Origin of the sequence: Sphingobacterium populi (assembly GCF_001586775.1) — a bacterium.
GTDB classification, from domain to species: domain Bacteria; phylum Bacteroidota; class Bacteroidia; order Sphingobacteriales; family Sphingobacteriaceae; genus Sphingobacterium; species Sphingobacterium populi.
In genome coordinates this window covers 1-57,671 of the sequence record NZ_LQXS01000001.1, presented here as the reverse complement: position 1 = coordinate 57,671, position 57,671 = coordinate 1, and the positions used below count along the sequence as shown (strand labels likewise).

General features: G+C 41.3%; 49 protein-coding genes, 2 tRNA genes and 1 pseudogene (1 of these 52 running past the window's edge). 19 read left to right on the top strand and 33 right to left on the bottom strand.

Translation table 11 applies throughout. The features are described from left to right. Nucleotides 1–1,860, bottom strand: partial view of a phosphoenolpyruvate carboxylase gene (locus A0125_RS00255; protein WP_066750391.1) — the 5' portion only. 717 nt of this gene lie to the left of the window's left edge; 1,860 of the gene's 2,577 nt are visible here — the first part of the coding sequence; the start codon lies at nucleotides 1,858–1,860; its stop codon lies off the left edge, out of view. Between the two features lie 302 nt (nucleotides 1,861–2,162). Between A0125_RS00255 and A0125_RS00250 the strand changes: the two genes are divergently transcribed. Then, nucleotides 2,163–4,343, top strand: coding sequence for an FUSC family protein (locus tag A0125_RS00250; RefSeq protein ID WP_066750389.1), 2,181 nt, complete (start codon nucleotides 2,163–2,165; stop codon nucleotides 4,341–4,343). Beyond that, nucleotides 4,336–5,322 carry a YpdA family putative bacillithiol disulfide reductase gene (locus A0125_RS00245; RefSeq protein WP_066750387.1) on the top strand — a complete coding sequence of 329 codons (987 nt, stop codon included), beginning with the start codon at nucleotides 4,336–4,338 and terminating at the stop codon, nucleotides 5,320–5,322. The genes A0125_RS00250 and A0125_RS00245 overlap by 8 nt, the downstream gene beginning before the upstream one ends. Here the strand turns inward: A0125_RS00245 and A0125_RS00240 are convergent. Further along, nucleotides 5,308–5,919: a TetR/AcrR family transcriptional regulator gene (locus tag A0125_RS00240; RefSeq protein ID WP_066750384.1), complete on the bottom strand. Its 612-nt coding sequence runs from the start codon at nucleotides 5,917–5,919 to the stop codon at nucleotides 5,308–5,310. The genes A0125_RS00245 and A0125_RS00240 overlap by 15 nt on opposite strands. 110 nt (nucleotides 5,920–6,029) lie before the next feature. On the opposite strand from A0125_RS00240, the gene murB reads away from it, so the two are divergent. The 3 genes from murB to A0125_RS00225 all read left to right on the top strand — a co-directional run bounded on the left by murB (nucleotide 6,030) and on the right by A0125_RS00225 (nucleotide 8,080). Further along, nucleotides 6,030–7,046, top strand: a complete 1,017-nt coding sequence (gene murB, locus A0125_RS00235; protein ID WP_066750381.1) for a UDP-N-acetylmuramate dehydrogenase — start codon at nucleotides 6,030–6,032, stop codon at nucleotides 7,044–7,046. A gap of 285 nt (nucleotides 7,047–7,331) precedes the next feature. Next, a complete protein-coding gene (locus A0125_RS00230; protein ID WP_066750378.1) occupies nucleotides 7,332–7,835 on the top strand; it encodes an RNA polymerase sigma factor in 504 nt (167 codons plus the stop codon). Between the two features lie 2 nt (nucleotides 7,836–7,837). Continuing rightward, on the top strand, nucleotides 7,838–8,080 hold the full coding sequence (locus tag A0125_RS00225; RefSeq protein WP_066750376.1) for a cytochrome b5 domain-containing protein: 243 nt from the start codon (nucleotides 7,838–7,840) through the stop codon (nucleotides 8,078–8,080). 22 nt (nucleotides 8,081–8,102) lie between these two features. Here A0125_RS00225 and A0125_RS00220 read toward each other — a convergent pair whose 3' ends face one another. The 4 genes from A0125_RS00220 to mgtE form a co-directional block, all read right to left on the bottom strand. Continuing rightward, nucleotides 8,103–9,020, bottom strand: coding sequence for a PfkB family carbohydrate kinase (locus tag A0125_RS00220; RefSeq protein ID WP_066750373.1), 918 nt, complete (start codon nucleotides 9,018–9,020; stop codon nucleotides 8,103–8,105). A gap of 68 nt (nucleotides 9,021–9,088) precedes the next feature. After that, nucleotides 9,089–9,162 (bottom strand) — tRNA-Asn (locus A0125_RS00215). A 137-nt stretch (nucleotides 9,163–9,299) separates the two neighbouring features. Beyond that, nucleotides 9,300–9,373, bottom strand: a tRNA-Asn gene (locus A0125_RS00210). A gap of 106 nt (nucleotides 9,374–9,479) precedes the next feature. Continuing rightward, nucleotides 9,480–10,853 carry a magnesium transporter gene (gene mgtE, locus A0125_RS00205; RefSeq protein WP_066750370.1) on the bottom strand — a complete coding sequence of 458 codons (1,374 nt, stop codon included), beginning with the start codon at nucleotides 10,851–10,853 and terminating at the stop codon, nucleotides 9,480–9,482. 659 nt (nucleotides 10,854–11,512) lie between these two features. Between mgtE and A0125_RS00200 the strand changes: the two genes are divergently transcribed. Then, the gene (locus tag A0125_RS00200) at nucleotides 11,513–14,347 is read left to right on the top strand and encodes a hypothetical protein (protein WP_066750367.1); all 2,835 of its coding nucleotides are present in this window, start codon (nucleotides 11,513–11,515) and stop codon (nucleotides 14,345–14,347) included. A 98-nt stretch (nucleotides 14,348–14,445) separates the two neighbouring features. On the opposite strand, the gene A0125_RS00195 is transcribed toward A0125_RS00200, so the two are convergent. The 5 genes from A0125_RS00195 to A0125_RS00175 form a co-directional block, all read right to left on the bottom strand. Beyond that, complete coding sequence (locus A0125_RS00195; protein WP_066750364.1) at nucleotides 14,446–15,642, bottom strand: phosphoglycerate kinase; 1,197 nt, start codon at nucleotides 15,640–15,642, stop codon at nucleotides 14,446–14,448. Between the two features lie 163 nt (nucleotides 15,643–15,805). Beyond that, nucleotides 15,806–16,435 (bottom strand): YceI family protein, encoded by a 630-nt coding sequence (locus tag A0125_RS00190; protein ID WP_066750361.1) that lies wholly within the window; start codon nucleotides 16,433–16,435, stop codon nucleotides 15,806–15,808. Nucleotides 16,436–16,519: 84 nt separating this feature from the next. Next, nucleotides 16,520–17,845, bottom strand: coding sequence for a UDP-N-acetylglucosamine 1-carboxyvinyltransferase (gene murA, locus A0125_RS00185; protein WP_066750358.1), 1,326 nt, complete (start codon nucleotides 17,843–17,845; stop codon nucleotides 16,520–16,522). A 69-nt stretch (nucleotides 17,846–17,914) separates the two neighbouring features. Further along, nucleotides 17,915–18,643, bottom strand: a complete 729-nt coding sequence (locus A0125_RS00180; RefSeq protein ID WP_066750355.1) for a DUF4290 domain-containing protein — start codon at nucleotides 18,641–18,643, stop codon at nucleotides 17,915–17,917. 71 nt (nucleotides 18,644–18,714) lie between these two features. Then, nucleotides 18,715–20,997: an ATP-dependent helicase gene (locus A0125_RS00175; protein WP_066750352.1), complete on the bottom strand. Its 2,283-nt coding sequence runs from the start codon at nucleotides 20,995–20,997 to the stop codon at nucleotides 18,715–18,717. Between the two features lie 321 nt (nucleotides 20,998–21,318). Here A0125_RS00175 and A0125_RS00170 point away from each other — a divergent pair, with 321 nt between their 5' ends. Both A0125_RS00170 and A0125_RS00165 read left to right on the top strand, forming a co-directional pair. Beyond that, nucleotides 21,319–21,936, top strand: coding sequence for a histidine phosphatase family protein (locus A0125_RS00170; protein ID WP_066750349.1), 618 nt, complete (start codon nucleotides 21,319–21,321; stop codon nucleotides 21,934–21,936). A 9-nt stretch (nucleotides 21,937–21,945) separates the two neighbouring features. After that, nucleotides 21,946–22,389, top strand: coding sequence for an N-acetyltransferase (locus A0125_RS00165; RefSeq protein ID WP_066750346.1), 444 nt, complete (start codon nucleotides 21,946–21,948; stop codon nucleotides 22,387–22,389). 56 nt (nucleotides 22,390–22,445) lie between these two features. Here the strand turns inward: A0125_RS00165 and dnaB are convergent, their stop codons facing one another. Beyond that, nucleotides 22,446–24,038, bottom strand: a complete 1,593-nt coding sequence (dnaB, locus tag A0125_RS00160) for a replicative DNA helicase (RefSeq protein ID WP_066750343.1) — start codon at nucleotides 24,036–24,038, stop codon at nucleotides 22,446–22,448. A gap of 394 nt (nucleotides 24,039–24,432) precedes the next feature. Between dnaB and ubiE the strand changes: the two genes are divergently transcribed. From ubiE to A0125_RS00145, 3 genes are read left to right on the top strand one after another with little or no spacing between them, the layout of a single operon-like run. After that, complete coding sequence (gene ubiE / locus A0125_RS00155) at nucleotides 24,433–25,170, top strand: bifunctional demethylmenaquinone methyltransferase/2-methoxy-6-polyprenyl-1,4-benzoquinol methylase UbiE (RefSeq protein ID WP_066750340.1); 738 nt, start codon at nucleotides 24,433–24,435, stop codon at nucleotides 25,168–25,170. Nucleotide 25,171: 1 nt separating this feature from the next. Then, the gene (locus tag A0125_RS00150) at nucleotides 25,172–25,936 is read left to right on the top strand and encodes an SDR family NAD(P)-dependent oxidoreductase (protein ID WP_066752572.1); all 765 of its coding nucleotides are present in this window, start codon (nucleotides 25,172–25,174) and stop codon (nucleotides 25,934–25,936) included. Between the two features lie 3 nt (nucleotides 25,937–25,939). Continuing rightward, nucleotides 25,940–26,389, top strand: a complete 450-nt coding sequence (locus A0125_RS00145) for a GatB/YqeY domain-containing protein (RefSeq protein ID WP_066750337.1) — start codon at nucleotides 25,940–25,942, stop codon at nucleotides 26,387–26,389. 5 nt (nucleotides 26,390–26,394) lie between these two features. On the opposite strand, the gene A0125_RS00140 is transcribed toward A0125_RS00145, so the two are convergent. The 4 genes from A0125_RS00140 to A0125_RS00125 form a co-directional block, all read right to left on the bottom strand. Next, a complete protein-coding gene (locus tag A0125_RS00140; RefSeq protein ID WP_066750334.1) occupies nucleotides 26,395–26,853 on the bottom strand; it encodes a hypothetical protein in 459 nt (152 codons plus the stop codon). A 260-nt stretch (nucleotides 26,854–27,113) separates the two neighbouring features. Next, nucleotides 27,114–28,367, bottom strand: coding sequence for a DNA polymerase III subunit gamma/tau (locus tag A0125_RS00135; protein WP_231863055.1), 1,254 nt, complete (start codon nucleotides 28,365–28,367; stop codon nucleotides 27,114–27,116). A 129-nt stretch (nucleotides 28,368–28,496) separates the two neighbouring features. Then, a complete protein-coding gene (locus A0125_RS00130; RefSeq protein WP_066752567.1) occupies nucleotides 28,497–28,907 on the bottom strand; it encodes a hypothetical protein in 411 nt (136 codons plus the stop codon). Nucleotides 28,908–29,074: 167 nt separating this feature from the next. Then, nucleotides 29,075–29,707, bottom strand: a complete 633-nt coding sequence (locus A0125_RS00125) for a C40 family peptidase (protein ID WP_231863054.1) — start codon at nucleotides 29,705–29,707, stop codon at nucleotides 29,075–29,077. Between the two features lie 74 nt (nucleotides 29,708–29,781). Between A0125_RS00125 and A0125_RS00120 the strand changes: the two genes are divergently transcribed. Next, nucleotides 29,782–30,684 (top strand): EamA family transporter, encoded by a 903-nt coding sequence (locus tag A0125_RS00120; protein ID WP_066750332.1) that lies wholly within the window; start codon nucleotides 29,782–29,784, stop codon nucleotides 30,682–30,684. A gap of 74 nt (nucleotides 30,685–30,758) precedes the next feature. On the opposite strand, the gene A0125_RS00115 is transcribed toward A0125_RS00120, so the two are convergent. Together A0125_RS00115 and mtaB are read right to left on the bottom strand one after the other, a co-directional pair. Then, nucleotides 30,759–33,923 (bottom strand): TonB-dependent receptor, encoded by a 3,165-nt coding sequence (locus A0125_RS00115; RefSeq protein ID WP_066750330.1) that lies wholly within the window; start codon nucleotides 33,921–33,923, stop codon nucleotides 30,759–30,761. Nucleotides 33,924–34,115: 192 nt separating this feature from the next. Then, nucleotides 34,116–35,435: a tRNA (N(6)-L-threonylcarbamoyladenosine(37)-C(2))-methylthiotransferase MtaB gene (mtaB, locus tag A0125_RS00110; protein WP_197464778.1), complete on the bottom strand. Its 1,320-nt coding sequence runs from the start codon at nucleotides 35,433–35,435 to the stop codon at nucleotides 34,116–34,118. A 264-nt stretch (nucleotides 35,436–35,699) separates the two neighbouring features. On the opposite strand from mtaB, the gene A0125_RS00105 reads away from it, so the two are divergent. From A0125_RS00105 to A0125_RS00095, 3 genes are read left to right on the top strand one after another with little or no spacing between them, the layout of a single operon-like run. Next, complete coding sequence (locus tag A0125_RS00105; protein ID WP_066752560.1) at nucleotides 35,700–36,521, top strand: thymidylate synthase; 822 nt, start codon at nucleotides 35,700–35,702, stop codon at nucleotides 36,519–36,521. A gap of 58 nt (nucleotides 36,522–36,579) precedes the next feature. Continuing rightward, nucleotides 36,580–37,080 (top strand): dihydrofolate reductase, encoded by a 501-nt coding sequence (locus A0125_RS00100; RefSeq protein WP_066750324.1) that lies wholly within the window; start codon nucleotides 36,580–36,582, stop codon nucleotides 37,078–37,080. A gap of 27 nt (nucleotides 37,081–37,107) precedes the next feature. After that, a complete protein-coding gene (locus A0125_RS00095) occupies nucleotides 37,108–38,850 on the top strand; it encodes a M61 family metallopeptidase (protein WP_066750321.1) in 1,743 nt (580 codons plus the stop codon). A gap of 74 nt (nucleotides 38,851–38,924) precedes the next feature. Here the strand turns inward: A0125_RS00095 and atpG are convergent. The 9 genes and pseudogenes from atpG to A0125_RS00050 all read right to left on the bottom strand — a co-directional run bounded on the left by atpG (nucleotide 38,925) and on the right by A0125_RS00050 (nucleotide 46,999). Further along, nucleotides 38,925–39,802 (bottom strand): annotated as a pseudogene (gene atpG / locus A0125_RS00090) (ATP synthase F1 subunit gamma). Between the two features lie 62 nt (nucleotides 39,803–39,864). Beyond that, entirely contained in the window at nucleotides 39,865–41,439 is a 1,575-nt protein-coding gene (atpA, locus tag A0125_RS00085; RefSeq protein ID WP_066750319.1) for a F0F1 ATP synthase subunit alpha, read from the bottom strand. A 56-nt stretch (nucleotides 41,440–41,495) separates the two neighbouring features. Beyond that, nucleotides 41,496–42,044, bottom strand: a complete 549-nt coding sequence (gene atpH / locus A0125_RS00080) for an ATP synthase F1 subunit delta (RefSeq protein WP_066750317.1) — start codon at nucleotides 42,042–42,044, stop codon at nucleotides 41,496–41,498. Nucleotides 42,045–42,068: 24 nt separating this feature from the next. Continuing rightward, nucleotides 42,069–42,569, bottom strand: coding sequence for a F0F1 ATP synthase subunit B (locus A0125_RS00075; RefSeq protein ID WP_066750314.1), 501 nt, complete (start codon nucleotides 42,567–42,569; stop codon nucleotides 42,069–42,071). 110 nt (nucleotides 42,570–42,679) lie between these two features. Further along, on the bottom strand, nucleotides 42,680–42,868 hold the full coding sequence (atpE, locus tag A0125_RS00070) for an ATP synthase F0 subunit C (protein WP_028070619.1): 189 nt from the start codon (nucleotides 42,866–42,868) through the stop codon (nucleotides 42,680–42,682). Nucleotides 42,869–42,904: 36 nt separating this feature from the next. Then, nucleotides 42,905–43,990 carry a F0F1 ATP synthase subunit A gene (atpB, locus tag A0125_RS00065; RefSeq protein ID WP_066752557.1) on the bottom strand — a complete coding sequence of 362 codons (1,086 nt, stop codon included), beginning with the start codon at nucleotides 43,988–43,990 and terminating at the stop codon, nucleotides 42,905–42,907. A gap of 82 nt (nucleotides 43,991–44,072) precedes the next feature. Further along, complete coding sequence (locus tag A0125_RS00060; RefSeq protein ID WP_066750311.1) at nucleotides 44,073–44,483, bottom strand: hypothetical protein; 411 nt, start codon at nucleotides 44,481–44,483, stop codon at nucleotides 44,073–44,075. After that, the gene (locus A0125_RS00055; RefSeq protein WP_066750309.1) at nucleotides 44,476–44,700 is read right to left on the bottom strand and encodes an AtpZ/AtpI family protein; all 225 of its coding nucleotides are present in this window, start codon (nucleotides 44,698–44,700) and stop codon (nucleotides 44,476–44,478) included. Before A0125_RS00055 ends, A0125_RS00060 begins: the two co-directional genes overlap by 8 nt. A 43-nt stretch (nucleotides 44,701–44,743) precedes the next feature. Next, entirely contained in the window at nucleotides 44,744–46,999 is a 2,256-nt protein-coding gene (locus A0125_RS00050) for a helix-turn-helix domain-containing protein (protein WP_231863053.1), read from the bottom strand. 56 nt (nucleotides 47,000–47,055) lie between these two features. On the opposite strand from A0125_RS00050, the gene A0125_RS00045 reads away from it, so the two are divergent. Then, nucleotides 47,056–47,559: a cupin domain-containing protein gene (locus A0125_RS00045; RefSeq protein WP_066750304.1), complete on the top strand. Its 504-nt coding sequence runs from the start codon at nucleotides 47,056–47,058 to the stop codon at nucleotides 47,557–47,559. Between the two features lie 70 nt (nucleotides 47,560–47,629). On the opposite strand, the gene A0125_RS00040 is transcribed toward A0125_RS00045, so the two are convergent. The 4 genes from A0125_RS00040 to A0125_RS00025 all read right to left on the bottom strand — a co-directional run bounded on the left by A0125_RS00040 (nucleotide 47,630) and on the right by A0125_RS00025 (nucleotide 52,958). Beyond that, a complete protein-coding gene (locus tag A0125_RS00040; RefSeq protein WP_066750301.1) occupies nucleotides 47,630–48,427 on the bottom strand; it encodes a YoaK family protein in 798 nt (265 codons plus the stop codon). Between the two features lie 2 nt (nucleotides 48,428–48,429). Then, entirely contained in the window at nucleotides 48,430–48,915 is a 486-nt protein-coding gene (locus tag A0125_RS00035) for a hypothetical protein (protein ID WP_066750298.1), read from the bottom strand. 37 nt (nucleotides 48,916–48,952) lie between these two features. Further along, entirely contained in the window at nucleotides 48,953–51,673 is a 2,721-nt protein-coding gene (locus A0125_RS00030; RefSeq protein WP_066750295.1) for a carboxypeptidase-like regulatory domain-containing protein, read from the bottom strand. A 487-nt stretch (nucleotides 51,674–52,160) separates the two neighbouring features. Continuing rightward, nucleotides 52,161–52,958: a lytic transglycosylase domain-containing protein gene (locus A0125_RS00025; RefSeq protein WP_066750292.1), complete on the bottom strand. Its 798-nt coding sequence runs from the start codon at nucleotides 52,956–52,958 to the stop codon at nucleotides 52,161–52,163. A 220-nt stretch (nucleotides 52,959–53,178) separates the two neighbouring features. Between A0125_RS00025 and A0125_RS15680 the strand changes: the two genes are divergently transcribed. From A0125_RS15680 to A0125_RS00015, 3 genes are all read left to right on the top strand, one after another. Beyond that, complete coding sequence (locus A0125_RS15680) at nucleotides 53,179–53,799, top strand: hypothetical protein (protein ID WP_197464705.1); 621 nt, start codon at nucleotides 53,179–53,181, stop codon at nucleotides 53,797–53,799. Beyond that, on the top strand, nucleotides 53,796–54,500 hold the full coding sequence (locus tag A0125_RS15675) for a pseudouridine synthase (protein WP_231863052.1): 705 nt from the start codon (nucleotides 53,796–53,798) through the stop codon (nucleotides 54,498–54,500). Before A0125_RS15680 ends, A0125_RS15675 begins: the two co-directional genes overlap by 4 nt. 82 nt (nucleotides 54,501–54,582) lie before the next feature. Further along, entirely contained in the window at nucleotides 54,583–55,053 is a 471-nt protein-coding gene (locus A0125_RS00015; protein WP_066750290.1) for a pyrophosphohydrolase domain-containing protein, read from the top strand. A 50-nt stretch (nucleotides 55,054–55,103) separates the two neighbouring features. On the opposite strand, the gene A0125_RS00010 is transcribed toward A0125_RS00015, so the two are convergent. Next, nucleotides 55,104–56,051: a TIGR01212 family radical SAM protein gene (locus A0125_RS00010; protein WP_066750288.1), complete on the bottom strand. Its 948-nt coding sequence runs from the start codon at nucleotides 56,049–56,051 to the stop codon at nucleotides 55,104–55,106. 107 nt (nucleotides 56,052–56,158) lie between these two features. Continuing rightward, nucleotides 56,159–57,508, bottom strand: a complete 1,350-nt coding sequence (locus A0125_RS00005; protein WP_066750286.1) for an alpha-L-fucosidase — start codon at nucleotides 57,506–57,508, stop codon at nucleotides 56,159–56,161. Nucleotides 57,509–57,671: the final 163 nt, after the last annotated feature.

Genomic DNA, 57,671 nt, shown 5'->3' with positions numbered 1-57,671 from the left:
TTTCAACTCCGAAATTATGCCGGCATGCATCAATTGCTCGATGTTGTACCGTGCCGTATCCAATGAGCCATATTGACTACTGATGGTTTGTCCTTGAATTGTTAATTGTATGTGCTTATTTTCAATTTCACGCCCCATACTTGCGTAGAATCGCTGTGTTTTTCCTCCACCACGTGCTGGAGGCCCACCACGACCATCGAAAAATACCAAATCTACATCGTACTCACGTGCCATGGCGGTCAATTCGATTTTTGCTTTATAAATCGACCAATTGGCCATCAGATAGCCTCCATCTTTGGTGCTATCAGAGAATCCCAGCATGATAGTTTGTTTATTTCCTCGTGAGCGCAAATGTTTCGCATACCAAGGGTGCGTGTACAATGTCTGCATTACTTCAGCGGCATGCTTGAGATCATCCACCGTCTCGAAGAGTGGCACAAAATCCATGTGCAGTTCTTCTTTGGTCCAACCTTGCCACAGAAACAACTGCACCAGACCCAAAATATCTGACGCTTTCTGGCAGTTACTAATGATAAATCGTTGAGCGGCACGCTCACTACCAGAACGCTGAATATCTTTGACTAAACGAATGACATTGACGGTATCTTCTATCAAAGGATCTGGAGAATCTTCCAGATCCAATTGCCCTTCTGTAAACTGGATAGCCGCTTGCTTAGCCTCTTCAGACTCTTGATATGCTGTACCCGAAATACCCGTTTCTTTTGGATATTTGGCACTCAAATGATTAAATGTCTCACGCAATATTGAGCTATCTTGGCGCATATCCAATGTGCTAAAATAACAGCCAAAGGTATTGACCTTATGAATAAGGTCATCCACTAAATCTACAAATAAGCCACCGTGCTGCTCGACAATTACCTCGCGCGCTGCATGCAGATTTGCCAAAATTTCGTCGGTAAGGTCCACCGCATCTTCTTTGGGATTGAAACTATTTTCATAGAATATTTCCTGCAATTTCTGTAAGGGTTCCTGCACACCTTGAAAGGTAATTCTGCGCCTTACTATTCTAAAATCACGATAATAACAGCGGAAAAGAATAGTACGAAGAAGAGATGCTACCTTGCGTGTACTTTCCCAAGTTACATTTGGATTTCCATCGCGATCTCCTCCTGGCCAAAACCCCAGTTCGACCAATTGCTTTCTATTCTTATCTGCCTCTTCCAATTCAGCATCGACACGCAAATGTATTTCGGAGGCCACCTTGTAAAACACATTCTCTAAATACCAGGCAAGACTAGCTGCCTCATCTACAGGCGTCGGCTTTTCCTTATTTAGAAATGGTGTTTTCCCTAATTGTTGTAACAATAAATGAATATTTTGGATATCGTCTGCTTTCAACGATTCTATTAAATCATTGATAATACCCAAAACCGGCCCCGGATAAAACTGTGTCGGATGTGCTGTCAATACCAATCGTACGGAAAAATCCTTTAGCTTTTTAGCAATTTCTTTTTTCAGTTCTGGATTATTCTGCACCGATTTGAACAAGGCATCCAATCCTTCGGTATCATCTGTTTTACCTAATGCTTTAAACGAAGAATCCTCGACCGCATCGAAGAGCACGACCTGACGTTCGATGTATTGTACAATTCTAAAAAGAAAATCAATGCGATCGTCTTCTTGTACATACTGCTCATATTGACCAAAAAAACTATCAATAATATCTTCTGGCGGCAATTTATCTTCTACTCCTTTCTGGCAATGCGTAGCAAAGAAAGGTAATATCGTACCTGTATGCTTAACACGCTGAAAGGGCAAAGTCAAAAACAGACTTTTAAATAGATCAAAGCGCACAAGCACCTCATTTTCGAATATAGCTTGTTTCTGTAATGATTTCATGTATTTTAATTGTTATTACTAATTGTATACTCTACACTATCATCAAATATAACATTTTGTTATTAACTTCAAAGTTTTATTGCCAATAACGCATCCAAAAAGCGTCATTATTACCAATAAATCAAAAAAAACAAATATACCTAGTAGTTTTACCAAGACTGTTTCGTTTTATAAATCATAAAAACCCCAAAGTAAAAAGGAATTCACACCGTGCTAAATCGTCTACTTACGACTAGCAAAATATTGCTCATAAAGATGTTTAGTACAAGTCATTATGGTTATCTTTGCAACCGACTATAGCAATGAAACAATCCAAAGAAATAAAAAGTTTTTTTTACGGTCAATATTTCGCTGAAGGCCTACGTATCACCATCGGGAGCATCATCCCGGTATTGGTATGCGCCTTGCTGGATCATCTTTTCGTTGGTACGTTGATTTCCTTGGGCGCATTATTAGTTGGCCTGTCAGACACGCCTGGTCCGCCACATCATCGGCGTACGGGAATGTTAGCATGTCTGGGCGTGTGCCTGTTTACATTTTTGTTAACTATTTCGGTCAATACTTCATTTATATTGATGGGCGTAGTGCTGGCTTTGATTTCTTTTTCGTACTCGATGTTTGGCGTTTTCAATGCCCGAGCCGCTACTGTAGGCGCTATGGGCATATTGATGATGCTAATTCACATCGAAGGTGCATATACGCTGAAGGAAGAATTGCAGTTTATTCTCTTTTTTATCATCGGAGCAGTATGGTACATGATCGTAAGTTATTCCTTCAGTAGCATACAGCCATATCGCTTGGCGCAACAAGAATTGGCAGAATCGATACGTCATGTTGCTGAATTCCTACGGCTACGAGCTAACTTTTACAATGTAAAAACAGATTACAACCAGAATTATTTAAAGATTATAGAAAAGCAGATTGAGGTACATAAACATCAGGAAAATGTTCGCGAATTACTTTTCAGGAGCAAGCGCTCGATCAAAGATACCACGAAGTTAGGCAGGTTACTTATTTTGGTTTTTAACGATATCGTTGACCTGTTTGAGCAGACCATGACCACATATTATGATTATGATGCCATACGCAAGATGTTTAATGATACTGGCGTATTGCACCATTTTCGCTATGTGGTAGTAAAACTAACTCATGAGCTCGATCATTTCGCCTACCAGCTCAATGCGAACCAAATGCCGCGGCCGATGCACGATTTTTCTAAGGATATCGAGCATTTGCGCTTTAAGGTTGAGCAGATAGACAAAAACTACGATAGAAATACGATCCCATTAAAGAAGGTTATCGTTAATATCCGCAAAATTGCTGCGCTGATTGAGAATATGTATAATTATAGTCAGATTAATGCTTCTTCGGTTGTAAAAGAAGAGATTGATGATGCGAGCAAGTTTATCCAAACGTCGCATATTGACTGGAAAAGTTTCAAAAGTAACTTATCGAAAGACTCTTCTATTTATAGACATGCTGTTCGTATGGCTATTGTAATGACTGTCAGTTATTTTGGCATGCATTTCCTCAACTTTAGTGACAAGGGAAGTTTCTGGGTTTTATTGACAATTTTAGTTATACTGAAACCGGGCTTTGGCCTTACTAAAGAAAGGAACGTTCAACGATTAATGGGCACCGTTATCGGTGGTATTGTTGGTGCTTTGATTCTGGTCACGATTCATAATCAAATCGTATTATTTATCCTATTAATATTTTTCTTTCTCATAGCATACAGCTTGTTCAGGATCAACTATATCCTGTTTGTGGTATTTCTAACCCCGTATGTACTCATCATGATTAGTTTTACAGGAGTTAATACTTTTGAAATGGCCAAAGAGCGCATATTCGACACCTTTATCGGAGGCATGGTCGCCTTTATTTCCAGTTATATCATTTTCCCTAATTGGGAAAGCACCAAGATTAAAGAGACGATTTATAAATTATTGGTCGCCAACTTTGTGTATCTAGAGCAAGTTGCTAAAATGTTTCGAGACGAGCCTATCAACATTACGGAGTATAAACTGGCACGTAAAGAGCTGTATATAGCGTCGGCTAATATGGGCTCCACTCTCCAGCGGATGCTAACCGAACCAAAGTGGAGACAGAAAAACACAAAGGACGTAAACCGATTTGTCGTTTTGAATCACATATTTTTCTCTTATTCCGCCTCGTTGTTTACAGAGATAGATAAATCAAGCAATTTGCACATCTCTAATAATCAATATGATTTATTGAAGCGCACGACATTTAATCTGTATCGTCTAATTCAACAATTTGATGAATACGAGGCTCCAGCAGATTGGACCGCAAATTTTCAAGGATCACTCGTAGAGGATGAGAATCACGAAGATTCTAAATTAATCACAGAACAATTGCAATTTCTTTTGAAAATCTCTAATGACTTGCCTGCAGCTACATACGATGCAATAAAAAGAGATGCTATAAAATACGATAAAGAAATGGAGGCCGCGCATGGATAACAAAGTATACGACGTTTTAATTATAGGCGGTGGCCCAATTGGGCTGGCATGTGGCATAGCTGCGAAAGCCAATCATCTTTCGCACCTCATTGTGGAAAAAGGCTGCCTCGTGAACTCGTTATATAATTATCCTATTAATATGACTTTCTTTTCTTCTGCTGAGAAACTAGAAATCGGGGGTATACCATTCGTGACCACAAACCCCAAACCTAAGCGGGCAGAAGCGCTAGAATATTATCGCCGAGTAGAAGACAAGTACGATTTGAACACGCACTTATTTGAAGAAGTGCAACATGTAAACAAGGATCCCGAAACAACACTCTTTATTGTCGTCACCAATAGAGCTACTTACTATGCACGCCATGTCATCGTAGCTACAGGTTTTTATGACATACCCATGCAAATGAATATTCCTGGAGAGGATCTACCAAAAGTGCGGCATTATTATGACGATCCACACTACTACGCCAAGCAAAATGTAGTGGTCATTGGAGCTAGCAATTCTTCTATTGATGCGGCACTCGAAACCTATCGCAAGGGAGCAAATGTTACGTTAGTAATAAGGCGGAGCGAGATTAGCTCGCGGGTTAAATACTGGGTACGACCGGATATCGACAATCGACTGGCCGCCGGCGAAATCCAAGTATATTATGAAAGTTGTCTATCGGAAATCACACCACGTACGGTTAAAATTAAAACAGCCACAAAAGAGGTCGAACTAGAGAATGACTTTGTGCTAGCCCTCACAGGATATCGTCCAAACTTCTCTTTCCTAGAACACGTAGGCGTACACGTCCCGACGACTGACGCTCGGATACCGCTCCATAATGAAACTACGATGGAAACAAACGTTGCTGGACTTTATCTAGCTGGTGTGGTTTGCGGCGGGCTAAATACGCATTTGTGGTTTATAGAAAACTCACGTGTGCACGCAAATCTCATTATGCAGGATATTCTCAAAAAATCAGCAAACTCTTAAGCCATCTAGGAAAATTTTTGCCAAATGCTTTTGCATATCCAGCATTTTTAACACCTCTTCCTTTGTCGGAGGTGTAAAAATGGCGTTGTAATCTTTCAACAAGCCTAAGCGCATACCCAATATAGATACTAAAAAGATGCGTGCAGTTTCTAGCACATCATCCATTTTTATTTCGCCATTGGCAACACCTACTTCTAATAGTCGTACAAATTGCTGCAATTCTTTCTCGAATATCTTGGGAATAAGATCTTGCAAATCGGCCGGTATATCGAAGCGAAATGAATAGGCATCAGCAAAAACATTATAGTAATCGTTTAAGAATTGCATACGCTCTTCTAATAATGCATTTGCTATCTCGACCACCTTCCCACCTCGCGCTACAACGGCATCTCCACGCTCAATAAGCTCGTCCAACAGGTGATTCCATACCGCAGCATACAAATTATTTTTATCTGGAAAATAATAATACAAAAGTGCTTTGGAGAAAGCCAAATCTTTAGCAATTTCAGCCATGGTGGTTTTTGCCATACCAAAATGGGAAAATCTACGCAAAGCGGATTCAATAATTTTAACGCGTTTCGCGTCAGCACTCTTCATAATCTTTCGTATTTATTTATAGCTTATACCTGTCACAATGGGTATCTTTACCCCTGGTAGAGTACTAAAGGTAAATCTTTTCTCTGATTTTTCAGAGCAATTAGTCAAATATGGGTCTAGAAATTTTAGAAAATGCAGCGCTGGATAGCATAAATACTTTCCGAATTGCCGCGATTGCTAAACGATACGCAAAAATTACCCACGAAATGGATTTGGTATCGTTATATAAAAGCGAAGCATTTAAAGCTCCATTTTTTGTAATAGGTGGTGGAAGTAATGTATTGTTCACGGATGACTACAATGGCTTAATTTTACATATCGGAATTAAGGGAAAGCAACATTTCATTGAGGGAAATTATGTGTATGTAACTGCAGCGGGCGGCGAAGTATGGAATGATCTTGTGTGGTATTGTGTTAAAAATAAATTTCCTGGAATGGAAAACATGGCACTCATACCAGGATCTGTAGGCGCTTCTCCTGTACAAAATATTGGTGCATATGGCGTAGAATTAATGGACATTTTCTATTCTTGTAGAGCATTTGACACGCTTAGTGGCGAATATGTAACTTTTGACAAAGACGCTTGCGAATTTTCCTACCGCGACAGCATTTTTAAAACAAAACACAAAGGACGCTACATCATCACCTCGGTTACTTACAAGCTGTATCTAAAGGCGGCACACAATATATCGTACGGTGCTATTCAGAGCGAGCTCGACCAACGCTTAATCACCAATCCAAGCATTCGTGACATTGCCGAGGTGGTCTCTCACATTCGAGTAGAAAAGCTACCAGATCCGAGTACCATCGGAAATGCAGGGAGCTTTTTCAAAAATCCTATCATATCAGCAGCAGCATTCGAAGTGCTGATCAAAAGATTTCCTGACGCCATCTACTATAAACTGCCGCAGCAGGAATACAAAATAGCTGCTGGATGGCTGATTGAACAATGTGGGTGGAAGGGAAAACAAATAGGCCAAGTATTAGTTTGGCCAAAGCAGGCACTTGTAATCACTAATGCTGGCGCTGCATCTGGCTCGGATATCTACGCTGTATCAGAGCAAATTATACACGATGTAGCACAAAAGTTTGATATTTTACTAGATCGAGAAGTCAATATTCTCTAAATATTTAAAATTTCATCAAAAAAAATATACCACCTAGTAAAATGCTTAAATTACCTCCTGGGGCATGATATAAATACCTTACAACTGGTTATTAACACCTAAATAATTTGTTTTTTTACCATTTTTTAAATTCTAATTTCATTTCTGCACGGTATTTGTTTTTGTAAGAGCAACCAAGCACATTAGGGTTAAAGCAACGGACAGTTTCACTGCCTTCTTCAACTAAAAGTGTTAAGGTTACTCGTTTAGAATCACACATTAATAAACACATAAATAACCAGTAGTATGAACAAGTTAGAATTTAATACACTCGTAATACAACATTCGGATTCGCTAAAATCTTATGCGAGAAACTTCACGAAAGACGGTGACGATGCTAACGATTTGGTTCAAGATACGTTATTGAAGGCCGTAACTTATTTCAAGAATTTTCGCGAAGGCACTAACTTAAAAGGTTGGTTGTACACCATCATGAAAAACACGTTTATCAACAATTATAGACGTGTGGTAAAGACGAATTCTTTTATCACGAAAGAAGAGGAAATAAGTAATGCAAATTTGGTGGTATCTGCCACGCACAACAAAGGCGAAAACAAATTTATGATGGAAGACATCAACAGCGCACTTGGAAAGTTGAGCGAGGAATATTACGTTCCATTCACTATGTACTACGAAGGTTATAAATATCACGAGATTGCCGTTCACTTGGATATTCCTATCGGAACGGTCAAAACACGTATCCACGTAGCACGTAAAACCATGAAAAAAAGCTTAAATGCATATAGCTAAACATGGCGGATAGCTTGCCTTCGATTAGCAGGAGTATGCTAGCCAGACGAAATGGTCAAGATAAGCCTGAAATTTGGGTTGCATATCAAGGAATTATTTATGATGTTTCAAGTAGCCGCTTATGGAGAAATGGCCAACATTACGAGCACTGGGCTGGACAAGATCTAACCGAAGAGCTTAAAGATGCACCACATTCCAATCAGGTTTTTGAAAGATTTCCTGTCGTAGGAATTCTCATTATATAAATAAAGGAGTACTAAGGTACTCCTATTTTATTTCAAATTTGGCAAGCGCTACGAATTGCTCAATCCGATGGGCGATTTCGCTTTTTGTCAGTTCTTGCAATTTCCCTGTGCCAAATTTTTCTACACAAAATGACGCTAGGGCTGAACCATAAATAATCGCATTTTTCATGTTATGAAAGTTGATCGATTGCACATGAGCTAAATACCCTACAAAACCTCCAGCGAAGCTATCTCCTGCTCCTGTCGGATCAAAAACATCAGCGAGCGGTAATGCCGGAGCAGAAAAAACTTGTCCTTCTCCAAATAACAGTGCACCATGCTCACCTTTTTTGATAATGAGATAAGATGGTCCCATCGCTAGAATCTTTTCAGCAGCTTTTACTACAGAATACTCGCCCGATAGCTGACGCGCCTCGCCATCATTTATTGTTAGAACATCCACTCGCTTAAGTACACTTTTTAAATCATCTAGAGCCACGTCCATCCAATAATTCATAGTATCCATCACAATCAGTTTTGGAGTCTTGTTAAGCCGATCCAGAACAGTCATTTGCACCTTAGGCATTAGGTTTCCCAGGAGGAGATACTCGCAATCTTGATAAGAATTGGGAATTTTAGGGTCAAAATCAGCAAGTACGTTCAGCTCTGTCATCAAAGTGTCCCTACTATTCATATCAACATGGTACTTACCAGACCAAAAAAAAGTCTTTTTGTCGTCCACAATGTCGATTCCAGCAATGTCGATTCCTTTCGCAGTTAAGATGTCCAGATTTTCCTTTCCAAAATCGCCACCTACCGTACCGATCAGTTTCACCTCATCGTACAAAAAGGAAGCCGCTAAGCCAGCAAATGTTGCCGCACCACCCACTTCTTTATCGGTCTTACCAAAAGGCGTCTCAATCGCATCAAATGCTACCGAACCCACGATTACTAAACTCATCGTATCTCGTAATTTTAATAGTAGATCAAAAAAAATGCCGACAAATATTTGTCGGCATTTATCATGGGCTCCTGAAGCTGGGCTCGAACCAGCGACCCTCTGATTAACAGTCAGATGCTCTAACCAACTGAGCTATTCAGGAATTAATCCTTTGAGGTTTCTTCCCCTCTAAAGCGGTACAAAAATAGTAATCAAAAATTAGACTTCCAAATGGAATTTTAAAAAATATCCTAAATAAAAAATGGCTGTTTTTGGTACAAAACAGCCATTTTTTATTTGCTCCTGAAGCTGGGCTCGAACCAGCGACCCTCTGATTAACAGTCAGATGCTCTAACCAACTGAGCTATTCAGGAATATTGCCCCGTTTGCTTTCGGTGACACAATATTCGGAAGATTTAAGGACTTATCAAAATATTCCTACCCAAAAAATCACAAGTTATTCAGTACCAACCAGAATAATTATTGGATCACATCTTTCAGAATAAGCGAAATGAATGTAAAGTAGATAAACAGGCCAGAAACATCTACTAAGGTCGATACGAATGGCGCAGATGAACTCGCCGGATCGGCTCCCAAGCGACGTAAAATGAAAGGAAGCATAGACCCAATCAATGAACCCCATAATACAATACAAACAAGAGAAAGAGATACAGCTCCGGCTAATAATTCCCAAGAATCACCATACGAAGCGGTAAAAGCTTGCCAAGCGCCGATCCGTATGAAACCTAAAATACCTAAAATAATCCCCAACGCTAATCCGGACAAAATCTCTCGCTTCATCACACGCCACCAGTCAGCTAATGTAACCTCACCCAATGCCATTGCCTGGATAATCAATGTCGAAGCTTGTGAGCCACTATTTCCACCACTGGACATAATCAATGGCACCAAGGCAAGCAATGCTACGGTCAATTGTGTTTCGTAGTGCTCGATGACCGAAGCGGTGAATAATTGACCAACAAAAAGCACAACAAGCCAGCCAGCACGTTTCGTAACGAGCTGAAAGATGGAAACGTCCATATAGGGCTCGTCCAAAGCTTCAGTACCACCAAAACGCTGCATATCTTCGGTGTATTCTTCGTTGGCTACCCAGAGTATATCGTCAATGGTCACAATCCCTAACATGATATCTTGATTATCCACGACTGGAAGTGCCACACGATTGTTCATTCGGAAAATCGTGACAGCTTCCTCCTGCGGATCGTCTGCGTATAATTTGATCAAGCGGTTATCGATCAGATTTTCTACCAAATTTTCTGGCTCGGCAAGAAGTACGTCTTTAATCCGGATATCATCTATGAGCTTTCCTTCCGAATCGATGACATACAATACGTCAATAGTTTCGGATGCTTTACCATACCGGCGAATATGATCGAGCACGCGTGGTATGGACCAATGCGATTTGACGGTGATGTAGTCGGGAGTCATCAGACGACCAACACTATCCTCGGGATAGCCTAAAAGTGACAAGGCTTCTTTACGCTCTTCGGGAGAAAGGAGTATGATAATACGTTTTACAGCATCTCCTTTTAATTCACTTAAGAAAGAGGTACGGTCATCCGGGGGCATTTCATTAATCAGTTCCCGTACTTTGGGAGCAGAAAGCTTTTTGATAATACGTTCTTGCGTCGGGAAATCTAAGATCCGAAAAACGTTGATGGCTCTCTTGATACTTAAGGTTTCTAAAAACAAAGGACCGTGTTCAGGGAGTTCGTCTATAAGCTCCTCTACATCGGAAATATTTAATTCATTTAAATATCCTTCCAACGATAGCATATCACCTTGTTCGATGAATAGCTCAATGCGTTCTACCTGCATATCTAATTCTTCCATAATGCCCTCCTATGATTAAACCCTACATTGGTGTTGATCTGATAATTCGCTTGCAAAAGTCGGGTATTTTGACGGGAATCACTAATTAAATTTTAGAGCTTTATATCTACTACTATTGTGCTATTATCCTACCGAAGCAAAGACCAAAAGGTCAAATACCGACCAGATCACCACACAGGTACAATGACATCCTGTCACCTATTTACCAACAATATATTATGTCGCCAGATCATATTACTATAGGACAGAATAAAACCTAGACCACTCTTACCATATTCAAAACAACTTCAACTTCTACAAGATGCAAGATCCATCTCATAGCGAAAGAATTTCTAAAGAAAGACAGCGCCAGTAGTGACCGCGTAATAGTTCGATTTAAAGAGAAAATCTTATCAGGCTACAAATCGCCAACTGAAATTTTAAAAAAATACTGTTCTGCAAGTACACATTATATCGCAAAATAGTTTAGCTTTATCTCGTAATAGCACCAAGCCTAATCGTAGCGATAATCAGGAAAAAACTATCATCAAAATAGCAAAAAAATCACTTAAGTAATAAATCATAAAAAACTATTAAACAGTGTTTTATAAAAAAATAACTTAACAAGTTGTTCATAACATTAGCCGTCATAATACTAATAAAATTAGCTTAACCTAAAAATGAATAGATATAAATACCATATACACTACATTATCAAATACTTAAGTATTTTAATCTACATATTAACATCACATACGTTAAATGCTCAAATCATAGACAATGATCAGGTAGATCCGCGCATCAAATGGGAGCAGTTTCAGACACCGCATCACCGAGTTATTTTCCCTAAGTCGTACCGTCGGCAAGCCTCCCTCCTGACGAATTTATTAGATAGTATGCGCTATTATGCAAGTGAAGATTTGAACAGCCATCCCCGAAAAATTCCGGTAGTATTACATGCAAATCATATTTTACAAAATGGTTTTGTACAGCTCGCGCCTCGAAAAACGGAGTTCTTCCCCTTGCCGAGTGGCGTCGCAAGTAACGTGGAATGGCTTCCTAACTTAGCTCAGCATGAGCTGCGGCATGTTGCACAAATGGACAAATTGTCAGGCAAATTAAGAGCTCCATTTTTGGAGCAATTCGCTTTTGCAATGTTTGGCATCCACCTGCCAGCATGGTATTTTGAGGGAGACGCCGTTGCCACTGAGACGCAATTTTCCACTGGCGGTCGCGGCCGCATGCCCTCCTGGTTTATGCCACTTCGGGCAAACGAACTAAGCGGTAGGTCTTACACATTTGACAAAAATATCTTAGGTTCTTTTAGGGATATCACACCCACATTTTACCTTACAGGCTACTTGATGAATGTCCATCTGACCAATCAGTATGGCTATGAGATTCGAGAAAAAATACTTGACGATATGCGCGGAAATCTTTTTCGCCCTTTCAATTTCTATAAAGCTCTCCGTAATAATTCGGCATCTCTGAATAGTCAAAAATTGTATAAAAGTAGCATCGACTCTTTCAGCACAGTATGGAAAGAGGAAGCTATCGGAAAAAAAATAATGACTGCCCTACCGACTCCATCGAGCCGCTATCCACAGAATTATATGCTTCCACAATATGACGACGGCAAGGTTTTCAGTTTATTTCAAAGTCCTCAAAAGGTGTCGCAAATTGTGAGTATTTATGACGGAAAATCAACTCATATCGCGTATACTGGACAACAGTTGACTCCCTATTTTCATATTAATAAAAACTTGATTGTATGGGATGAGATCCGTAAAAATCCGCGATACGGCAAGAATACATTCCAAGTTATTCATCTATTAAACTGGAAAACTGGCGCGCGAAAAACGCTTCATCTTCCCGATTTTGTGTATACACCTAGTCTATCTGCGGATAATAAGATCCTCGCAGTTGTACGCGTTGACCCTGCAGGCCGCAGTAGTTTATTACGCTATGACCTAGCTACAGAAACTTTGGTAAGCAGCTTTTTGATTCCAGACGGCATACACATACAGCAACCGCAGTTTCATAGCAACGGTCAGAAAATTGTTTGTATTGCCGTTTCCGCTCTTGGAACGAGCTTAATCGAATTTGAAACAACTACTGGGAAGTACGAGCAATTATTACCTTGGGGGCAACAAACGCTTGAGCGCCCGATCTATGCTGGCGACGATATTATTTACAAGGCGCATTATAATGCCATAGATAATCTGTATCGCTGGGATCGTGATACACAAACTATTCATGCACTAACAGATGCACTTTACGGCGCTTTTAACCCATCTTTGCTAGCTTCTGACTCTCTTTTATTAAACGAATACACACCCGACGGATATCGGATAACGCTACGACCAATTGAGTCTTTAACTCAGATTTTGCCAGCATCAACCAAGCAATTGCTTTACGATCGACGAGATACGGAGCAAGGGCAGCACACTGCGGTACTTACCGACACATTAGCCAGCGATTCGCTTAGTAGCCTCCCGTATAATAGCATTTCTGGCTTATTCAACTTTCATAGTTTATCTATTAGTAGCAATAACTTTGAAAGCTTGGATAACTTTCGACCGGGTGTATTTTGGTTGGCAAACGATCTTTTGAATACGTCACAAATTGTACTTGGTTACGAATATGACACAGATATCCGTAAAAGTATTTATAGCGCAGATTTCACGTATGCCAAATATTACCCCAAGTTTTCTTTGCGTTATGAGAATAGAGGACAAATTGGCCAAGCACGTGAAAATGAACAGAGCTTCATCCAGTTTGATTGGCGTGAGCACCTATATGCTGCTAACGTACAGATCCCTCTGTCTATCTTTAGACAACATATGATTTATAGTTATGGTTTAAATCTGGGAACTTCATACCTCAAACGATATGATGTCAATATGCGACTTAGCAACTTTAATGAGGAAATCGCCTTTCCGATGACTTATCAAATCTACTTTAACCGCAATATGCGCCGCAGCACGATGGATCTACAACCTATGTGGGGACAAAACTTCAGTATGACTTATCGACATTTGCCATTCGCTGGCGATGCCTTATCGGGCAATATTCTATCGGTAAGAACTGGATTTTTCTTTCCAGGCATCATATCCAATCATGGTCTACAAGTGCGGATAGGTTTTCAACATAAAACCGGTACATATCTATTCAATAACGATATTCCGGTAGTCAGTGGCTTTGGTTATTTCCCATCTCCACGTGTAGACAACACCTTATTGCTGTCGTACCGTATGCCGATAGCTTATCCAGATTGGACCGTGGGGCCGCTAGCATATATAAAGCGTATCCAAGCTCGGTTGTTTTCTGATTACCAAAACATACAAGATTCGGGAATCGCGCCCAAAACTTTTGGTGTAGGACTATCTGCAGATGTGAACTTTCTGCGCTACGTGTTGCCCGATGTGAATATTGGCCTCCAAGGTATCTATATTAATGATCAGCGCGCATCACAGCGCGTAGTACCCGTATTCAACATCAGTTATACGTATTAACATTGTAGCACTATGCCGATACAGGTGTTAAAACAAAAAGCTTCAGTCGATTTTTTGACTGAAGCTTTTTATTAATAATCCAAAACGATTGATAAAGCTTATTCGCCTTCGGTGATTGCTTTTACGCCAGGAAGCGTTTTCCCTTCCATGTATTCGAGCAAAGCTCCACCGCCCGTACTTACATAACTCACATGCTCTGTCATCCCGAATTTAGAAACCGCAGCAGCAGAATCGCCACCGCCGATCAATGAAAATGCTCCGCGCTCTGTAGCAGCCACTACTGCATCCGCCACTACGCGCGTACCTTTCGCAAACGTATCCATTTCGAATACACCCATCGGACCGTTCCACAATAAGGTATTGGAGGCAGAAATCACTTCTGCAAAATGCTCACCAGATTCTGAACCAATATCTAATCCTTGCTTATCAGCAGGAATGGAATCATTAGCACCATTATATACTTCGGCATCGTTGGCAAAGCGATCTGCAATTTGTGCATCGGTCGGCAACACCAAGTTTACATTTTTCTCTTCTGCTTTCTTCACTAGCTCGTTTGCCAAATCCAATTTATCCAATTCCACCAACGATTGGCCAATCTCGCCGCCACGAGCTTTGACAAATGTGTAAGCCATACCACCACCGATAATCAAATTATCGACTTTATCTAACAATGCTTCGATCAATTCCAACTTATCGGATACTTTTGCGCCACCCATGATAGCTGTGAATGGCCTTGTTGGATGATTCATAACTTTCTCGGCATTTTCTACCTCTTTGGCCATCAGATAACCAACAACCTTATTTTTTGGGAAATTCTCTGCAATGATCGCTGTCGAGGCATGCGCACGGTGTGCTGTTCCAAAAGCATCATTCACATATACATCACCAAGCGCTGCTAGCTTTTTCGCAAATTCTTTATCCCCTTTTTCTTCTTCTTTATAAAAACGAAGATTTTCTAATAGCAAAACCTCACCTGCTTTCAGGGCAGCTGCTTTATCAGTTGCTTCGCTACCGATACAGTCATTTGCGAATTGTACTGCTACACCTAACACGTCAGACAGGTGTTTTACAATGTGCTTTAACGAATACTTATCTACAGGCCCTTCTTTTGGTCTGCCAAGATGCGACATCAAAATAACGGATCCACCATCCTTCAATATTTTTTGTATAGTCGGCAAGGCACCTTGTATACGATTGTCATCTGTGATGTTGAACTTGTCATCCAAAGGCACATTAAAATCCACACGCACAAGTGCTTTTTTACCCGAAAAATTTAAATCGTCAATAGTCTTCATAGTTTAAACTTTAAAGTCTAAATATACAAAAAAGCACCTCTACTAAAAGCCAATGTCATGTTAATTTGAGAAGTATTGAGTGCGAAGGCCATAAAAAAAACCTACAGATATAGTTCTGTAGGTTTTCCCGCTAGTCTTAGCTCCGCTAGACTATGTCTATGTACTATGCTTTGTTGGCTACAAGATTAACTTTGAAATTGATCTCTTTAGAGATCAAATCATCCTCTTTACCAGAGTAGTTAACTCCCCAATCTGCACGTGTAATGTTAAAATCTGCTTTTACTTTAACAGTAGTTTCAGTTAGCTCTTCAACAGTAGCATCAAAAGTAACATTTTTAGAGATACCTTTAATAGTCAGGTTACCCGCAATCACTACATCGTTAGCCGAAGCACCTTCACGTACTTCTGTGATTTGGAATGTAGCTTCAGAATGCTCTGCCGAGTTGAAGAAATCTTCGCTTTTTAAGTGACCATCCAACTTCTCTTTGTATTCACCCTCAAGATCAGTAGCGCTGATCGAGTTCATATCCAATACAAAGTTACCACCAGAAATAGCTTCGTTATCTACTAGCAAAGAACCAGATTTGATATCAACAGTACCTTCGTGAAATCCAGTCACTTTCGTACCTTTCCAGATTACAGAAGATTGTGTTGCATCTACATTGTAAGCTGTACCTACTGCTTCGCCAGCTTCTACGGCATCAGCCGTTTCTGCTTTTTTACCTTCTGGGTTGCCAGCACAAGCTGACAAAATTAATGCAGCTGCTGCCGCTACTACTGTCATTCTATTCATGATTGATCTATTTAATGTTTAAACATCTAGTTGAGAGCAAATATAAAAAGTATTCTGCAATAAGCGAAAAAAATCAAAAAAACGCTAATGCCCTTGCGGAGAGGCATCTACACGACGAATATCAGCTCCTAAAGCTTTCAACCGTTTCTCAATATGCTGATATCCGCGCTCAATTTGTTCGATATTATGGATCACCGATGTACCTTGAGCAGACAAAGCTGCTATCAAAAGTGATACTCCTGCACGAATATCTGGAGACGTCATTTCAATGCCACGCAATGTATTTTGCTTATTCAAACCTATTACGGTGGCACGGTGTGGATCACATAAAATAATTTGTGCCCCCATATCGATCAATTTGTCTACAAAAAACAATCGGCTTTCGAACATTTTTTGATGAATCAGAACGTTTCCCTTTGCTTGTATAGCCGTAACCAGTACGATACTCAATAAATCGGGCGTAAAACCCGGCCAAGGCGCATCAGAAATGGTCAAGATAGAGCCATCAATGAATGTATCAATCTCGTAACTCTTTTGAGCAGGAATGTAAATATCGTCTCCCCGTAGTTCGAATTGTATACCTAATCGAGCAAAAATAGATGGAATGATCCCTAATTCAGCAAAGCAAACATCTTTGATGGTAAGCTCCGATCCGGTCATCGCTGCCAGACCGATAAATGAACCAATCTCGATCATATCTGGCAACATACGGTGTGTCGTTCCTCCTAATTTGTCGACACCTTCGATGGTCAACAAATTAGATCCGATACCAGAAATCTTGGCGCCCATACGGTTCAGCATCTTACAAAGCTGTTGTAGATATGGTTCGCAAGCGGCGTTATAAATCGTCGTTGTGCCTTTGGCTAATACAGCAGCCATCACAATATTTGCGGTACCCGTTACTGAGGCCTCATCCATAAGGATATAGGTGCCTTTTAACTGCGTAGCATCTACATTAAAGAAATTTTTGTCGGCGTCGTAATTAAATTTGGCTCCCAATTTTTCAAAACCCAAAAAGTGTGTATCCAATCTCCGGCGGCCAATCTTATCGCCACCCGGTTTAGGAATAGCAGCTTTACCAAAACGAGCCAAAAGCGGCCCTACGATCATGATAGATCCACGCAGACTGCCACCTTTTTTCTTAAACTCATCGGATTGGAAGTAGTCGATATTAATATCTTTCGCTTCGAACTCGTAAGTATCTTCATTCAAACGATTGACAGATACGCCCAAAGCCGCCAATAGATCGATCAATTTATTTACATCCTTAATATCTGGGATATTGCTGATGGTGATCTTTTCGGGAGATAGCAGCACGGCAGAAATAATTTGCAACGCTTCATTTTTAGCTCCTTGTGGAATGATCTCTCCACTCAATGGCTTCCCGCCACGTATTTCAAATGCGTTCATAGGTATATTGCATTCCATTGTAGACACAGAAGAGGTAAATCGCGATCTACCTCTTCTGTGTTTTACAACTTATTGAAACTTCTTTCTGTTGTTATTGTAGTTACTATTATTATTGTTCTTGTTATTGTTGCTATAACCGCCGACTTTCTTTTTCATCATCGGCTTTTTACCCGCTCCGGCATTTTTCTGATGGTTATTTTGCTGCCCGGTACTGGTCGATTTTGTACGACTGCCTGGAGGCGCCGATTTGAAATCTAATTTGGTCAATACCGTATCCGCCGGCAGCACCAAAGCACCTTTTGACAATTCTTTCAAATCTTGGATGATATGTTCATCAGATACCGAATCTTTATTCCACGACAAATAAGCCATCTTCATAAAATTAGCAATGGATAATGCCATACGATCGGTATATTCTGGCTCAGGCTGTGCAATCGCTTTGCTAATCATATCTTCTACGGTACGGCCGTAGTGTTTGTAACGAATGCGTTTTTGCGGATAAGACAAAGTTTCAGGTTTTTGTCTAATCTGTCCTCTTTCTGGAATAGGATAAGGTGAATCTACATCTATCTTGAAATCAGAAATAATATATAAATGATCCCATAGCTTGTGCTTGAAATCGGATACGTCACGCAAATGGGGATTTAAAACTCCCATCATATCAATCACGACCTGTGCCAACCGATTACGCTCGTCACGATCTGAGATGGTGCAAATATAGTCGACCATATTTTGCACATTACGGCCATATTCGGCCAAAATCAGGTGCGACCGAGTACTATTATAATCAAAACTCATAGTGTTATTTTATATACAAACGTCTGATTATGAAGCTAATGACGTCCTAATTCTTTATTAATTGTGTTTTATTATACAATTCGAAGCTTAGCAAATTTAAGCAACAATTGCTTCTGTCCCAACTCTTTGAAAAAAATAGTTGCTTTTAAGTCAGGTCGATTACCTTCCAAGTTCACAACTTTTCCAAAACCGAAGCGTTCATGTTCAACTTCCATGCCGACCTGTAGGCCACTAGTATCTGATGGTGCAAAGCCTGCTGTGGGCACGTGCGCTTTGGGCAAGATGGATGTGGTTTTTACTACTTTTGGCTTTGGCTTGCTGAATGATTCTTCGCGCTGCCATGCCATTCGTTCGGACGAGAAACCGCCCTCCTGCTGTGCAGGAACTCTCGGTTTGAAATCCAACTCCAAACATGCTGGTGCCAATTCATCTAAAAAACGACTCGGTTCGCAATTATTCAATGATCCCCAACGATATCGTGATGTAGCGTAGGAAATATGCAATTTTTTCTCGGCACGGGTTACCGCGACGTAAAATAAGCGACGCTCTTCTTCCAATTCAGATCTCGAATTAAGAGACAGTTGGGAGGGGAAAAGGTTTTCTTCCATCCCGACGATGAATACCGAATTGAACTCTAATCCTTTGGATGCGTGGATAGTCATCAACGAGACTGTATCGGCATTGGGATCTTTATCTTTATCATCATTCGTCAAGAGCGCAACATCCTGTAAAAAGATATCCAAACCTTTCTCTTCCAGATCCTCGCGTTCCGAAAATTCTTTGATTCCGTTAAGTAACTCTTGTATATTTTCGTACCTACTAAGACCTTCAACTGATTTATCCTCGTACAGACTTTTCAGCAATCCAGAGTGCTGCGCAATGTGCATTGCCGTGTCAAAAGCCGATTGATTCTTAGCAACTGCCTGAAAACTTTGAATCATAGTCGCAAAATTGACAACTGCATTAGCACTACGCCCATCCAGAAAGCTACCGGAGTTGGCTAGCACATCCCACAGTCGATAATTATTCTGGTCGGCAGCGACCATGAGCTTTTCGATGGTGGTATCACCAATACCTCTTCGAGGGTAATTGATCACGCGCTTCAGTGCTTCCTCATCATTAGGATTGAAGGTAAGTCTAAAATAGGAAATCAGGTCTTTGATCTCTTTCCGTTGATAAAACGATGTACCGCCGTACAGTTTATACGGAACATTGAGTTTTCTTAGTGCTTCTTCAAGTGATCTTGATTGCGCGTTGGTACGGTACAGAATGGCAAAATCCTTATATACCAGATTTTTTAAAGATTTCTCCTGCAGAATAGTTTCGGCCACGATCTTTCCTTCTTCATTATCCGAGAAAGCACGGCTTACTTTGATTTTCTCACCATCTTCGTTGTCCGAAAATACATTTTTCTCCAGCTGATTTTTATTGTTGGCGATGATGCTATTTGCAGCATTGACGATCATCTTGGTCGAACGGTAATTTTGCTCTAATTTGAACACTTGTACGTCAGGATAATCTTTCTGAAAATTTAGAATATTTTGGATATTCGCTCCGCGAAAAGCGTAAATACTTTGCGCATCATCCCCTACCACGCAGATATTCTCGTGCACCGCCGCCAAACGTTTTACGATAAGGTACTGCGAAAAGTTGGTATCCTGATACTCATCTACCATCAGGTATTTAAATTGATGCTGATATTTGTGCAACGTATCGGGATGTTTATTGAGCAATACGTTGGTTTTGAACAATAGGTCATCGAAATCCATCGCTCCGGCACGATAGCAACGCTGCGCGTAGGTCATATAAATTTCGCCCAATTGTGGACGGCCATTCGACCGATCTTCGGCCATGATTGCTTCATTCTTGTTGTATTCTTGTGGCGATATCAGGTTATTTTTGGCTGAAGATATTCGTCCATACACATGATTGGCATTGTACAGCTTATCATCTAAATTCATCTCGCGCAGAATCGCACGCAGCAAACTTTTGGTATCGTCGGTATCGTAAATTGTGAAATTGCGTGGATAACCGATCAACTCGGCTTCCGAACGCAAAATACGCGCAAATACCGAGTGAAAAGTACCCATCCAGATGTTCTTCGCTTCAGATCCTACCACTTTCATGATTCGCTCGCGCATCTCCTTTGCCGCTTTGTTGGTAAAGGTTAATACCAATATATTGAAAGGATCTACTCCTTGACGAATCAAATGTGCTACACGATACGTAATTACGCGAGTTTTGCCAGATCCGGCACCCGCTACAATCATTACTGGACCTTTGATTTGTTCTACAGCACCACGTTGAGAGGGGTTGAGTCCCGCTAAATAATCTTCTGTATTATAGTTATTCAATGAATTATGTACCTTAAAATTCTATTCACAAATTATTTATCCTATCATTTCGTGTTCGCGCAGTTTCCTGTTCACGAAATACCTGTCAAATTTACGAACTTTATCTTGGTCTATTTAACCAAAATCAGAAACCGATTGCAAATAGTGCTAAACTCGTGGTGTTGTGTATTATATTATCTAGTCCCATCTCGCTTGACCTTACCTTTGATTAGCACCTTATGATTTATTATTTTTGCTGATTGTAATGTTTTTATGCCGCAAAATAGCATTGTAACCACTGTTTGAGACATATACAACAAGATCTAAATACCACAAACATACATGTCTAAACCGAAAAATGTAATTACTATTCAACACCCTGAATCTATTCACCATACGAATGGTATGATTGGGTCTTGGACGGATTGGGAATTGAGTGAAAAGGGATTGTTGCAGGCAGAAAATATTGCTCAGAACCTAAAGACTGCATTTACTACGGTCCACTTTTCTATCTACGCCTCCTCACTTACAAGAACGGAACAGACGGCTCGTCTTGTAGCCAATAAATGGGATGGCGACTATCAACTGATTGATGCTCTTCGAGAAAGAAACTTGGGAAAAGCTGTTGGAAAATCAGTACAGTGGCTCCGAGATAATATTGAAAGCGAAGAGCACACCATTTATGATAGATGTTTTCACGATGCAGAATCGAAATTTGATGTCTGGCAAAGGCTATTGCCTTTTTTTACCGACATACTACATAACGAGGAAGAAAATATTATTATCATCTCGCATGGCGAGGCACTGAGCTTATTCCATGTCATGTGGTTAGGACTACCTGTAGAATCTCTCGATAGTTTGGATCTACATGGTGTGAGTGGTGGCATATCTTTCTTACAGCAAGCTAAATCCGGAAAAAGAGTAATTAAGCGCTTAAGTGATACCTCGTTTATGCAGTAAGAATTTGGCATGAAAGAAATTGTTATTAGAGAAAGTAAGGCGGAAGATTTACCGTTTATATCGGATTTATGGTTGCAAGCGTCATTAGCAGCTCACCATTTTGTTGCAGCAGATTACTGGATCACAAATAAGCGCGCGATGGAAGAAACGTATCTCCCCAATTCGGAGGTGTACGTTGTTGTAAAAATGAACACTATTTGCGGCTTCGTTGCATTAGTAGGCAATCATCTTGCATCTATTTTTGTAGCCACCGAACAACAGGGAAATGGTATTGGAAGCATACTTTTAAACCACGTCAAAAATTTACGTACTGAAATGACATTATCGGTCTATCAGAAAAACGAAAAGAGCATAAGATTCTACCAGTCAAAAGGCTTTACAATTTCATCGGAAACAATCGATCAACCAACAGGAGAAAAGGAATTCGTCATGCAATGGCATAAAATGGCCTAACTTATACATGGAAAATGACTACATTTTTTGCGAGACATTGCTCCTTTTAATAAAATCTAAAACGGCGCATCATCTGGCATATCATTCATGCGTGATGGCATCGTGATACCACCGCCAAAACTATCCGATGGCGCCATCGCAGATGGCGACGGAGGTCCTCCAAAAGCACCAAAACCATCATGCTTACCGCCATCCATACCATAAAAATCGTCTTCGAGATCCACGAATTTCACATATTTACCGACGAATTTCAGCGGTACAATTCCGGTTTCACCATTCCGGTGTTTGGCAATGATAACTTCGCCAACACCTGCTGTAGGTCGACCTTCTTCATCTTCCGTCATTCCATAATATTCTGGGCGATATAAGAACAATACCATATCCGCATCTTGCTCAATAGATCCGGATTCCCGCAAATCGGATAGCATCGGTCTTTTACTATTTCCTGGTCTGGATTCTACCGCACGGCTTAACTGTGATAGGGCTAAAACAGGCACATTCAATTCCTTTGCTACAGATTTCAGCGCACGAGAAATACTACCGATTTCCTGCTCGCGGTTTCCACCGCCTTTACCTTCGCTCTTGCCATGCATGAGTTGCAAGTAATCCACAATCACCATTTGGATATCGTGTTGTGCTTTTAGACGGCGGCATTTTGCGCGAAACTCAAATACATTTAAGGCTGGCGTATCATCTATAATCAGTGGCGCTTCGGTTAATCGGCCGATGCGAGAGTGTAACTGTTGCCACTCATGATCAGCCAGATTTCCTTTTTTCAGTTTCTCTTGTTCGATTTCCGTTTCACCTGCAATCAAACGATTCACTAATTGCACAGACGACATCTCCAAAGAGAATACCGCTACTGGACGCTGATGATCCACCGCCGCATTTCGCGCTACCGAAAGTACAAAAGCTGTTTTCCCCATCGCCGGACGCGCCGCAATAATCACTAAATCAGAAGGTTGCCAACCTGACGTCATGCGATCCAGTGCAGTCAATCCGCTCGGAATACCTGTTAAGCCATCGGTACGATCACGCAATAGTTCCAATGCGTTGATCGCTTCTCGCATAATGTCGTCCATTTTGCGAGAATCGCGTCTCAAGTTGTTTTGTGCAATATCGAAAAGGCTCTTTTCGGCATGATCTAGTAGATCAAAAATATCACTAGTTTCATCGTAGGAGGCATTGATAATTTCGGTAGATACCTGAATCAGTTCACGCTGAATGTATTTCTGCGAGATAATACGGGCATGAAACTCGATATTAGCCGCAGATACCACGCGATCTGTAAGTTGTGTAATATAATAGGCTCCACCCACCATCTCCAATGCACCCATTTGGCGCAATTCGGTAGTGACGGTCAATAAATCTATTGGAGATGTCTTCTGAAATAGATTATAAATGGCTTGAAAAATCTTTTGATGAGCTTCTTTGTAAAATGACTCCGGTTTCAAGATATCGATCACTTCACTCAGGGCATTTTTCTCCAACATGAGCGCACCTAACACCGCTTCTTCTAGATCAGGGGCTTGAGGCGGCAACTTACCCAGTCCGCCGATCAAGCTGCTTACGCTCGCCCGCTTTCTGTTCAAATTGGCCTTGCCGAATTTTCCAGCGTCATTAGTGTTATTTTCGCTTTGTTGTGACATATAGATATATTGGATTTTTGAGGAGTTTTTCACACATTCCCTGCTTCCGTCATGCGGCAAACATTGATGGGACAACAAAAGTAATAAAAATAGCTACGACGTATGATTTTAGTTTTGAACACCCTTTTTTTCTAAACGCAATAATGACCTGTTTAGCGTATAATAGAACGTATTCGTAATCCACATTAATTATAAATCTAATGTTGACAACAGTCATAACAATCTGAAAAACTGCGTAATACAATCATGTTTAATTCACATCGTTGATGTGGATAAGCTATTTGTGTCAATTTAAAATATTCTCACTTTTTTAACTTTGGACGAGATTGCGATGAGCCATTTTTTTCCGCAAATAGCTTATAGTCTCCCCATGCATTATTGTATCTTTGTATCTATGGCAGCTCCTAATTCAACAGTAAAACCATATTCGGCAGACGGCAATAAAAAAGAGCAAGTAGCTGATATGTTTAACAACATTTCTTCTACCTACGACATGCTTAATCGCTTCATGACGATGGGCATCGATATCATTTGGCGCCGCAAGGCGATTCGTTCATTGCGTAGCATAACACCACAGCATATATTGGACGTAGCCACTGGTACCGGTGATTTCGCGATTGAGTCCATAAGATTATTAAATCCGAAAAAGATAACCGGCATTGATATTTCTGAAGGCATGTTGTCAGTAGCCAGAGAAAAAATCAGAAAAAAGGGATTGTCTGATCAATTGGAGGTGATGCTAGGCGATTCAGAAAACCTTCCATTTGCTGATGGACATTTCGATGCTGTTACCGTTGCTTTCGGTGTGCGCAACTTCGAAAATCTTCAACAAGGATTAAATGAGATTCATCGCGTGATTCGCCCTGGAGGCAAAGCAATTGTGCTGGAACTCTCCAATCCAACGGCGTTTCCGATCAAGCAGTTATTTCATTTCTACTTTCATAAATTTACACCAGCTTTGGGCAGACTGATCTCTAAAGATAAGCGCGCTTACAGCTATTTACCAGAATCTGTAGCACAATTTCCGAGTGGAGCCGTTTTTGCAAAAATGTTGCAGCAAGCGGGATTTACCGAAGCGAAGGTACGACCTCAAACATTTGGATTTTGTACGATATATGAAGCCACAAAATAACATGAATAGAACCGTATTGATTACCGGAGCAAGTTCGGGTATCGGCCAGGCTTGCGCGTGGGTTTTAGCAAAAGAAGGTTATCGATTGGCGCTTTGTGCGCGAAGAACGGAACGGTTAGAAGCACTTAAGCAAGCGATTCTGACGGATCTTCCCGAAACGGAAATTTTGACTTTTACCTTGGACGTACGCGACGCAAATGCCGTGCAACAAGCCACAGATACACTCCCTGCAGATTGGCAAAATATCGATGTTTTGATCAATAATGCTGGACTAAGTCAAGGCCTGGACCCTATTCAACAAGGCAAACTGAGCGATTGGGATACCATGATCGACACCAATATTAAAGGTTTGCTTTATGTGAGCCGTGCTGTGATTCCGTTGATGAAAAACAGTACAAATGCACATATCATCAACATTGGATCCATTGCAGGAAAGGAAGTATATCCCAATGGCAATGTGTATTGTGCGACCAAACATGCAGTGGACGCATTAAACAAAGCAATGCGAATAGACTTGCTGGAAAAGGGAATTCGAGTGTCGGCAATCCATCCCGGCATGGTCGAAACTGAATTTTCGGAGGTACGTTTTCATGGTGATACCGACCGAGCAAAAGCCGTATATCAAGGCGTGGAAGCACTGAGCGGACAAGATATTGCTGAAGTGATTGCTTTTGTCTTATCGCGGCGTGCTCATATAAATATCAATGATCTACTCATCATGCCTACGGCACAAGCCACAGGCACTATTGTTAATAGAAATAAATAGAATATGTCTTTAGAACAAACCATCAATCAAGATATCAAGGCGGCTATGATCGCCAAAGACACTATCAAATTAAGAGGATTGCGCGCGATCAAGTCAGCAATCTTATTGGCAAAAACCGAGAAAACACATGTAGAAGATATCTCTGAGGATACGGAGATTAAAGTTTTGCAGAAATTGGTAAAACAACGCAAAGAATCTGCTGAGATTTATAAAACGCAAAATCGCGATGACCTGTACCAAATCGAGGTAGAAGAGCAGCAAGTGATTGAAGCGTACTTACCAAAACAACTGGACCGCAGCGAGATTGAAGCGATTGTCAAAGAAATTGTAGCCGAGAGCGGCGCTTCTTCTATGAAGGATATGGGTAAAGTGATGGGTTTGGCTAATCAGCGCCTGGCGGGTAAAGCTGATGGTAGTACGATATCACAAGTCGTAAAAGCGCTGTTAGGCTAGTGAATTTAGCTCAGGCCTAAATCAAATTTTTTTCTAAGGGTCTCCAAAGCAGGGTTTTTGGAGACCATAGCTTGGTATTTTTCCTGAGAAGTATACGGTTTACGAACTTTGGTCTTCTCGGTCACCACCTCTTTTATTTCTAAGGCATAGTTTCTGAGTTGTACCCTGAGGTGATTCAGAATATCCACTTTCCCAAGCTTCATCTCTTCCATCTGCACCATATTTTCCACCTCGACTTCGATCGTATTGCCCTGAAGAGTCGGCGTACTGGACGTCATGATGGTGTATAAAGTGATCTTGTTTTCCTGCTTTATAAATTCAGCATAAGCATTCCATTTCTTCAAAAAATCCTCTACATCTACTTCGGCAAATTCAGAGCCCTGTAGCAGTTCATTTTCTTCTTTCTGCTCTTCCTTCTGGTCGAGAATTGTATTAAGATCGGGCAGTAATTTTTTAGCTGGCATGGCGCCCCATCCTTTTGATGGCGATACAACAGGTTTTTCCGATGCTACTTGAGCGGCAGAAATAGCATTTGCAGCAGGCAGATTGTTCGATATTATTGTATTCGACTGGGCTATTGAGCTGGATGCTGATTGTGCCGAAGTATTAACATAATCCTGTGCAGGAGTTGTAGAATCGGCTACTGCAGCTGGCTTAGAAGCATCTTGTACCGATCGATTAGTCGTTGCCGACGAATTACTTGCTGTCTCGGGCGTTTTATCCGTTAGTTTTTTTTTACATCAACTTCCGTTGATGTTTCTGCGAGGCTCATTTTAATCGCGGTAGCGATGTGGCACATTTTGAGCAGGGCTAGCTCTACTTGAAGCCGATGATTTTTACTGGTTCGGTAATTAATCTCGCATTGGTTGGCGATGTTCATGGCCGACAATAGCAAGCCGCTATTGAGCTGTTGAGATTGCTCTAAGTATTTCTTACGAATATTCTCACCTACTTCCAATAGCTTGATCGTAGAAGGTTCTTTGGCTACTAACAAGTTGCGTAAGTGTGCTGATAAGCCGGCGATGAAATGTCCGCCATCAAATCCGTTGGTCAGTACCTTATCAAAAACCAATAAAGCTTGCGCAGCATCTTGTTGCACGATGTATTGCAGTAGATCAAAGTAATAATCGTAATCCAGAATATTGAGGTTGTCGATGACTGCCCGATAGGTGATTTCTTTGTTCGAAAAACTTACGATCTGATCGAACATCGACAATGCATCGCGTAATCCACCATCCGCTTTTTGCGCGATGACATGTAGGCCATCATTCTCATAGCTAATGCCTTCATTATTCGCTATTCTAGCTAAATGATTGGCCATATCTTCTACCTGAATACGATTGAAGTCAAAAATCTGACATCGAGACAGGATCGTAGGCAAGATTTTGTGCTTCTCGGTAGTAGCGAGTATGAAGATCGCGTATGTGGGCGGTTCTTCGAGCGTTTTCAGAAAAGCGTTGAAAGCTTGCTGTGACAACATGTGCACCTCATCGATGATGTAGATTTTGTACTTGCCCGTTTGAGGTGGGATTCGAACCTGATCAATCAAGGAGCGAATATCTTCTACCGAATTGTTGGAAGCAGCATCGAGTTCGTGAATGCTAAACGAATTACCGTTCTGGAAGGAACGGCAGCTATTGCACTCGCCGCAGGCTTCTGTATTATCGGAAATCTGCTCACAATTTATTGTTTTTGCTAATATACGCGCACATGTAGTTTTCCCCACACCCCGCGGACCACAGAATAAAAATGCTTGTGCCAATTGATTGTTGTGAATGGCATTTTTGAGGGTATTGGTGATGTGCGACTGCCCGACGACCGAATCAAAGGTGACTGGGCGGTATTTTCGAGCCGAAACAATGAAATTGTCCATTGCTACGAAGTTACGGAAATATTCGACCCTACGCAATATGCGTATCGCAAAAAAGGCCATAAAAAAAGCCATCATGGAGATGGCTTTGTGATAACTCAGTGGCATGTTTCGCAACAGACCTGTAACTAACTAAACACAAGTATAAAAACAAATGATCTACTTAATACAAATGTAATTTAGCTGTTTAAAGTCTGTGTTATCTATGCATTATGTTAATAATATGTATTGACGAAGTTAGCGAGCTTGTGCCTCGGCTATCATCTTCATGACCTCATCGATCGTGGTTTTGGCAGCTTCCTTCATCTTCGGATTTCCTGGATAATCGGTATCCAAGGTTACCTCTTTTGATTTTTCCTTATACGTAAATTTTAAAACGAACCTCGGTGTCGAAGGGTTGCGATCGGCTTCTGGCGTAGTCATGTTATCATCTACATTCCAAAATCCTAACTCTTGTGCCTTGCGATGGAGATATAGTAAGTCATTGTCACGCAGTTTTACTGTATCCAATGCTATAGTGCCATTTTTACGCTCGAACTGATACAAATGTGTGGTCGAGCTGTAGTGATTTTGCATCGAATCGGGTGTACCGTAAGTAAGCTCAATGGCCTCGAAGTCGGTAAAGCGAAACGGTGCATTTTTTACCATTGCAGAATAATAGTAAAAGCAGTAAATAAAAAATGGAACGATAATACAAATTCCGAGAAAAATGCGTTTCCCTCTATCAGACATAATATAAAAATGTAAAGTGCGCACAAAAGTACGCAATTATACACACTTTATGACTGCAAGTGTATAAAGAGACGTTTTGTTGACTAAGTTTTGGGACTTCCGGCTCGCTTGAAATAACGGTAATACCATGTGTCCCTCAAATCAGATATGATAACGCCTTTTCTGGTAGAAACGTGTACAAACTTGCCATTGCGCAAATAGATGCCGACGTGATCAATATTGCGCCCACCAAAAGAAAAAAATACAAGATCACCTTCTCGAAGTTGGTTTTCATATTTCCGCTTCACGTTTTCAGCCATATCCCGAGAAGTGCGTGGCAGATTTTGACGATATATCTCCCGATACAGCAAACCGACGAAGGCTGAACAATCCATGCCATTGCGATCGAGACCGCCCGTGCGGTGTGGCGTTCCCATCCAATCATCTATAAAAAGATATAGATCGCTGCTTTTGGAGATTTCACGACTATTTACTCCTAACAATTGCGCGTAATTGTCGAGCTTATTCCCGGAATATGTCATGGAGCGCGCTTTACTGGCATCAGACACAGGTGTTTTCGCTGTATTTCGGTGTCTACTACTTTCTAGTTTTCCATACCGATTATTCGTATTAGCTTTTTTTCGAGCACCACACGAGCTAATTAACAACGCGCCGCATAGCATAAATATGACATGATACGCTCTATAGAAACGGAGTTGTGTAATATTATTCGCCATGCTACAAAAGTATTTTCGTGATACGAAAAAGCAAAGCACTTTTTTCCACATTTGTTATTTACTTTTGCGAGGTAATGGAAAAATTAAAAGGATCGTTGGCTGTTTTTTGGGGAGCAGCAAGTTTTGGCGTACTTTCAACTTTTGTAAAAAAAGCGTATGAAGCAGATTTTAGCTTAGGTGAGGTAACTGGCGCTCAGGCACTATTTGGCGCCATTTTTTTATGGTTGGTGTATGCATTTACACCATTAAGCACAACATCTACACGGCCTACCAATCGCAAAGATCCTAAGTGGTTGTTGATCGTAGCTGGCTTGAGCACTGGACTAGTCAGTGTATTATATTATCAATGTGTACAACTCGTACCGGCTTCGATCGCGATTATCCTATTGATGCAATACATTTGGATTGGCGCCATCTTAGAGTGGCTACTGTTTAGAAAAGCTCCGAGTACAATACAATTAATTGGTTGTGTGCTGATCATCATTGGAACCATATTTTCCACAGGATTTTTAGAAGAAGAGGCTCCTAAACTGTCTATTCAAGGATTGTTGTACGGATTAGGTGCCGCTACGGCCTATTCGCTTTTTATCATGCTTAATGGTCGAATTGGTAACGATTATCCGACGGTATTAAAAAGTGCTTTGATGATTTCGGGTGCTTTGCTACTTATCATAGTCTTATTGCGACCGGTTGGATTATTATGCTTGGATACGATGCTTCGCTTGTTACCTTATGGGCTTTTATTAGCCCTATTTGGCACCGTGATTCCACCATTGCTATTTGCGTACGGCATGCCCAAAACGGGATATTCCTTAGGCAGTATTTTAAGTGCAGTAGAATTGCCTGTGGCGGTGTGCATGTCGCATTTGATACTAGGCGAATATGTGTCTGGCGGACAATGGTTTGGCCTGATCTTCATTCTTACCGTCATTGTGGCTATTCAACTCCAAAAACCTAAAAAAGCTCCGACGCTTTAACATCGGAGCTAGCATAATTTATTGTCATGCACAGCAACTATTTGCTATGCAATTGGTTGGTGGAATATTTTTTTTTAGAAGGCATAGCGCATTCCGAATTGAACTTGGAACGGGTTGCCGGATGGTGCCGCCCGGCCTACGCTATTAACATTGTAATTGAATTGACCGTCGGTAAAAGCATTTGCTGCGGGCAAAGCATATAACGCTTGTGATCCCAGGTTGTGCATTACGCCCCATTCTTTGTTGAGCATATTCATAAAATTGAAAATCTCGCCAGATATTTCTACGCTGTGCGAACGGAAAAGCTTCACGTTGGTCGCCAAACGAACGTCTACCGTACCATAAAAGCCGTTGATCCCGCCATTGCGTTCTGCAAACGTACCTCTATAAGTCTCAATATAATTTTTCATACTTTGACTAGCCTCGGGGTTATCCAAAATAGCTTGCAATCCAGTACGAATGTTTTGCGGAGTATTGGGATTGGTATAGTCGAATATATACGCTAAGTTATTCGCCGCACCACCAAAATCACCACTAGTATTGGCGCCAGCGAGCAAGCTGTACCTTGTACCACCAATCCCTGTATATCGAACACCAACCTGCACACCGTAGAAGGTAGGCAAGTTTCCATAAGCTACTAACTTATGACGAAATTGGTTGGAAGAATACGTCACCATACTCAAGTCGCGTGGATCATTTATTACCGCTTGAGATAAAGTTGCTGAGTTGGCCACGTTACCATTAAAAGACGTATTATCTTTTGTATCGTTCCATGTGTAGCTCACGGTGAACGTGCCGTCTTTAAAGTAATTGTATGTACCATCAATTACGACGGCATAATTATTCACTTTACCAATACTCGTCAGTTCGAGCACACGACCAAGCTGATCAGAAATTCTTCCTTGCTGCCAGTCAGGTTGTCCATTGTTTGGAATCGTATTTTCTGGAACGAATACGGAGCGGTTTCCTTCGTTCGCTAAGCGGAAGAACGGATCTGCCACCATATTACGATCAATGTATGTATAGTTATTACGTCCCAAAGTCATGTAGCCTGTAGCGCTTACTTTGAACCTATCAGTAATAAAGCGTGTATAAGAAAGGTTGGCTTTGTACACTGTTGGTACGGCAGCATTTTCTCCTGTATAATTGATGGTAGGTACTCCCCGATCCAACACCGTTGGAATCGTACTCATATCGGCGCGATAAGAATTAAAATCAACCGCTGGAACAGCAGCACCACGTACATCGACGGTGGTAAAATTACTTCCATCGAATGTTAGGTTATTGATAATCATGTAATTGTTGATATCAGAAGCAAAAATACCAGCACCAGCACGTAGTATATCTGTACCATTCTGGTTGATATCCCAACTAAATTGTAATCTTGGCTGTATGATAAATGTACCCAACTTATTATCGGTTCGAATACCCAATTCTTGGTCGACTAATGGGTTGTACTGTGCTTTAGGATAGCCCGCATAATCGAAGCGAAGTCCGGCTGTTATTTCCATTCCCGGAGCAATATCTTTACGCATCTGTCCATACACCCCGAGATTAGCAATTGTACCGCGTACCGCGACATCGTCTTTTAACGGCACTTCACGATAATATCTATAAGCATTACCTTGCTCCAAGTTATCTAGACCCGAAAAGTGGAAACGTCCATTGACCTCAGAACCGTAAACAGATTTGGAAGTAGTCGTCATCAAATCCACTCCCAATACATACTTTGCCCAATCCGTATCGTAATACACGTTATTCATTAACTGTACCACATGATTCCGAAAATTTTCTTGTGCGAAGCGATGACCTCCTAACTGCAAGTTGGTACGAAGTGTTCCTCCTTCAATGGTAGACTCTACGCCTTCCACGATGGCTCTCGGAATGTACCCCGGTGCAATCTGATCGCCTTGTGTACTATTCTGGTAAAGATAAAGATATTGGACTTTTAACTCGTTGGTTAATCGTGGAGATATAGATGTTCTTAGGGTCGCCAAAAAATTATTGTCCACGTTTTTATCATTACCATAAGACTCCAGAAGATTAATACTGGTATTATCCGCCAAACCTAATGGATTGTAATCGTAGGTAAAGTTGTTGCGCACGGTCAATAAATTTTTATCATTGATCTGCCAATCTAACCTTAAAAATCCAGCATCAGAAGTCCGTTTCTTATCAATAGCTCCGGTCTGCGGCACATCGGATACGCCATAACGACTTCTGGCAATACCCAAGTACCGATCGAGCGTAGCTTGGTTAATACCAAACACTTGCTGGTTTAAATCGCCCCGAAGATCGGCGATGAGCAATGCGCGATTGTCTTGCTGACGATCCCACACAGCGAAAAAATGGAGTTTATCTTTTATAATCGGACCTCCTAACGAAAACCCATACTGATAGGTTCCATAACTTCCCAAACGTGGATTGCCTGCGATATCGTACCTGCTACTCGACCAATCTGCACGACCGAACATAAAAGCCGACCCAGTTAAGGTATTCGTTCCTGCTTTGGTCACCGCACTTACTGTACCTCCGCCGCTTCGACCAAAAGTAACATCATACTGATTGGTAACCACTTTAAACTCACGTACGGCTTCCATAGATAATGAATAAGGCGCACCACTTCTTGCCGTAGTTGATCCGGCAGATGTTGGGTTTTTCGCACTCATACCATCAATGGTAAAGTTAGTAGAAGATGCTAACTGGCCTGAAATAGAACCGCCTGCTGTAGCTAAAGGGGAAAGTTCGGTTAAGGAAGTAAAATTCCGTCCATTTACTGGCAAAGAGCGAATTACTTTGGAGGAGAATGCGGTAGCTGCCCCCAAATAATCTTTCGTATTTACTAAACCTGATGCATTGACTTCTACGACATCTAGGCTGGACGTGCGCGAGACAACTTCAACTTCGATGCGAGCCACATCTCCTTGATTCAGTTGAATACCCGTTACAGCTCCTTCCCCACTGCTCAGGTGCGTAGCCGTAACGACATATGGACCGCCTAAGGGCAACTGTTTAATATCAAAATTGCCACGATCGTTACTTATTGAACTCGTGGTAAAACCGGTAGATTCATTGCGAACTTGTATCGTAGCACCTGCAACAGGCGCACCAGAAGAATTCAAAACGCGGCCCGCAATAGCGGCCTGTGTACCTTGACCAAGTACATGATTGCTGGTAGCAAACAGTAAAGTAAGCAGGTAGAAAACACAAAATGCATGATGTGTAGCTGTTCTTTTCATAAAACAATAATCGAATATAGTGCTGTTAATGTGCCAGCAAAAATACCGTCGCATCGTTATGCAAAAAACAACCTGATATTATGAAAATATTATGAAAATCGCACAGTAAATTGCCATAAAACACTTATAGTGCTATCGCTCTCGCGAAACATTGGTGAAGGTGCAACTAATATTATGGAGAAAAATTACTACCTAATGAGCTAATAACTCCGGAAGCTCTTCCATATCCATTTCGCCCGAATCGGTCACGGTGGTAAATCGTACTGGAACGATCTCATTGACCAATAGCGGATCGTACGGCGTACGAACTTTCACGTAGTTTTTGGAGAAACCGTGCATGTAACCGTCTTTCTCATCCCCTTCGAACAGCACATCGCCAATCGAATTTACCTGTGATTCGTAGAATGCACGACGTTTCTTCTCGGATAAGATATGGAGCATTTTGCTTCTATCGCTACGTTGCGACCCAGGTACTGCACCTTCCATTTGTGCGGCAATGGTATTTTCACGCTCTGAGTACGTAAAGACGTGCAAATAGGATATATCTAGCTCATTGAGGAAGTTGTACGTATCGAGGAAATCTTCGCGAGTTTCGCCTGGAAAACCAACAATCACATCCACACCAATGCAGCAATTAGGCATCAAAGATTTGATCTTTGCCACACGCTCTGCGTACAATTCGCGTTTGTAACGACGGCGCATTGCTGCCAAGGTTTTGTTGTTACCAGATTGCAATGGCATATGAAAGTGCGGCACAAAACGTTGCGATTGGGCGACAAACTCAATAATTTCATTAGAAAGCAAGTTGGGCTCGATGGAGGATATCCGAATACGGTCAATTCCTTGCACTTCATCCAAAGCTTTGACGAGATCCAGAAACTTATCCTGACGTTTGCCATCTCGAATACCGTAATCACCAATATTTACGCCTGTGAGTACGATTTCTTTTACACCGGAAGCAGCGATATCTGCCGCTTGCTGCACCAAATCAGGAATGCTACCTGAACGACTCGCGCCACGGGCTAATGGAATGGTACAAAAGGTACAGGAATAATCACAACCGTCTTGCACTTTCAAAAAAGTACGGGTACGATCGCCGATCGAAAAAGCAGATACAAATTGCTGCGTTTCGGCAATTGGTGCATTGTGTACCACCGCTTTCTCCTGCTTGGTTAGATCATTGATATGCTCGATGATATTGAACTTTTCGGCTGCGCCCAACACCATATCTACTCCCGGTATTTCCGAGATTTCTTTGGGTTTCAGTTGCGCATAACAGCCTACGATCGTGATGTAAGCATTTGGAGAATGTTTTAAGGCTTCTTTAACCACTTTACGGCATTTTTTATCCGCATTATCAGTTACCGAACAAGTATTGATGACATAAACATCAGCCTGACTGTTGAACGGAGTGGTATCGTAGCCAGCATCCTTGAATAAGCGTCCAATAGAAGAAGTTTCCGAAAAATTCAGTTTACATCCCAGCGTATAAAACGCTACCTTCTTGTTCATTGTCATCTCATCCATGTGCTTACTCTTCTACGCATCGCTACCCGACGAGTTCGTCAGATACCTGCTTTTCATTTTGCAAAAATACACAAAATGCTCGAAATGTGCTTTGTGGAAAAAATATGATCTCTGCATGATATGAAAAACCGCTATCTTCGCAGATAGTGGTTTCCAATACCACCATTATGCAGCATGCGCGAGGTTTTACCATCGTGACCAATGAGCTGGGGAGAACATCGTTTTTTTAACTATGACAGAAATAAGAATATGAAGCAATATCTGGATCTATTGGATCATGTATACCGCACCGGCACCGAAAAGACAGATCGTACGGAAACAGGCACGCGCAGCGTATTTGGCTATCAAATGCGTTTCGACCTGAAAGCTGGCTTTCCATTGGTTACCACCAAAAAGTTACACATGCGATCCATTATCCACGAATTGATCTGGTTTCTGAAAGGAGATACCAACATCAGCTATTTAAAAGAAAATGGTGTTAGTATTTGGGATGAGTGGGCGGATGAAAACGGAAATCTGGGTCCGGTTTATGGATCTCAGTGGCGCTCTTGGCCTACGCCAGATGGGCAACATATCGATCAGATTGCACAAGTTATCGATCAGTTGAAAAATTCGCCAGATTCTAGACGAATCATCGTATCGGCTTGGAACGTGGCCGAAATTGGCAATATGGCACTTCCACCCTGCCATGCTTTCTTTCAGTTTTATGTCGCGCCGGCGCAACCCGAAAAAGGTATCTTGAAACCGCAATTGTCTTGTCAGTTGTATCAGCGCAGTGCCGATATTTTCTTGGGTGTCCCGTTTAATATTGCATCCTACGCTTTGCTAACGATGATGGTGGCGCAGGTTTGTGATATGGAAGCAGCAGAATTTATCCACACGCTCGGCGATGCGCATATCTATAGTAATCATTTTGAGCAAACAGAATTGCAACTGTCCAGAGATCCGAAGCCGATGCCGACGATGAAGATCAATCCGGATGTGAAAGATATCTTTGATTTCAAATTCGAAGATTTTGAATTGGAAGATTATACTTTTCATCCGCACATTAAGGCACCCGTTGCTGTTTAGTTAGTACACACAAAGCATTCACCATAGCGTAATTCTGGTTACGCTATCATTATAAAACATGAATAATATTACAATTACACTGATTGCGGCAGCTTCAGAAAACAACGTTATTGGGAAGAACAATGATCTTGCTTGGCACTTGCCAGATGATTTTCGCTATTTTAAAAACACAACCAAAGAGCATTCGGTGGTGATGGGTCGCAAGACCTTTGATTCGATGGGCAAAGCATTGCCAGATCGTCGTAATATCGTAATTACCCGCGATCAAAAATGGTCAGCGGACGATGTGGATGTGGCGAACTCGCTAAACGAAGTATTCACCTACTGCCGTGATGAGCGCGAGATTTTTATTATCGGTGGAGCCGAAATATACAAACAAGCGCTTCCGTATGCACACAAAATCCTGCTGACGCGTGTGCATACGACGATAGATGGTGATGCATATTTTCCTGAATTCGACGAGTCGCAATGGAAATTGATTGATTCGAAGCGACACGAGAGCGACGAAAAACATGCTTTCGCGTTTACTTTTGAAGTTTACGAACGTATCGAAGCCTAAACTATTTATTTCTCCTTATCACAATCCATGAGCGAACAGACCACACCGACGATCTCCTATACCCTATCATTCACCGAACCACAAGCACATTATGTGGAAGTGAGCCTTTCTTTGAAAGGTTTCAGTGCTGATTTTATCGATCTAAAAATGCCCGTTTGGACACCAGGATCGTATTTAGTACGGGAGTTTGCACGTCATGTGGAGTCGTTTTCTGCGCAACAGGATAATGGAGAAACGGTAAGACAGGAGAAGATTAGCAAAAACACGTGGCGCATCTATCATCCGCAAAAAGATACGACTGTACGCTATCGTATATATGGTTTCGAAACTTCAGTGCGTACAAATTTCATCGATGATACGCATGCATTCATCAGCCCTGCGGGCACATTTCTGTACGTAGATGGTCATTTAGATCTTCCTTGCACGGTGCAAGTAGAGCTACCACAAAATTGGTCAACCATTACAACAGGTTTGCCTGAAATAGATCAGCATACATATGAAGCCGAGAACTTCGACATCTTGTTTGATTCTCCAATAGAAATAGGAAATCAAGATGTCTGGCATTTCGAAGCGGAAGGAATACCACATGAATTTGCGATGGTCGGCGGTGGCAACTATAATAAGGAGCAGCTTGCTGCCGATATTCAAAAAATCGTAGCGGAAGAAACACGCATTTGGGGATCCAATCCCAACGATCGCTATGTCTTTATCACGCACAATTATCAGCAAGGTGCAGGCGGTTTAGAGCACCTCAACTCGACCGTGCTCGGCGCTAGCCGCAATGGTTATACACAAGCGGCCTCGTACAACAACTTTTTGAGCTTGGTCGCGCATGAATATTTCCATTTGTGGCATGTGAAACGATTGCGTCCAGCGCCACTTGGACCTTTCGACTACGAAAACGAAAACTATACAGCGCTGCTGTGGATCATGGAAGGTTTCACTTCGTATTATGATAATCTGATTACTTACCGTTGCTCATTCCGTGATGAAGTGGATTATCTGCAGATGCTTGCACAAGAATTTAACCTGGTGTACAATCGCCCGGGTTACGAGATACAATCTGTCGGTCAGTCGAGTTTCGACACGTGGATTAAGCAGTACCGCCCGGATGAAAACTCAGCCAACACTAGCATTTCGTATTATAACAAGGGTGCGATGTTAGCTGTGGCGATGGACTTGAAAATTATTGCAGAAACTGGTGGTAAAAAGCGTATGGACGACGTCTTAAAAGCAGCTTATAATCAGTTTTATTTGAAGGAGCAACGCGGATTTGCCGAAAAAGAGTTCCAGGACTTAGCGGAAGCAGTTTCTGGCGTGGATTTGTCCGAAATATTTGCTGCAGTATACACCACTGAGGAGTTGGATTATAATAGCTATTTCAACCCTGTGGGTTATGAACTGATCGATCAATTAGCCGACAGCAAAACGCTCAGTTTGGGTATACGAACTGCGAACAATGACACGAGAATATATATTAAAGGCGTAGATCGGAATTCTTCCGCATGGAAGGCTGGCCTAAATGTAAATGACGAAATATTAGGTATTAATGGCGTTCGGATGGATCCTGCGGGTAGAGAATTGGAAATAGCTATCCAACAAGGCACTTTTGGACAATCTATTGACGTATTGATCGCTCGGGATGGTATTATTCGTACTATCAGCACACCGCTAAGCTACAGCGAGAAAAAATCGCTTGTTGTACAACGACGCGAGAATGCTTCTGATCAAGAAAGAGAATTGGGGAAAGTTTGGTTGAAGCGTTCCTAAAATAAAAAAGGTAGAGATAAAATCTCTACCTTTTTTGCTATGTAATGCGCTATCGCGCGAATATTTACTAGTTACTAGCTTGACAAAGCTGCGGCTCCAGAGACAATCTCTGTTAATTCCGTAGTGTTGCTGCCTGACGGGCTTGGTTGTACGATAGCTTCAATTGCTTCAACAAATCGCCAGCATTATCGGTAGCCTTATCCATCGCTGTCATACGTGCGCCGTGCTCCGAAGCATGTGAATCTAAAACTGCCTTATACAATTGCGTTTTGATCGTCTTTGGAATCAATTCTTCAATGATCTTTTCTTTCGAAGGCTCAATGATGTAGTCGATTTCTTCCACCTTGGTGTCTTCAGCTTTCTCAGCTACAAAAGGTAATAACTGCTCTGAAGTAAGAATCTGTACTGCTGCGTTACGAAACTGGTTGTACACTACTTCTACGCGATCTACATTTCCTGCTTTGAACTCGTTCATCACCATATCGGTCACTTCAGATACATTCTCAAAACTTAAATTATTGAAAAGCTCATTGTGATTACCAACTAGTGCAAAGTTACGTTTGCCAAAGAATTCGTGACCTTTTTTTCCAATCGCAATAATACTTACATCTCCACGGGCAAATTGATCCGCATATTTTGCGGCAATCAAATTATTCGCTGTTTTGATGGCATTGGCATTAAAAGCACCTGCCAGACCTCTGTTGGACGTGATGACGATGATCATAACTTTGGTAGGAACACGATCTTCCGTGTAGGGAGAATCATTTCCTTCCACAGATGCTGATACCTGCGTTAAGATCTCTTTCAGCTTATCGGCATATGGGCGCAATTGTACAATAGCATTGGTTGCTCTTTTCAATTTTGCTGCCGAAACCATTTTCATGGCTTTGGTGATCTGCTGCGTGGAGGTTACCGAGGTAATTCGGTTTCTAACTTCTTTTAAATTCGCCATAAGTTTATTTAGATATGAGTCTGCGCTATGCATGCGATGATGCGTAGCACAGACCCTATCGGCTAATATTTAGATGCTAATTCTTTAGCTACTGTTTCTAATACACTTGTTTGTTCGTCAGAGAATTTACCTGCTTTTAGCGCAGCCAATACTTCTGGATGACGCTGCTCCAGTTGAGTAACAAATTCATCTTCGAACTTACGAACATCTTTTACGGGGATACTACGCAACAAACCTTTGGTACCGATATAGATAATAGCTACCTGCTTCTCAACTGCAACTGGTGAAAACTGACCTTGTTTCAAGATCTCTACGTTGCGAGAACCTTTATCCAATACTGCTTTTGTTGCTGCATCTAAATCCGATCCAAATTTAGAGAACGCTTCTAGCTCACGGTACTGTGCTTGATCCAATTTTAATGTACCGGATACTTTCTTCATGGATTTGATCTGCGCGTTACCACCTACACGAGATACCGAAATACCTACGTTGATCGCTGGGCGAATACCTGCGTTAAACAAGTTAGACTCCAAGAAGATCTGACCATCTGTAATCGAAATTACGTTGGTAGGAATATATGCAGATACGTCACCCGCTTGTGTTTCAATGATTGGCAAAGCAGTCAATGAACCACCACCTTTTACCAAATGCTTGATAGATTCTGGTAAATCATTCATTGAAGCAGCAATCTCATCATTGCTGTTGATTTTCGCAGCACGCTCCAATAGACGAGAGTGAAGGTAAAATACATCACCTGGGTATGCCTCACGTCCAGGAGGACGCTTCAACAATAGTGAAACTTCACGGTATGCGACAGCTTGTTTTGACAAATCATCATAAACGATCAATGCTGGACGACCTGTATCACGGAAAAACTCTCCGATTGCTGCTCCCGCCATTGGCGCGTAAAACTGCATCGGTGCAGGATCTGCAGCAGATGCCGCAATTACTACCGTATAAGCCATCGCGCCATTTTCTTCTAACGTACGAACAATGTTCGCTACCGTAGAGTTCTTTTGACCAACAGCTACATAAATACAAAATACTGGCTCACCAGCTTCGTAAAATTCTTTTTGGTTGATGATCGTATCGATACACACCGCAGTTTTACCTGTCTGGCGGTCACCAATAACCAACTCACGCTGGCCACGACCAACTGGAATCATCGCATCAATCGCTTTGATACCTGTTTGCAACGGCTCTGTTACTGGCTGACGGTAGATAACGCCTGGAGCTTTACGCTCAATCGGCATTTCATACGTTTCACCAACAATAGCTCCTTTACCATCGATCGGCTGACCTAATGTATTGACAACACGACCTAATAATCCTTCACCTACCTTGATAGATGCGATACGGTTTGTACGTTTGATCGTATCACCTTCTTTGATCTCATCCGATGAACCTAAGATTACAACACCTACGTTGTCTTCTTCCAAGTTCAAAACGATACCTTGCAATCCATTTTCAAATTCAACCAATTCACCGGACTGTACTTTCGTCAATCCATAGATGCGAGCGATACCGTCACCGACTTGCAATACGGTACCTACTTCTTCCAGTTCCGCGTCTGATTTAAAGCCTGACAATTGCTCCCTAAGAATTGCCGAAACCTCATCTGGTCTTACCTCTATCATTTTATTATTATAAGGGGGTTTTGAATTTAATTTATACTTTTCGCTGTTTATCTAAACTAGATAACGTTTGCAGCAAAGTGTTTCTCCAATTTATTTAATCTGCCAGCGATGCTCACATCCACTTGGCGGTCACCTACTTTGATCACAAATCCACCAATTAAAGTAGCATCTACTTTCGTATCAAGCACCACTTCATTGGCTTTGATTTCTTGTGCAATCTGTGCTTTCAACTGCGTTAGGTTCTCTTCCGACAATGGTACCGCCGAAGTTACTGTAGCTTGTACAATACCTTTTTCAACGCGGTATTCACGAATGAATTCGATTGCGACATCATTCAAAATATCTGAACGACCTTTTGTAACCAACATGTGAAAGAAACTCAAGACAGATGGTTGCACTTTTCCATCAAACAGCGCCGATAAAATACTACGTTTTTTATCTTGCTTGATAATAGGATTCTTTAGTACAGCAGCTAATTCCGCGTTTTGCTTCACCACTGCAATAAATTGCTCCATATCGCCCTTCACGGCATCCAAATTGCCCTGCTCTTTCGAGAGGTCAATAAGTGACTTGGCGTAACGGGAAGCAACTGTAAATACTGACATAGAAATACTTTAATAATGGGTGAACTAGCTTAACTTAACGTCTTTTAGCAAATCTTCTACTAGCGATTCTTGCTTCGATTGATCGGCAAATTCTTTCGTCAATACCTTACGGGCAATGTCCAAAGATAGAGAAGAAACCTCAGATTTAACTTCAGCTAATGCACGAAGTTTTTGTTCGTCGATCTCACGTTTAGCATCTTCGATCAGGCGAGCACCTTCGGTTTGCGCATGCTGTTTAGCTTCGGCTACGATCTTATCTTTCAATTCTTTTGCTTCTTTCAAGATTAAGTCACGCTCTTCACGTGCTTCTTTCAGCAATTGCTCATTTTCGTTGGTTAGGCGAGCCATTTCCAACTTTGCTTTTTCGGCAGAAGCCAATGCATCGGCAATACCATTCTCACGCTCTTCAAGAGCATTTACGATAGGTTTCCAAGCAAACTTTCCTAAAATAAAGATAACGATAAGTAGGATGATAAGCTGCCAGAAGAACAAGCCGTACGAAAACTGATTAATAAGTGCTTCCATTATATTGTGTAGTCTTAAACTGTTATATTTTTCTTTTTTGTTACATTTAAGTAAACATAGTCTGCAACCAACCGTTGCAAACTATGTTTGTACTTTTAGTTGATCTGAGCTTATTTACCCAAGATCAAAGCACCGAATGCCAAACCTTCAACTAAGGCACCGATGATAATCATAGCAGTCTGGATTTTAGATGCTGCTTCTGGCTGACGAGCGATAGCTTCCATAGCTGAACCACCGATTTTACCCAAACCTAAGCCTGCACCAATTACGATAAGACCTGCTCCAATTAAGTTGTACATAATAATTAATTTATAAAATTTAACAAAAAAATGCGATTAATGATGAGCGTGTTCTTCCACGGCCATACCTATAAATAATGATGATAACATCGTGAAGATGAAAGCTTGCAAGAAAGCAACCAACAACTCCAAGAAAAACAATAGCAATGTTAGCAACATCGAAACACCAATACTACCTGGAATCGTCAATTGTTGTTGAAACAAGTACACGATTGCGATCAATCCCATCACTACGGAGTGACCTGCGGTAATGTTGGCAAACAAACGTAACATCAACGAGAATGGTTTGGTAAACATACCTAACACCTCAATTGGTGCTAATACAAATTTGAATGGAACTGGCACACCTGGCATCCAGAAAATGTGCTTCCAGTAATCTTTATTTGCTTTGAAAGTCGTAATGAAGAAAGTAAACAAAGCCAAACACAAGGTGATGGTGATGTTACCTGTTACGTTGAAACCTAGCGGAGTCAATCCTAATAAATTCAACAAGAAGATTAAGAAGAACACCGATAATAGGTATGGCATAAACTCTTTGTAACGGTGGCCAATATTTGGGATAGCCATCTCATCACGTACATATAGCACTAATGGCTCCAATACACGACCAGCACCTTTTGGCAAGTTGTTAGCTCCTTTTTTATATGTCTTAGCTAAGCTAATGAATCCAATAAACAACAGTAAGGCAGCAAGCATCAAACCTACTACGTTTTTAGTAATCGAAAAATCTAAGGGCTTAGCGTTCGTTGGGTGATGGTGTTCGTCCATATCCAATGTACCAGCAGCATCCGTTTTGTAGATCTTACCATGATACAAGGCGTAGTGCTGTCCATCTTTCTCTACCGTATGCTCACCGTGGTGAAACTCGCCAGATGAAAAAACCTTCAATCCATTATCAATCAATATTACAGGCAAAGGAAATCCATAATGCTTTCCAGCTTTCTTATCGGTGAACAACGAAAAATAATGATCGTCTTCCAAGTGATGCTGAATGTACTGTGAAATTTCTTCTTCTTGACTGTGCGAACCTTCCTGATGCGCATCGTCTGCGCGTAGTGAAAATGGACTTACAGCAAGTAAAAATACTGTGAAAAGGATGAGTGCTTTATTAAAATTTAGCATTTTAGATTTCGATTGAGAAACAAAAATTTTGCGCAAAAATACAACTTTCTTTGGCATATATAACCATTTACTAGAACTTTTATTAAAATTTAGTTCCAATATTTGGCTCTGCCTGATTTATAGCACGATACGCCATGTATACGTCCATGAAGAGAAACAGAAAATAGGTCACTAGGAAGTGCGTTGCCAAAAATTTGTCATCCGCCATTTCCAGACCTTCCCGTATAAAAAGATAACCAGCAATAGCCTTTAGGAAAATTAACCCCAAAAAGATAAAACCTAAGTTTTTGGGCATCGCATATTGTGCTAACAAGATCATCATCGCGACAAACACGCTGAGTAAAGTCTGAAAAGCATACAAGCCAAGTAAGGAATGACCTGTACCAGCCCATCCGTCCGACAAGTTGAGCAAGTATTCGAAACTGTAATGTATTACAAATACGACGACTGCAAAACGCAGTACCAGCAACAAAGATTTAAGATATTTATTCATCGCGATTAACGTAATTTACTAAGCGGATAAAGTGATACAATGATACGATGACACCCAACATCGTGAAGGCTTTCATCCACCATTCGCCGCTTCCGCCGTACTTGCCATCCAACCATTGCCCAGCCCAATAAAACAAGTAAATGGTCACGCCCATCTGAAAGGGCATGCTGGCAAATACCAACCATTTATTGGCTTTCCGTTTATCGTTTGATGACATGGTTAATTTGATCAAGTCGACAAATATACACTATTGCACTCTCCTACCCTAATCCCAATAGTTTTTGTCCGATACGGATGTCTGGATAATCAAAATTACTTCCTAGAATGACCTTGATTTCGGAGGATGATTTACCTTCGTTTTCACGCAACACCGTAAGTACGCGATCCAATTTATCTTTCTCGATCAGATCTTCGGCATCGATCTCCTCGCCCACAAAATGAATCAAGTGACCGTAAATCGTACCAGCAACCATGCCGCGCTTGGTAGCAATCTGCTCGATCGAAGCGCCATCTTGATACATCATCAAGGTGATGGCTTTGGTATCGGTAGGCATTTCTTCGCTATCGGCATTTGCCACACCTTCATCCTTCACCTTTTCCGCTTGCAGCAGTTCTTGCGCGAGCACCGTGATATCGCCCGTTAGCGCCTCCGCAATCGTCAAGCTATGCTTGATCTGCTCATACTTGCGCTTGTAATCTAGCAAGATTGCTTTTAGTTCGGTGATATATTTTTTTGTCCGTTTCTTGATCTGCCATTCGGCAATGTGCGTTTCCATCGGCTCGATCAATTCCGTCTCCATTTTTGGCGCAAACCAACCTACAGCAGATTTGGTACGGGCATGAATATCGTCGTAATTGACATTCGCGGCATCGCGAAACATATTGTATAGTTGAGTCACAAACTTATTGGCCACTCCTTCCTGCGCTTTGGCCTGCTGTACCAAATTATCAAAAAATGCCTGAGCCGCTTCTTTACCATCAATATTGCGGTCTGCCAATGCCGCGGCTTGTGTTTCTGTGGCTTCCACCAAATTCGCCCAGCGAAAGCTTTGCAAAAGGATTTGGCCTAAATACTGTCGTTGATATTGCTGCAATACATCTTGCAACTTATCACTATCCAAAGCGCGATTCATATATCCGACCACTTGTGCATCGGTACGTATCGCATGCGATACGATTTGGCTGCGTAAAACAAGTCCTTCTAAACCGCGCAAACGCGACAGCGCCACATAAACTTGTCCGGCAGCGAAAGACGTTCCTGCATCGATGATCGCGCGATCAAAGGTCAATCCTTGACTTTTGTGAATCGTAATGGCCCAAGCGAGGCGCAGTGGAAATTGCGAGAAAGTACCCATGACTGTCTCTTCAATCTTATCATCGCCTTTATTGTAGCTGTATTTGATATTTTCCCAGGTTTCGCGTTTTACGATAACGTCGTCAGAGCCATCAGCAAAACTGACGATCACCTGCTGCTGATCCAACTTCAACGCTTTAACGGTGCCGATCTTACCGTTAAAGAATTTGCGATCTTCACCCACATCATTTTTTATAAACATTACTTGCGCTCCTTCTTTTAAGGTCAATGTTTCCTCAGTCGGGAAAGAGCCTTGCTGAAAATCGTCTTTCACTACGGCTTTCACATTAAAGAGCTTGCCAGATAACTGCTGTAATGCTTCTTGATTGATCTGATCGGCTAGTCGGTTATGCGAGGTAAGCGTGATGTACTGCTCTTCTTTAGGCGGCACAAAGTCGGCCTTGTAGTAGCTATTTAATTTTTCTAAATCTGACGCCGTCGTCTGGTTGTTACGGATATTATTTAATATCGTGATAAAGCTATCGTCCTTTTGGCGGTAAATCTTCTGCAATTCGAGGATGACTGGCGGATGCTCACGTAGCACTTTTGCGTCGAAAAAGAAAGCACTCGAATAGTGATCGCGTAGTACTTGCCATTCGTGATCGCGCACTACCGGTGGCAACTGGTACAAATCTCCAATAAATAGCACTTGCAAACCGCCAAATGGGCGCATATCGCGACGCACCGATTTTAAAATCACGTCGATCGCATCCAACGTATCGGCACGTACCATAGAAACCTCATCGATCACGAGCAATTCCAATTCTTGTAAAATAGCACGACGCTGTTTGGTAAGTTTTATAGTACTAAACAAGCGACTTTTGTTGTATACGTGGCTATCTGCTTGATCCCATTGTAATGGGTAATCTTCTATGAATGTGCCAAAAGGCAACCAAAACAAAGCATGTAATGTGGTGCCTCCAGCATGCATCGCAGCCACACCAGTTGGCGCAGTAATCGCCATTTTTTTGTAGCAATTTTGCTGTATATATTTTAAAAATGTCGTCTTACCCGTACCTGCTTTACCGGTCAAGAAAAGCGGTTGATTAGTTTGGTTGACGAAGGCTACTGCTTGTAAAAATGATGGGTTTTCGGTATCTAAACTTTCCATTGCCATAAGTTGCAAAGCTACGAATATTTCATTCTGGCAGGGAGTTTTCATAATATTTTGGCCGTTTTATAGAGAAATACTATATTCACTCGATAAACAAATACTAGATGGCAACATACACGGATAAAAGCGAGCTTTTTAAGCAAATTGAAGAAAAATTAACTAGCGAAGGCTTTGGTATTGATAAAATTGATCAAACTAGACCTTGGGGTGGCTTCTTTGTAATCAACGAAGATCAAGCCCAAAAATTCGCGAACACATACTTTGACGGATTGGATGTACAGGATTTGAAAATTTCTGGAAAACTGAGTCCTAAAATTTTAGTTGTTAGCCCAAATAAAAGGCTTTCGTGGCAATATCATCACAGACGCGCTGAAATTTGGCGCGTAGTGCAAGGTGAAGTTGGCGTGGTAACTAGCCCGACAGATGAAGAGCACGAATTGAAAATGTTGAAACCACAAGATACAATTCGCTTAAGTCAAGGCGAGCGTCATCGTTTGGTAGGATTAGATGGCTACGGTGTATTGGCTGAGATCTGGCAACATACCGATGTGGACAACCCATCTGATGAAGAGGATATCGTACGTGTACAAGATGACTTCGGACGCTAATCAGCATCCATTATTCATAAAAAAGTCCCGATCTCTGTGAGATCGGGACTTTTTTATGATATTAGAATTACTACTTATGGCTATTCTTACTTTTATCCTGCAAAGTGCCATAGTTTAGTTCATTTTCTTCCGGTGCGTCGTGCCTATTGCCATACACTTTTTTAGTACGTTTTAACTTATAGAAATCGTAAAAGGCAATAAACATAAGCATAAAGCAGACGACAAAAAATGTGGAGTTTCCTAAAAAGTTGTACGATACGCCACTTATTATACCTCCAGCTACGTAGCAGGACATAATGACTAGTAGTAAATGAAATTTTTTCACAAGCTGTTCATCATTACGATTATTTCTCTTGGTAAACATCGAAACCAGAATAGCCAAATCGGTCGTAAGTCCAGTCAAATGCGTTGTCTTGATAACGGAGTTAGAAATACTCGCCGTCAAACCATTCTGTAAACCCATCGCAAAAAGTAAAATCCCTACTAAAAATTCCGTTTCTAATAAAGTATCCGCGTAAAAAAACTGAAGATATACACCGACTACCAGGATTCCTACAAATTCTAACATAATCGGGATGGCGTGAGCTAAATAGGAACTGATGCGATCTTTGCCTTGAATGATCACAAAGTTGGAGAGAAAACTTCCAGAGAAAAATAACAATATCCAAAGTAAAACGACAGCTGCTTGATAAACGTTGCCTCGAGATACTTCCTGAGCAAATACGGCATAATGTCCAGTAATATTTGAAGTATAGGAAAAGAAAACTATAACAGAGACCACATTTGTCATCCCGGCCGAGAGTGCCGTTAGTGCGCCTAACTTTAAATTATCTCCTTGGGTTCTGTGGTTACTGTATTTTCTTAGCATATTTAGTTTACTAAATCGTCGCGTTTTAATAGTATTTTGATAACCCCCTTGATCTGTATATCTAGGTTGAGATGTAATTCCATCTGATCGTTATCCAAGGTTTGAATCTGAAAACTTTCGATCGGCGTACCATTACGGCTAATTTCCAGAATATGCCCGCGGCCTTTGATCGACCAAGTCATATTTGCTACCGAAGTATCATCGACCTCGAGTGTGCCGTCTTCTTTAAAAATCCACCTGTTGACGTGCAAAATTTCGAGTTTGTCCAATATCTCGATCCGGACGTTTTGCTCTAGCACTTGTGCAAAATTTCGTTCTTTCAATCGATAATCTGGCTTTTCGAAGTACCAACCGGCTTCTTTCCACTCGCCAACGATCATCTTTTCTGGACTGGCTACATGAATCACGACCAGCAAGGAAGCGATCAGTAGCATACCAACCAAGAGATAGTTGAGCTTATATAAAGAATCTCGATTTAATCGCAACATGTATGTTTTTCCTCAAATAGCTGACAGCTAATGCGCTTTAACGCACATTGTAATAATAGACTTTTCGCCCTATTCCACCCGCTCGATCCATTCCTTCTACCACTACTTTGTATCGGCCATTACCATCTCCATTATAGTAATCTAAAGTCATCTCACCTGTACCATCGATCAATACATCCGGATTCCAATAAATGGTCGAACGGTAGTCCGCCGTATTCTTACTGGATGGTGTATCGTATTTGGGCGAATAGAAAGAACGCGTTTTGACATATCCCAATGGATATAAATCGATAACATTCGTTTTTGGCAACATGGCCTCGATCTCTGCCAATGACATCCTTGGACGTTTTGGCGTATCATCTTTTTTCGTGATGATCGAAACGACACCGTCGTTTTGATACGTGCGGCTCACCGTACCCAAATCATCACGCATAAAGATCTCAATGGCTTCAATCTCTGCTGGTTGGATAGAGTTTAATGAAGGTTCATCTATCGGCATACCATTCAGGAAGAATTGCACAGGCACACGGCTTCCCTGATTGTAATTGCGTGATATAAAATACTTTTGCAAATTAGTATCGTGCGTAATACCAGTTAACACGGTCGTAAGACACATAGTTAATACGTTACATCCCTTCAACCGATCTGCTTCGATTCGGTGCTCTGGCATATTAAGCCCGCTTAAAGAACCAAAATCCCGGCTAGTTTGTTTTTGTACTACCGTCCTATTTACGACGACTTCATCAATTAAGATAGAGGTCCGGAATTCATTTTTGCTATTTGCTAAATAAGACTGTAATTTTTCATCAATGTTTTGAACGAAATCTCCTTTGTAAGGCGAATTGGCATCGATCTCCGGAAAAAAAGTTTGATCCATATTAATGACCAAAGCGCGATAATTATCATTGCCGCGTGCATTTACTGTGACGCGTGCAGAATCGGGGAAAACGAGATTATCGAAAGAAAATCGCCCTTGCTGGTCGGTATAGGTATCTTTACGCATTCCCAAAGATGGAATAGATAATAGCAAACCTCCGTTGGGCTGCGTACGACCTGTATTCATCCGGAGCGTACCAGATAGCGAGATGCCCTGCTCTGGCATGAAGCTTACTTGCGGATAATTTCCCTTTAGCAATTCTTTGTATTCAAATCGTCGAAAACCTTGAGTCATCAACAATGCTTCAAGTGCTTCCGCACGATTCTCATTTTCGGTATTGAAATAATAGTTGGGTTTTTCAATATAACCTTGCAGATCGGATACTAGCAACAAGTTGCTAAGAATACTTAAGTCTTGATCATCATCATAAGGCACTTTTGCTTCATCTATAACGCTGACGGAGAAAGAGCTCATGATGCTATCTGTACCATTTTTTAACCCTATGCGCAGTTGGACAAGATCTTTGCTGTTATAGGTGCTCTTATCTGTCGCTATGTCGATATTTAGTAATTCTTCGGTGGTCGACTGGCAGAACACCAAACGCTCACTAAGTGGTGTACCATCTGCAGCGAACAAGGTATATTGCACTATTCCGTTTGGCATATTTTCTCGCGGCACTTTCACCAATACAGAAGAATTTTTTAAGGCAACTTGAGCGGCGTACACCAAATGTCCATTGGACTGACCCATAAGGTAGTACACACTGTTTTCTATATTTTTGAAGTGGCTATCGCTCGTTACGATGCCTAGCTGCATATGTGTATCGTCGGGTTTCAGACTTACCAAATTTACAGCAGCATCGACCGGCGCTGGAAGATCGTAGGTACGTTCTTGCCCATTTTCGAATGTGATGACAGCTTTGTAAGTCTCGCCAGATAGCGGAATGAATGAGAAGTATCCCATTCCCATGCCTAGGTCTGAAAAGGTAAGAATTTCATTTTTCTTACCATCAATCAATTTACCTTTAATAGCAGCACTTTTACCGTCGTTGCTTGTTGCTTTGAAGGCTACGTTTTTGGCCAAACCACTAATAAGATCACCTCCTTCTGGAAAGAACTGCACGTCAGCATCCCAAAGTGCTGAAGCCAGGGAGTATTGTCCGACTAATTTTTCATCGTTATTGTCAATCTGAACTAGCAGACGGCCGGTCTTCATTAGCTCTTTGTTCTTCGCAGAAAGACTGATCGAAACTCGACCCATATCATCGGTCTCAGCCCTTCCTTTATCAAATTGATCCCAACCGTCGTTAGCTTCCCATGTGAGCTTTTTGCGCGAAAGAATAGCGCCCGATTTATCTCTAAATTGCAAAGAAGCTTTGGTCTTGTTGCCGTCCGGAGCAAATGATACAATAGCTCCTAATTTTTTATTGATCGCATCTCCTACAGTAACAATCTTATTGAAGAAATAATCTTGCTTAAAATTAACCATCCACTTGGTGTACGCACGGAATCGATAATTATCCTGACTCCAAAACTCTGGATCCAAGACTAATTGTCCTTTTCCAACACCATTTTCGGATTGGATGCGCAAAGTTTGCATCAGAGAATCACGACTATTGAGAACCTCTACATACACCACCTTGCTGGGATCGTAAGTACCCAAATTATAATTTAGATATGATTTGAACCACAGGGTATCACCAACGGCATAATAGGGTTTGTCGAAATGCAAGTGTACTTTCTCTACCGGGTAAACATTGAAAAAACCCTGAACTTTTTCTACAACGTCGTTAATCGGAATTGTAGGTTTTTGTTGCGCATTAGAAATTACAGACAGAGAAAAAAGAAAAATGATGAAGTAAAAGCGTGTTAAGAATTTCATGTATGGTACCTTCGAATTATTTAAATATACCGCTTTTTCATAAAACCTTAAGTACGCTTATCGTTTTTTAACATAAAAGCTTTACGAAATGACGCACTATATAATCGTGTTTTTTTCGACAAAGCGACTCTTTTAATGATAATCTGTGTATCTGAAAATTTGCTGATGCAAACTACATTCGAATATACCGATGACACGATACACCGAATGATGCTGATTTGGATTACATTTACAATGGTCATATTTACATCGGCCCAGATTGAATTTTGGAGATATCATCGAGTCGAAATTACTTCTTATACTGTAGTACATTATCGAGCAAAATGGTACCTCTGGACAAATCTGATTTGTAGGACAAAAGCGCCAATAACTTAGCTGGAAGGGAATCACTTTTACAGAAAAAAGTCCATTGACCGAAGATCAATGAACTTTTGATTTTTCTCATCTAAAAAGCCCTACAACGAATAACAGGGCGTTCTGATTTCTTCTACATCATGTCCGGACCGCTCGCGATCTCGGTATCTGCATTAGCCAATCTGCGGTATCCAAAACGATCCGGATGTTCAATAACAGATTTAACGGAGATAATCTTGTACACATACGAGCTTGTTTCCTTATTCAAGACCAGATCGTAATAACTTTCTGTTCCCTGCCGACGGATAGAGCGCTTCAAACTTCCACCACCTACGTTGTAAGCAGCAGCTACTAAGGTCCAATCTCCAAACTCACGATGCAAAGCTTTTAGGTATTTTGCGGCAGCATGCGTCGATTTCGTCAAATCCATGCGATCATCTACATCACCGTTTACGCGCAATCCATATAACCGAGCCGTCGCTGGGATAAATTGCCAGTAACCGCCGGCACCTTTGTGCGATGAAGTACGCGGATCCAAATCACTTTCCACTACGGGAATATATTTGAAATCTTCGGGTATGCCATATGATGCTAGAATCTTCGCAATACGTGGCAAATACTCATTCGCTTTGCGATGCATCTTATACGATTGGATCTTCTTGTAGGAAAATCGTTTGAGGTAAGTGTTCAGCTTTGTTTTTACGGCTGGATCATCTAAAGGTACTTCCTCTTCGGCAAATGTAACGTCACTCCAGTAGGGATCTCGTTCGGCTGAGTCTATTTTTGCCGTTGTTTTTTGTTGTTTGTCGAATTGCCATGCCACCGGATTGGTCCCATTAGGCATTTTTTCGACATTGGAGCTTGAGTATAATTTCGTCAGCAGAACGGCGACTAGCACCACACTACAAGCTAATGCTTTCTTTTTAATCATCCAAATCCTTAATGTTATCCGTCCCCAAATTCTTGTGTATGCAAGGGGAAAATGACAACTTGGTAAATTGAGCCGACAAAGATAAGGACGATTTCTTTAATTACCAAATAGTTATCTACAACTTTCTGGATGAGCATTTAAACAACTTGCAGAAAATCAATACAGTTATAGCAATTAATACATATAAAAGCGTACCTTTGCAGCCTAATTTAATTTCTATATGCCATTCAACAACAAAAGGAACAGTCGTGACGACAGCGCCAGAAGAGGTAGAAACAACGAAGAATCCCGTTCTCGTAGTAATGATCGTCCAAAATCAAACTTTTCATCATCAGACAAACGCTTTAATAAAGAAGGTCGTGGAGATGATAACAGATCAAGAAACACAGGCGAAAGTTTCGCAAAAAATCTTTCGGCGATCGTACTGAACGCAAACCATACAACAGCGACAACCGCAGATCTCCTGAAGATCGCAAGCCATACAACAGCGACAACCGCAGATCTTCTGATGACCGCAAGCCATACAATAGCGACAACCGCAGATTTTCTGATGACCGTGGTGGTAGTGCAAGAGGTGGTAACGACAAATTCAAGAAAGATGGTTTTAGCCGGAACAACTCTTCACGTGCAGATTTTAAACAACGTGACGGTGGGTTCAAGAAAAGATCGTTCAACGATCGCGACGAACACGGCAAAGGCGGAGACAGAGCTAATTTTCGTAGCAGAAAAACGTTTGGATCTGATGATGGTGAAGAGAAAACCCATTTCCCTAATAGAAGATTTGCACAGGCGAAGAAGCCGGCATCCGGACAGGCAGTTGATGATGGTACGATCCGTTTGAACCGTTATATTTCTAACTCAGGCATTTGTTCGAGAAGAAAGGCAGATGAATTAATCGAGCAAGGATTGATTTCTGTAAATGGTGAGATCGTGACCGAATTAGGCACAAAAGTAGATCCAGCGAAAGACGAAATCCGTTATAACAACGAACGTCTTAAGCGTGAAAAAATGGTGTACGTACTGTTGAATAAACCAAAGGATTATATCACGACTACAGATGATCCGCAGGAAAGACGTACAGTAATGCAACTGGTAAGCAAAGCGACGAAAGAGCGTATCTATCCGGTTGGTCGATTGGATCGTAATACGACTGGATTGCTATTATTGACAAATGATGGAAATTTGGCAGAAAAACTTTCGCATCCACGAAACAATATCAGCAAAATGTATCACGTGGAGTTGGATAAAAGTCTTTCTCAAGGTGATATGAACAAAATCGAATTTGGCATCGAATTGGAAGATGGATTGATCAAACCAGATGAGGTAAGTTATGTAACTGGTGCGAGCAAGAAAGAAGTTGGCATCCAGATTCACAGTGGCAAAAACCGTATCGTAAGACGTATTTTCGAGCATTTAGGATACGAAGTCGTCAAATTGGATCGTGTGGTGTATGCCAACTTGACCAAGAAAGATTTGCCTCGTGGTAGATGGCGTTACTTGGAAGAGCGTGAGCTTATCCAGCTAAAACACTTGATGAAATAGAGATATACGAGGCGCTAGAAATAGCGCCTTTTTTATTGCTTGGAAAAATAAATGCGTATTTTTGACAAAATTATAATAGCACATGACAGATCCTAAAAGCTTAACATCGGTATCCGAATTTCACAAAACATTTCAACACCCTATTTTAGATAGTCCACAGATTCCTGCACCAAGCAGATCGGCACTGCGTGTTTCTTTGATAGCAGAAGAATTGAAAGAGCTCGAAGAAGCTATACAGAATAATGATTTGGTAGAAGTGGCTGATGCGCTTTGCGATATTCAATATGTACTTTCGGGTGCCATCCTTGAATTTGGCTTACAAAATAAATTTAACGCGCTATTCGAGGAAGTACAACGCTCCAACATGAGCAAAGCGTGTAAATCGGAAGCAGAGGCGATACAAACACAGGAGCACTATCGTGCAAAAGGCGTAGAATCGTACTACAAAAAAGTGGACGACCTTTTTTTGGTATTCCGTGAAGGCGATCACAAAACGTTGAAGTCGGTTAACTACTCGCCAGCAGATCTAAAAACGATTTTGGAAGAGAAATAACTTAAAATTGCTACTGCGCAAATGAATAAATTCCGGGATCAGCTATGCTATTAACCTTGGTAAGCTGATCCTTGTTTTACACCACGCGCTTCCAAACCTTTGTCAATTATGGTTTGGATCTTTGATTTTGGGAAACCCCAATTAGGCGCAATTAGAAGTTCCTTATCTGCGATACCAAAAATCCGTTGAATAATAATATCTGGTCGTAGCAATGGAATAAATTTAGCTAAAAAATCCGTGTATTCTTCAATAGTAAACAACTTGAACGGATCGCGCTTATACTTCGCGCCCATTATCGAACCTTCTACAATATGCAAATGATGTAGTTTTACAAATTTGATATGGGGTTGTTTATTAATTTCATCTGCATATTTGAGCATCATCTCTTCGGTTTCCCACGGAAATCCAAAGATAGTATGCACGCAGATCTCCAATTTAGAACCTTCCAATAGCTTCATGATGTTTATAAATTCATCATGCAGACAACCACGATTGATACGTTCAAGCGTGTCATTATAAATGGACTCCATCCCCATTTCCAAATCGACATCGTAACGATCGGTATAGCTTTCCAACAAAGCAATTTTCTCAAAATCAAGACAATCTGGCCGTGTACCAACTGACAAGCCCACGGTATGCTCTGGACAAACACTCAACGCTTCGTCGTACATCATCTTGAGCAAATGGGTAGGCGCATACGTATTGGTATTGGGCTGAAAATAAATCACAAACTTCTCGGCACCGTAAGATTTACGTGCTCTTTCGATACCACTTTCAACCTGCTCACGCATCGATGGGATTTTACGCGCTGTATCTGGTGTGAAAGAATCGACATTGCAATACGTACAGCCGCCATATCCTTTACTCCCATCCCGATTGGGACAGGTAAAATTTCCGTCCACAATGACTTTGAAAACTTTCTGTCCTGCGTATTTCTCTTTCAGGTACGCACCGTAATGCTTGTACGGTTTTACGCCTGTATCTAATAGTGTTGCCATCTTGTGTTGCAAAGATACGCATAGTTGCTGGCTATGCAACGTACAATCCACGACGCATTGTACTTCATGGCAGATAGTTTACACTCTACGGATGTATGGATAGGCTATCAGCGATACAAAATTAAATCGCTTGTTTCTAGCACTATCACGTGACTGGGTTCGTATTGATTACTATTTGCAGGAATAATAGCAGTACCATCGCGTAAAGTCACCGTAACGGCCGTACCATCCTTGAGCGAATATGCCTTTGTAATCTTTTTATACGGAAACATATCCAACAAAATATCCTTTCCATTATTATTAAATAGATGAACATATATTTTGTTATCCTTTTGGGTTAAGCAACCCCAAGGTTGAGGTGGTAAATAGCCGGCGGACGTTCCATAAATACTTTCGCCATTAATCTGAAGCCAGGAGCCCAGTGCAGCTAACCGCTCTTTGAATTCTGGCTGAATCTCACCGTTTGGCCTTGGGCCAATATTTAGCAGTAAATTAGAGCCTAGAGCAGCAGATTTTGTTAAGTACTGAATTAGCTGTTGCGCTGTCTTGTAAGTAGTATCATTCAGATTAAAGCCCCAAGACTCACTAATGGTCTGGCACGCTTCAATTGGTAAATGGTCGGATGCGTTTTGAAAGCTTAAACCCGATTCGTTTTCACCAGGCAAATCACGTTCAAACATTTGGAAATCTTCGCCCGGCAACGGAGTTAAGTGATGATTGTTACCTATCAAACATTGCGGTTGTAAATCGTGGATCAAGCTATAAATCTCGTCGTATTTCCAATCCAATCGTGAGCTACGATCTGATTCGCCTTCTGGGGCAGTTTGATCCCAATGTCCATCAAACCAAATCCCTCCGATCTGACCATAGTTGGTTAATAACTCCGTAAGCTGGCCTTTCATAAATTGCAAATAGCTAGCATAATCGCCCTTACCGGTTCTACCACTGTGTTGCCCTGTCCTACCAGTCTCATGTGGATAATCATCCCTGCTCCAGTCTAGCAGCGAATAGTATAAAAACAATTTGATATTTTGTTTCTGACATTCATCTGCAAACATCTTGACAATATCCTTATCATAGGGACTGTTCATGACATTAAAATCTGAATATTTCGTATCCCACAAGCTAAATCCGTCGTGATGCCGCGTCACTAATGTGATATATTTCATACCAGCACGTTTTGCCAAAGCTACCCATTCTGTAACATCAAATGCTGTTGGGTTAAAAAAACGTTGTAATTGAGCATAATTCTGAGCTGTAATCTTACGATCATTCATGACCCACTCTCCGCTCCCTGGAATGCTAAACGCTCCCCAATGTATAAAAAGTCCGAATCGCGCATCGGCGAACCATTTCCTTGCTTCCATATTTACGGCAGACGGCGTATAATCTTGCGAGAACGTGGATTGCGTAGCAAAAACAAATATAAAGACAGATAAAAAGAATTTAGAAATCATAATTGGTTGCTTCAAGTTAACTTTAAAAACCAGGCTATAAGGTAGATAAATATAGCTAAAAATGTTGATTGGCTAGAAATTACCAAAAACTTGAACTTAAACCTGCAGGATAATTATGATTGGTAAGCTATCGGACACTAGTTTTGAAGGGATGGAATAAAAT

What these genes read in the sequence shown, in the direction of transcription:
- A0125_RS00030 (WP_066750295.1), bottom strand. Translation starts at nt 51,673, where the DNA reads ATGAAATTCTTAACACGCTTTTACTTCATCATTTTTCTTTTTTCTCTG.
- A0125_RS00130 (WP_066752567.1), bottom strand. Translation starts at nt 28,907, where the DNA reads ATGGTAAAAAATGCACCGTTTCGCTTTACCGACTTCGAGGCCATTGAG.
- A0125_RS00190 (WP_066750361.1), bottom strand. Translation starts at nt 16,435, where the DNA reads ATGAATAGAATGACAGTAGTAGCGGCAGCAGCTGCATTAATTTTGTCA.
- murB (WP_066750381.1), top strand. Translation starts at nt 6,030, where the DNA reads ATGGGTCTAGAAATTTTAGAAAATGCAGCGCTGGATAGCATAAATACT.
- A0125_RS00195 (WP_066750364.1), bottom strand. Translation starts at nt 15,642, where the DNA reads ATGAAGACTATTGACGATTTAAATTTTTCGGGTAAAAAAGCACTTGTG.
- A0125_RS00170 (WP_066750349.1), top strand. Translation starts at nt 21,319, where the DNA reads ATGTCTAAACCGAAAAATGTAATTACTATTCAACACCCTGAATCTATT.
- A0125_RS00015 (WP_066750290.1), top strand. Translation starts at nt 54,583, where the DNA reads ATGACAGATCCTAAAAGCTTAACATCGGTATCCGAATTTCACAAAACA.
- A0125_RS00025 (WP_066750292.1), bottom strand. Translation starts at nt 52,958, where the DNA reads ATGATTAAAAAGAAAGCATTAGCTTGTAGTGTGGTGCTAGTCGCCGTT.
- A0125_RS00050 (WP_231863053.1), bottom strand. Translation starts at nt 46,999, where the DNA reads ATGAAAACTCCCTGCCAGAATGAAATATTCGTAGCTTTGCAACTTATG.
- A0125_RS00245 (WP_066750387.1), top strand. Translation starts at nt 4,336, where the DNA reads ATGGATAACAAAGTATACGACGTTTTAATTATAGGCGGTGGCCCAATT.
- murA (WP_066750358.1), bottom strand. Translation starts at nt 17,845, where the DNA reads ATGAACGCATTTGAAATACGTGGCGGGAAGCCATTGAGTGGAGAGATC.
- atpH (WP_066750317.1), bottom strand. Translation starts at nt 42,044, where the DNA reads ATGTCAGTATTTACAGTTGCTTCCCGTTACGCCAAGTCACTTATTGAC.
- A0125_RS00115 (WP_066750330.1), bottom strand. Translation starts at nt 33,923, where the DNA reads ATGAAAAGAACAGCTACACATCATGCATTTTGTGTTTTCTACCTGCTT.
- A0125_RS00095 (WP_066750321.1), top strand. Translation starts at nt 37,108, where the DNA reads ATGAGCGAACAGACCACACCGACGATCTCCTATACCCTATCATTCACC.
- A0125_RS00230 (WP_066750378.1), top strand. Translation starts at nt 7,332, where the DNA reads ATGAACAAGTTAGAATTTAATACACTCGTAATACAACATTCGGATTCG.
- A0125_RS15680 (WP_197464705.1), top strand. Translation starts at nt 53,179, where the DNA reads ATGCCATTCAACAACAAAAGGAACAGTCGTGACGACAGCGCCAGAAGA.
- A0125_RS00145 (WP_066750337.1), top strand. Translation starts at nt 25,940, where the DNA reads ATGTCTTTAGAACAAACCATCAATCAAGATATCAAGGCGGCTATGATC.
- A0125_RS00075 (WP_066750314.1), bottom strand. Translation starts at nt 42,569, where the DNA reads ATGGAAGCACTTATTAATCAGTTTTCGTACGGCTTGTTCTTCTGGCAG.
- A0125_RS00060 (WP_066750311.1), bottom strand. Translation starts at nt 44,483, where the DNA reads ATGAATAAATATCTTAAATCTTTGTTGCTGGTACTGCGTTTTGCAGTC.
- atpA (WP_066750319.1), bottom strand. Translation starts at nt 41,439, where the DNA reads ATGATAGAGGTAAGACCAGATGAGGTTTCGGCAATTCTTAGGGAGCAA.
- A0125_RS00100 (WP_066750324.1), top strand. Translation starts at nt 36,580, where the DNA reads ATGAATAATATTACAATTACACTGATTGCGGCAGCTTCAGAAAACAAC.
- A0125_RS00135 (WP_231863055.1), bottom strand. Translation starts at nt 28,367, where the DNA reads ATGCCACTGAGTTATCACAAAGCCATCTCCATGATGGCTTTTTTTATG.
- atpB (WP_066752557.1), bottom strand. Translation starts at nt 43,990, where the DNA reads ATGCTAAATTTTAATAAAGCACTCATCCTTTTCACAGTATTTTTACTT.
- A0125_RS00150 (WP_066752572.1), top strand. Translation starts at nt 25,172, where the DNA reads ATGAATAGAACCGTATTGATTACCGGAGCAAGTTCGGGTATCGGCCAG.
- A0125_RS00165 (WP_066750346.1), top strand. Translation starts at nt 21,946, where the DNA reads ATGAAAGAAATTGTTATTAGAGAAAGTAAGGCGGAAGATTTACCGTTT.
- A0125_RS00240 (WP_066750384.1), bottom strand. Translation starts at nt 5,919, where the DNA reads ATGAAGAGTGCTGACGCGAAACGCGTTAAAATTATTGAATCCGCTTTG.
- A0125_RS00040 (WP_066750301.1), bottom strand. Translation starts at nt 48,427, where the DNA reads ATGCTAAGAAAATACAGTAACCACAGAACCCAAGGAGATAATTTAAAG.
- A0125_RS00045 (WP_066750304.1), top strand. Translation starts at nt 47,056, where the DNA reads ATGGCAACATACACGGATAAAAGCGAGCTTTTTAAGCAAATTGAAGAA.
- A0125_RS00010 (WP_066750288.1), bottom strand. Translation starts at nt 56,051, where the DNA reads ATGGCAACACTATTAGATACAGGCGTAAAACCGTACAAGCATTACGGT.
- A0125_RS00140 (WP_066750334.1), bottom strand. Translation starts at nt 26,853, where the DNA reads ATGCCAGCTAAAAAATTACTGCCCGATCTTAATACAATTCTCGACCAG.
- mtaB (WP_197464778.1), bottom strand. Translation starts at nt 35,435, where the DNA reads ATGAACAAGAAGGTAGCGTTTTATACGCTGGGATGTAAACTGAATTTT.
- mgtE (WP_066750370.1), bottom strand. Translation starts at nt 10,853, where the DNA reads ATGGAAGAATTAGATATGCAGGTAGAACGCATTGAGCTATTCATCGAA.
- A0125_RS00250 (WP_066750389.1), top strand. Translation starts at nt 2,163, where the DNA reads ATGAAACAATCCAAAGAAATAAAAAGTTTTTTTTACGGTCAATATTTC.
- dnaB (WP_066750343.1), bottom strand. Translation starts at nt 24,038, where the DNA reads ATGTCACAACAAAGCGAAAATAACACTAATGACGCTGGAAAATTCGGC.
- A0125_RS00180 (WP_066750355.1), bottom strand. Translation starts at nt 18,643, where the DNA reads ATGAGTTTTGATTATAATAGTACTCGGTCGCACCTGATTTTGGCCGAA.
- A0125_RS00005 (WP_066750286.1), bottom strand. Translation starts at nt 57,508, where the DNA reads ATGATTTCTAAATTCTTTTTATCTGTCTTTATATTTGTTTTTGCTACG.
- A0125_RS00120 (WP_066750332.1), top strand. Translation starts at nt 29,782, where the DNA reads ATGGAAAAATTAAAAGGATCGTTGGCTGTTTTTTGGGGAGCAGCAAGT.
- A0125_RS00055 (WP_066750309.1), bottom strand. Translation starts at nt 44,700, where the DNA reads ATGTCATCAAACGATAAACGGAAAGCCAATAAATGGTTGGTATTTGCC.
- ubiE (WP_066750340.1), top strand. Translation starts at nt 24,433, where the DNA reads ATGGCAGCTCCTAATTCAACAGTAAAACCATATTCGGCAGACGGCAAT.
- atpE (WP_028070619.1), bottom strand. Translation starts at nt 42,868, where the DNA reads ATGTACAACTTAATTGGAGCAGGTCTTATCGTAATTGGTGCAGGCTTA.
- A0125_RS00035 (WP_066750298.1), bottom strand. Translation starts at nt 48,915, where the DNA reads ATGTTGCGATTAAATCGAGATTCTTTATATAAGCTCAACTATCTCTTG.
- A0125_RS00105 (WP_066752560.1), top strand. Translation starts at nt 35,700, where the DNA reads ATGAAGCAATATCTGGATCTATTGGATCATGTATACCGCACCGGCACC.
- A0125_RS00225 (WP_066750376.1), top strand. Translation starts at nt 7,838, where the DNA reads ATGGCGGATAGCTTGCCTTCGATTAGCAGGAGTATGCTAGCCAGACGA.
- A0125_RS00125 (WP_231863054.1), bottom strand. Translation starts at nt 29,707, where the DNA reads ATGGCGAATAATATTACACAACTCCGTTTCTATAGAGCGTATCATGTC.
- A0125_RS00200 (WP_066750367.1), top strand. Translation starts at nt 11,513, where the DNA reads ATGAATAGATATAAATACCATATACACTACATTATCAAATACTTAAGT.
- A0125_RS00220 (WP_066750373.1), bottom strand. Translation starts at nt 9,020, where the DNA reads ATGAGTTTAGTAATCGTGGGTTCGGTAGCATTTGATGCGATTGAGACG.